The organism is Priestia sp. P1_B12_1, assembly GCF_056406695.1.
Genome location: NZ_JBFTZR010000006.1, coordinates 55,301 through 109,891, shown reverse-complemented (window position 1 = coordinate 109,891; position 54,591 = coordinate 55,301). Strand labels below are relative to the sequence as shown.

Here is a 54,591-nt window from a genome sequence, read left to right as displayed (position 1 = left end):
CGGTTAGCGGATTATCTCCTGTACACATGACTGTTTTAATGCCCATTTTACGAAGTTCCTCAAAGCGTTCTTTCATTCCTGGTTTTACCGTGTCTTTTAAATAAATCAAGCCGTAAATTTTATCATCAGCGGCGACGGCAAGCGGCGTGCCACCAGCTCCTGCAATTTCGTTTGCTTTTTGCTGCAAATCAGAGGGAACCATCCCGCCATTTGACTCTACCCATGCCGTGACGGCGTCCACTGCCCCTTTTCGTACAGATACATTCTGTAAGTCAATGCCGCTCATTCGCGTTTCAGCTTTGAATTCAACAAACGTCCCTTCGGTTTTTTTAAGATCTTCTACCCCCATGCGGTTTTGAATAAAATCAACAACTGAGCGTCCTTCTGGTGTTTCGTCATAAAGAGAAGAAACAAACGCCCATTTGTAAAGTTCACGTTCGTCTGTGCCTTCTACAGTCGTTAATTGATGAGCCATTCGGTTTCCAAACGTAATGGTGCCGGTTTTATCTAAAATGATTGTGTTAATGTCACCAGCTGCTTCTACTGCTTTTCCTGACATAGCGATCACGTTAAACTGCGTAACTCGGTCCATCCCAGCAATTCCAATGGCCGATAATAATCCTCCAATTGTCGTAGGAATGAGGCAAACGAGCAGTGAAATTAAAATAGCCGTGTCCAGTTGAAAATGTAAGTAGTTTGTAAATACAGGAAGCGTCACAACAACTAGTAAGAAAATAATCGTCAAACTTGTTAAAACCGTATTTAGCGCAATTTCATTTGGCGTTTTTTGACGCTCTGCTCCTTCAACAAGCGAAATCATTTTATCTAAAAATGATTCACCTTGCTCACACGTAATTTTAACTGTAATTTCATCGCTGACAACTCTTGTACCTCCAGTTACAGAGTTAAAGTCCCCGCCTGCTTCTTTCAAAACAGGTGCCGATTCACCGGTAATGGCCGATTCATCAACAGATGCCAGTCCTTTAATGATTTCTCCATCTCCAGGAATCATTTCGCCTTGTGAAACGACGACGATATCTCCTTTTTTTAGGTGCGATGCCGAAACTTGTATCATTTGCCCGTTTTGAAGTTTATTAGCTGTAATATCACCTTTCGATTGCTTTAATGAGTTTGCCTGTGCTTTTCCTCGACCTTCTGCTAATGCCTCTGCAAAATTAGCAAAAACAATTGTGAAAAATAACACGAGAGATACGGCAATATTAAAGCCTGCGCTTACTGTACTTTCTCCGAAAAGATCTGGAACAACAGCTAAAAAAAGCGTAATAACAAACCCGATTTCTACTACGAACATGATAGGGTTTTTTATCATCGTTCTTGGACTTAGCTTGATAAAAGCCTGCTTTACTGATTGAATAAAAATCGATGAAGTTTGTTTATCTACAGCACCTTGAATGTGACTGTTACGATCCAATTCAAGATTATTCGTAAAATTCCGTTTATTCATTATAATCCTCCGCTTTCTTGATTACAGTGTCAAATACTCAGCAACCGGCCCAAGTACAAGCACTGGGAAAAACGTAAGTGCCCCTACAATAACGGTAGTTCCAATTAAAATGCCGCTAAATAAAGACGTATCCGTTTTAAATGTCCCAGGTGTTTCAGGAACAAGCTGCTTAGATGCTAGTGAGCTCGATACCGCCAGCATCGTAATTAGTCCGAAGTAGCGTCCAATATACATAACAATTCCCGTAGAAATGTTCCAAAACGGAGTTGCGTCACCGAGTCCTTCAAAACCAGAGCCATTGTTTGCTGCTGATGATGTAAATTCATACAGTGCCTGGCTTAACCCGTGAAAGCCTGGGTTTGATATACCTTCTATTCCTAAATGAGTAGTTAGCGCTACGGCTGTTCCTCCTAAAATTAGCAGCGGCTGCAGAATAAGCGTCACGGCGATGAGCTTCATTTCTTTTCCTTCAATTTTTTTACCTACGTATTCTGGTGTTCTTCCAACCATTAAACCTGATAAAAATACGGCGATGATGACGTACATCATGACATTCATAAATCCTGCTCCGACACCGCCAAATACGGTATTTAACATCATATTTCCAAGCGTTAACAACCCGGTAAGAGGTGTAAGGGTATCGTGCATGGTGTTGACCGCACCTGTTTCACTTGCTGTCGTCACGATGGCGTAAAGCGTCGACATACCGACACCAAAACGAACTTCTTTGCCTTCCATATAACCGCTCGCTTCATTTAGATGAAAAGCATCAAGTCTTGGATTGCCGCCCCACTCTGTTACAAACGCTGTGCTTAAAATAACGATAAACAGCATACTCATCGCTACAAACAAGATGCGGCCTTGCTTACGCTGTCCGATCATTTTTCCGTACGTAAAAGGAAGTGCTGTTGGCAATAAAAGCATAAGGACAATTTGTAATACATTGCTCAACGCGTTAGGATTTTCAAATGGATGGGCTGAATTAACACCAAAAAATCCCCCTCCGTTGTTGCCTAGCTCTTTAATTGAAAGAAAAGAAGCAACTGGTCCCCTTGCTATTTGCTGTGTTGCCCCTTCTAATGTATGGGCAGTCACCGTTCCGCTTAACGTTTGAGGGACACCTGAAATCATAAATAAAATGCCGGTTATAAAAGCGATAGGAAGTAAAACACGCGTAATTGATTTCACAAAATCAACAAAAAAGTTTCCTATTTCCTTCCCTGCCAACCCGCGAATAAACGCGATTGCTACTGCAAGTGCCGTTGCTGGTGCAGCAAACATCATAAATACAACGGCTGCCATCTGCGAGAAATAGGACAAACCTGATTCACCGCTGTAATGCTGCAAGTTCGTATTTGTCATAAAACTAATGGCCGTGTTAAAAGCAAGGGCCGGATCCATTCCTTTGATGTGGCTTGGGTTAAGCGGCAGTACTCCTTGAAACCGGAAGATAAGATACACCACAAAAATCATAAACGTATTCGCTAAAACGAGAGCAATTGCATATTGCTTCCACGTCTGATTATGCCCTTTAATTCCTGCCGCTTTAAACATCACCGATTCTATCTTTCCTACCAAGCTAGTGTTTTTATCGTTTGAAAACACATTCGCTATATAAATACCTACGGGCTTTGCAATAAGCGCTACAAAAACAAGCAGCAGCGCAACTGATAGTAGAAAAATCCCCACGTTTAATTCCTCCGCTTATTAAAATTGTTCTGGATTTAACAGTACATATACTAAATAAATTAAAACGAGAACTGAAATACCTAGCAAAATGAACGACACGTTCACTTCTCCTCTCTTTCGTCTACTACACGAGACGACCAGCAAATAATTCCGTACATAGCAGCTGTTAATATGACAAGCGTTCCCAGCATGATTATATCCAAGTTGCTCCCTCCTAACTGTTTCTTACCACCAATGATTAAGCGTAGTGACTGTTACCGTGCGTAAAGCATCACGCCCAAGTGAGCTAGCAGCGAAAGGTTATCTTTGATTATTCCTAACGTATTGTTGATCTCGTTTTAAAAGCCCTACTATATCCTCTTTACGGTGCAGACATAAGCTGCTCTCCTATTTTTCCATAAAAAAACCGCAGAAGAGAGTCCTCTTCCGCGGTTTAATGCACGACAAATAAGCCGTGATCGACACGAATTTTTTCACTCCCAAAACGCTTACGGAGTTAGCTGTCGGATTCGGGTTATGGAAGTAACCCTACTCAGTTAAGAGATTCACCCCTAGTACATACGTACAAAATATTGGGTCCCCCGCTCATAATTGATTAAGCGTATATTTGTTATTTAATTTTTAGACTTAATTATGGTTTTTACTGCTGCGTTTAATACTTTGATTAGCTAACATAGACAAATAGCGGTTTGCTAGATCAAAAGATTGCTGATCACATATTGCACGATATTCAATCATTTGAATCATTTGCTTAGATAAATGCATGTTAACGCTCCTTTCGCCTATATTTTGAAAGGAACGCGCTATCCGCTTTTATAGAAAACGGCCACGATTACACCATCCTCTCTCTTAACGCTTACGAAGTTAGCTGACGGGTTCGGGTCAAGAAAGTAACCCTACTCAATTATGAGATTCACCCCTAGTAATTGGGTCCTCCGCTCTTTCCCTCTCTTTCAGGAAAGACTCAGCGTTTCACTGTGGAACGTTTCATGAGAGTAATCTTACTCCTGTTAAAATTTACTGTCAACAACATTTTTTGAAATTTTAAAAGCTTTATTTTTTGCTGTTTATTCATTATTTTAAAATAATAAACCCAAAGAAAAAAAGCGTTCTTATCGAGGAGATAAGAACGCTTTTTTTAGCTCATTTTCTCAATTTCATTTACAAGAATTGAAATGGCATCCGTTTTTGTTGCTTCACGCATTGTACGCTTCATCGTACTTGCCTGCTGCTGAAGCTCATTTACTTCACGCAAAAACACTTCTTTTGTTAACTGTTCTTCTTCCACAACCATACAGTAGCCTTTTTTCTTAAAGGACTGTGCATTTAAAATTTGATCTCCTCGGCTTTGTGCTTTTGACAAAGGAATAATCATCATGGGTTTATGAAGGGCTAAAAACTCAAAGATAGCATTTGATCCGCCGCGTGTAATCACATAATCAGTCGCCGCTAGAACATCTGGAAGCTGTTCATTTACATATTCTAACTGACGGTAGCCCGACTCTTTTTCAAGGCTTGTATCAACATTGCCTTTTCCGCACAGGTGTACAATTTGAAATTTCTTTTGCAGTTCAGGCAAGGACTCTCGAACAATCTCATTGATGCGACGTGCTCCTAAACTTCCGCCCATAATGGTTAAAATTGGGCGCTTATCATAAAAGCGAAGCCAGCTTTCCCCGTTCGCTGCGCTTCCGCTAAATAATTCTTTTCGAATAGGTGAACCAACAACCTGCACTTTTTCTTTTGGAAAATAGTTTGCCGCTTCATCAAAAGAAGTGAAAATTTTAGTGGCAAATTTCTGCGCAATTTTATTTGCCAGTCCCGGTGTTAAATCACTTTCATGAATGAACACGGGAATGTTTAGCGATTTAGCAGCCATTACAACAGGGACTGTGACAAAACCGCCTTTTGAAAACACAAGAGAAGGCTTTAACTTTTTCAGCACGCGACGTGCATCGCCAACTCCTTTTGCTACCCGAAATACATCTTTTACATTTTCCATATCTACGTATCGACGCAGCTTCCCGCTTGAAATCGCATGATATGGAACGTTTAATTTTGTAATTAATTCTTTCTCAATACCATTGTGAGAACCGACATAATGGATATCCCATTTTTCACTGTCTAATTCTTTCATAATGGCAATGTTTGGTGTTACGTGTCCAGCTGTTCCGCCTCCGGTAAAAACGATAACTTGCTTACTCATTTTTTCTTCCTCTCTTTACTTCACTTAATGGATCTGTTTTGACATCAATTTTTATCTGATCTTTTTAGCATGCAATCTGACATGTAAAACGATGGTTTTATTATAGCATTTTTCTTTTTACATATGTATGATAAGGCGTATAAAAGCATGCTATACTTTTCATAGGGAGTGATGATAATGAACAAATCTGCACCTATAGTAAAAGGTGATACGGTGGATTCCGAAACGCGCTGCATGCACTACCGTACGGATAAAGATATTATTGCAATAAAATTTTATTGCTGTAATACATATTATCCATGCTATCAATGTCATAACGGACATGCTGATCATGATATTAAAAGGTGGCCAAAAGCTATGTTTAATGAAAAAGCTATTCTTTGCGGAGTATGTAAACATGAGCTATCCATTCATGAATATTTAACCTGTAACTCGACTTGCCCTCACTGTCGTTCTTCTTTTAATCCCGGATGCAGCCTGCATGGACACATTTATTTTGAACAAAAAAGCTGAACAAAACATTGTTCAGCTTTTAAAATAACTGCTCATCTATATTTATAATGGAAGGAAGCAGACCTGGGAACAATTCCTCAAGTTCTTCTAAACGCAAGGAATAATAGTGCTGCGTACCTTCTATACGTAGTTTGATAATTCCAGCTTCGCGAAGTACTTTAATATGATGTGATAGCGTTGATTTTGATACATTTAATTTTTGATAATACGAACAGGTCTGCTCCTTTCTTGTCGCTAAACACTGTACAATTCGCAGCCGGTTAGGATCACTCAACGCGTGTAAAATAGGCGTTAATTTAATTTCAGATTTCGGTGGTTGATAAGGTTTTCTCATGCTTAAAATATAACACAGCTTCTTTTGTGTATCAATGTTCGATAACTTTCGAACTAAATTCCTTGCACTGTTATTTAATCGGTGTTATAGTTTCATTGTTCGATGATATTCGAACTTATCTTCATTTTAATCATAAATTGAATGAAAGATTAAAAACAAAACAAATAATATAAAGCACCATCATTATTAAAGGAGGAATCACCCATGATTCATTTACAAGCTTCAATGAAAGTTAACCCAGCAAAAAGAGAAGAATTTTTAGAAAACGTACAAGAACTAATTAAGCATTCTTTACAAGAAGAAGGAAACAGCAACTATCAACTATTTGAAGATGCTTTTACACCTAACACATTTATGATGATTGAAGAGTGGAAAAGCGAAGAAGCAATTCAAGCACACAATAAATCAGCTCACTTCCAAAGTTTTGTAGCATTTGCTCAAACTGGCGTACTTGTAGCACCTTTAGATGTAAAAACATTACAAGGTTAATCATAACTTCTTTGAAAGGATGACGCATCATGAATGAAGCAATTCGTACAATTCAAGATCATCGTTCTATCCGTCAGTATACAGACGAAGCAGTAAGTGACGAGCATTTAGATACGATTATTCAATCTGCTCAGTCAGCCGCTTCTTCTATTAATGGACAGCAAGTGACTATTATTAGCGTCCAAGATAAAGAAAAGAAGAAAAAACTTTCAGAGCTTGCCGGCAACCAAGCGTGGATCGACCAAGCTCCTCTATTTTTAATCTTTTGTGCAGATTTTAATCGTGCTAAGATTGCAGCTGAACTTAACGATGCCCCTCTTGGCGTAACCGATGGACTTGAATCAATCTTAGTCGGAGCAACTGATGCTGGAATTTCTTTAGAAGCCGCAACAGTTGCAGCAGAATCACTCGGTTTAGGTACAGTCCCAATCGGAGGAATTCGCAGAAAGCCGCTAGAAGTCATTGAACTGCTCGATTTACCGGAATACGTATTCCCAGTAAGCGGTCTTGTGGTTGGACATTCGGCAGATCATTCTGCGAAAAAACCTCGATTGCCACAAGCTGCTGTGCACCATCGTGAAAGCTATAATCACGACTTAAAGCCCTTGATTCAAGACTATGATGCTGAAATGGCAGAGTATATGAAAAAGAGAACAAACGGTGCTGATGACCGCAACTGGTCACAAACTGTATCAGCTATTTATAAAACCATTTATTACCCAGAAGTTCGAGCTATGCTTGAAAAACAAGGATTTAAATTCGAATAACCAAAAGCTGCGATGAACATCGCAGCTTTTTTTATCTACTTTAACAGCATGCTGAATAGACTAAAAGTAATACTCAATAAATGAGGTGTTGATATGGAGTTTATTTTAATTTGTAATTTTCTTTTAAGCGCAACCGCAGCGTTTTTATTGGTGCCGGCTTTTACAAAAAAGCACACTCTTCACGTGACTTTACTTTCTCTCCTTTTCCTCCTTTCAATTATTCCGACTTTTCTTCTCGCTAATCCACATATCGGCGTTTTACCTTGGGCTATTCGAGACGCTCTTCTATTGTTCGCTGCTTTCCTTTTCTTTTGTTTAACCTTCACTTTAAACAAATGGAAAACGCTTTTGTTTTTTCTTCTATTTTTACTGTCGATTGCTCCTCTTTCTTACGTCGTATATGATGACTTCACGCATACGTATATAGATGCCAATATTGGGCTTGGCCTAGGCTTTTTACTGACATGGCTCTTAACAGCTCTGTACAATATTTTGGCTATTCTTCGATTTTTTCGTCAGAAATCTCAGTAAACACATCAAAAATTAACAAACAAACGAATAGTTGATTTTATTTAGTATACGCTAACAACTGCACAGTCCTTCTCTTTACATAAAGCTGTGTATACTAAAAAAGGAGTGATACTTGATGAAACGACTATTCGTAATAGCAGCAGTGATTGCCTTCTTGGCGCTTAGCCGCATGTTAGTATTTGCCGCTGAAACACCTCCTGCTGCAGATGAGCGAACAGCTCAAAATGCAGAAGTTCGCATCGTTCATGCTTCACCGGATGCTCCGGCTGTAGACATTTTTGTGGATGACAAAGCTTTAGTAGAAGGAGCAAAGTTTAAAGATGTCGCCAACTCTTTGCCTTTGGCAGCCGGTTCTCATAAAGTAGAAGTATACGAAGCAAAGACAAAAGGAACAAAAGATTCCATCATCGAAGCTACCCTTGTTGTAGACGGTGGAAAATCGTATACAGTGGCCGCTGTAAATAAAGCAGAAAACCTTGAACTGCAGGCTTTCACGAATAATAAGCAAGGAATGGATGGAAAAGCAAGCTTACGTGTTGCTCATTTATCTCCTGATGCTCCTGCGGTAAACGTAGGTCCTAAAGGTGCTGCTCCTTTATTTAAAGATCTGTCTTTTAAAAGCATTTCAGGTTATCAAGTAGTAAATCCGGGTTCGTATGATCTATCTGTTTCCACGGCAGATGGAAAAGAAATACTAAGTCTTCCTGGAACAAATCTTCAAAGTGGTAAAAACTATACGGTTCTCGCAGTAAATACTGCTGACAAGCTTGAGACCATTGTTTTACAAGATAATTAATTAAAAAAACGTCATTTCAATTGAAATGACGTTTTTTATAGACTGCGCTGAATGAATTCCTCTTTTTTGTACTCATAGGTAGAAATATCGTTCCACAGTCGTTTTGAAAGCTCGTATTTCATACCTTCATATTTTTTTCTAGCACGTTCGTTCGAGCGTAACTGCTCCCTGAAATTAATTCGTTCGTTCCAGTAAGGTGATTCACTGACCGTTACGTACACATGACTTCTTCTCGCATCATGTGGAATGAGCTTACGTGCATTTTTAGCTGTCATAATTGGAGGGTAGTGTGCAGCTGGAACGCCTTCTTTTAATAAGACAAACATCTCTTTTTCTGCTACATATACGTGAGATTTATTTTTTAATATAGCGCGCACTTCATTTATATCTTCTTCGCGTTTGACTCCGATTAAAATATCAACGATTGGTGAACCAGCCAATCCTGGAACGGACGTGCTTCCAATATGTTCGATGTCTACTGAAAAATCTCTTAGTGTATTAAGCAACGCTTCTTTTTCCATTTGATACAAAAGCGACCACTTTGTTTCATACTGAACAATCTTTCGCATATCAGTTTCCACCCTTTCACTTTTTTATACTGTACCATGTTTTAAAGTAAAAAGAAAGAATTTTCTAACTATTTACTTTTGGTTTGCGCTACGAGCTTTATACCCCTCCAGACAGGCTTTGTATTATTTTATATATTTTTGTTATTTTTATTCTAAATGTTTCATAATTGTGGATGTTTCCTCCTCCAAAAGATAGATACGCTTTTATTTTCTATCTCTCCTCTATCATATTCACACTCAGCTGTTTTATACTATTTTACGTTCTTACTAGTAGAAGACACATCCTCAAAATGTAGATGAACAAAGGATTAAAGGTCTTTAATATCGCTAAATTCCACCTTTAATATAATTATATTTTACATTAATGTAAAATTTTATCGGCAAAGATGGCAGATAGTTCAAATTCATTATACAATTGAATTTCGACATATAGTATGATGGATAATATCGGTATTATGAGATAATAGTAGATTTAACTCAAAATTTTGGACTATTTGCCGATATATGATTTGTATACCAATAACCTTATGTTGAAATTTGTAATTTGCAAGGAGGAAAAAATGAATAAAAAACATGTCATGTACACAGCCGTTTCTTCTGTTCTTTTAAGCTCTTCATTGCTTTTGAATTCAATTGATGCAGATGCAGCTGAATCGGCTAAAGTAACTGCTACATCGTTAAATGTACGTGCAACGCCTAGTACAAGCGGTGCTATCGTTGGAAAAATAACGAAGGGAAACACCGTTGATATAGTAGATGAAAGCAAAGGATGGGCTAAAATTACCTATAACGGTAAAGAAGCTTGGATTTCATCTCAATACATAAATAAAACGCAAACAAACAGTACGTCTACCGCAAATTCGACATCGAAGTCAGCGGTCGTTAATGCGAGCTCATTAAACGTTCGCTCTTCTGCAAGCACAAGCGCGTCCATCGTGACGAACTTACCGCGCAATTCGAAAGTAACCGTGTTAAAAGAAAGCGGGTCTTGGTCCCAGATTAAAACGGCAAGCGGTCAAACGGGCTGGGTAGCAAGTCAGTACCTACAAGCAGGCTCTGGCTCCTCTGCGCCAGCTAAGGATTCTGGCTCTACAACATCGAAGTCAGCGGTCGTTAACGCTAGCTCATTAAACGTTCGCTCTTCTGCAAGCACAAGTGCGTCCATCGTAACGAACTTATCCCGTAATGCAAAAGTAACGGTGGTAAAAGTAAGCGGATCGTGGTCGCAAATTAAAACGGCAAGTGGTCAAACGGGCTGGGTGGCGAGTCAGTACCTACAAGCAGGCTCCGGTTCTTCTACGCCGACTAATGACTCTGGTTCTACGTCAACCAAGCCAGCGGTCGTTAACGCCAGTTCATTAAACGTTCGTTCTTCTGCAAGCACAAGTGCGTCCATCGTGACGAACTTACCGCGCAATGCAAAAGTAACCGTGTTAAAAGAAAGCGGATCCTGGTCCCAGATTAAAACAGCAAGCGGCAAAACAGGCTGGGTGGCAAGTCAATACTTACAAACAGGTTCTGGACAGTCTTCACAAACAGCCCAGTCGATTCAAATTACAAAAGCTTCAAATTTACGCACTCAGCCGAGCTTAAATGCGGGAATCATTCGCGTAGCAAAAGCAGGTGAAAGATTCAAAAAAGTAAACGAAACGAATGACTGGGTGCAAATTCAGTACTCTGCCAGTCAAACAGCATGGGTATCAAAAGGGTTAACAGCTGCGGCCGATTCTACAACTTCAGCTAGTTTGCCTTCCTCATCTGCTGCTTTAAAAGATAAAATTATTGTAGTAGACGCTGGGCACGGCGGATATGATCCTGGCACTTCAGGCAAGTCATCGATTGAGAAAAATTTAGCGTTAACAACAGCAAAACTTGTGGCAAGCCGCTTAGCTAATGCTGGAGCAAATGTATTTATGACGCGTTCAAACGATACTTTTATTTCACTAAGCGGACGAGTGAACGTTAGTGAAGCAAAGCATGCAGATGCATTTATCAGCATTCACTATAACGCGTCTACTACATCGTCTGCAAACGGCATCGCATCATTTTATTACAGTGAATCTAAAGATAAAGAATTAGCAAAATACATTCAAGAAAGCATGGCTGAAAACGCGCCTTCTATGAAGGATATGGGGGTTCGTTTTGGAGATTATTATGTTACTCGAGAAAACAACCAGCGGGCTGTACTTCTTGAATTAGGCTTTTTATCAAATGCTCACGATGAGCAAATTGTTTCTTCTAACGCGTATCAGCAGCAAATATCTACAGGTATTTACCAAGGAATTGCTCGATATTTTGCAGCTAATAAATAATAAAAGCCCTCATTATGAGGGCTTTTATACTACCAGCTTGCTTTTTTAACACCTGGAATTTGTCCTTTGTAGGCTAATTCCCTAAACGCGATGCGTGACATTTCAAATTTTCTAAGGTAGCCTCTCGGACGACCGGTAACGCGGCAGCGATTATTTAAGCGCGTTGGCGAAGAATCTCTAGGCAATTTTTTTAACGCTTCGTAATCTCCTTTTTCCTTCAGCTCTTGGCGCAATTGCGCATACTTCGCTACCATTTCTTGACGCTTTTGTTCTTTTACAACTTTTGATTTTTTAGCCAAACTCTTTGTCATCCTTTCGTTTTATTACTTTTTTATTTGAAATACGTAATCATTACGATTTAATTATTTTGAGCAAGTTACTCTTTTAATTTAATCATATTCTCTTCATTCTTTCAACTTGTTTGCTTCCACGCTTACATGTAGCCTAACTATAGGCTGCTGCATAAACATAAATAAAATTGTATGTCAAATGTAATTAATTCCTGCATCTCCTATATCATACAAAGAGCCCTACATATTCCATATTGTAGGAGGATTTGTATTTACAGATAATATTTCAATAATATTACAGTTCATTTACATATTAATAACTTCGACAAATTTAGCGGTTATCTAGTATATAATCATCTTAGAAATTCCAAAAATAATATTTTGCGTACTCAATAAAATATAAAAGTAAAGGTGATTAAAAAATGAAATCGACTGGTATTGTAAGAAAAGTAGATGATTTAGGTCGTATCGTAATTCCTAAAGAGTTAAGACGTGTTCTTGAAATAGATGTAAAAGATCCTGTTGAAATTTTTGTCGAAACAGATCGAATTATTTTAAAGAAATATGAGCCGAACGGTGCTTGTGCGATTACTGGCGAAGTATCTTCTGACAACGTAACAATTGCAGATGGCAAATTAACTTTAAGCCGCGAAGGTATGGAGTTATTGCTTGAAGAGTTAAAACAACGTAATTTCTAATATTAAGAAAAGCAGCTGCTCATATGCAGCTGTTTTTCTTATTGATAAAGTTTTTTCTTCGCTTTCTGATTTTCAAATGCTATACTCAGAAGCGAATACATAATAAAGGAGCCTTTCATCATGACAGTTGAACAAATGACTCATCACTTTTTAGCACATCGAAACGTAACTAATGAATTAATCAACAAAATTGAAGCAGGTCACTACGAATACAAGCCTGCCCCGACATCTATGTCCGCTTTTGACTTATCTACGCATATTTTAACATCCTTTTATGCATTTGCATCAGTGGTAAAATCCGGTGATTTATCTCCACTTGGTCAAAAAGCTGATTTCAGTAATAAATCATTATCGGACCTTGCAGCTGAATATACGAAAAAAACAGTAGACGTATTACGCTCACTTAGCGAAGATGATTTAAACAAGACCATTGACGCAACTGCAGCGTTTGGAAGAAAACTTCCTGGAAGACAACTTTTACAAATGGCCATTGACCATGAAATTCATCATAAAGGAAATTTATACGTCTACGTACGTGAGATGGGTCATACAGATCTTCCTCTATTTGTTCAGTTCGGTTAATGGTTATAAAATAGTTCATGCTTATCAGCGCCCAAACTAGAAGTTTGGTGCGCTTTTTCTTTGGAGTTTTCGGCATAATAAGTAAGATATATGGTATAATTCTATCAATAACTTCATATCTACTATTCAAAGCTTGTTTCTTCTTATAAAACGATAGTCATCATCTTTTACAAAGGAGGAATCACTTCATGAGTCAAACTGTTAATCAACAAAAAATTGCTCAAGTGTATCATCTTCCGTTTGTTTCTTCATTTGGAGGAAGTGCTATGAACCTTCTTTCTCCTCAAGCTGGCGAACATATTTTAGATATTGGCTGTGGCACTGGCGAATTTATTTCGCAGCTCAATAAGCTTCATGTCCGTGCAACAGGCATCGATTGCTCTGAAAATATGATTGAACAAGCTCGTCATCAGTATCCAACTCTATCCTTTGAACAGTTAAATGCCCTTAACCTTCCTTATTACGAACAATTTGACGCAGTTTTTTCCAATGCAACTTTACACGACATCCGTCCTCCTCACCTTGTCATTAAAAACATTTACAATGCTTTAAAACCAAACGGCCGATTTGTAGCAGAATTTTGGGGAAAAGGAAACATGGACGAAATTTTCACAGAAATCATTCGTCAATTTAAAACGTTTGATATCCCTTATAACGATGTAGATTTCCCATGGTACTTTCCTTCTGTAGCTGAATATTCTTCTCTTTTGGAATCACAGAATTTTCAAGTCACCACGGCTATTCACTACAGCCGCCCCTTCTTGTTAAAAGGGGAAAACGGCTTGCGTAATTGGTTAGAAACAAATGCAGCCCCTCTTTTTGCTCACGTGACGACAGAAACTAAAAATGTCCTCATTACGCGCTTAGAAAATCGAATGCAAGACAAATTATTTCAAAACGGATCTTGGCTGGCAGAAGCTAAACATATACGTGTACATGCTGTAAAACGAGATTAAAAAATGGACGTGATTCTATTCACGTCCATTTTCGTTAAAGTGCAGCCAATATCCTTTTCCTCGAATCACTTCGATTTCTAAATATGTTCCTATTTTTTTGCGAACCCGGTAAATCAGCGCATTCAGCTCTTCTGCTGCTACTAGAATTTCTCCATTTGACTCTACTCGTTCAGGCCAAACGCTTTTTTTTAATGCTTCTTTTGAAACAAATTGATTGTTGTATTCTAGAAGATAAGCTAAGCACGCGTATTCTTTATCTGACAGAATATACGTTTCCTCTTTTACTTTTACTTTCTGCAAAATTGGATCTAATGTGTAAAATGGCTTATTTATTTGTTTTAGCAAAGGTCCTAAATCGAGGGTTGCATCCATATCATCATTTCTAAATACTAAAGCTGCCTCTTCATTTGCTAAGGTAATGACATCCTGCTCTTTCAATAAACGAGGGGTTCCAGGCTGTAACTCTTCTCCATTTACTTTTGTCCCGTGTTTACTAAACAAGTCTGTAATGAAAAAAGCATTGCTTTCGTACGTTACTTCAAAATGCTTGCGTGAAATGTAAGCACTTTGAAAGGCCAGATAAGGCTCCCATTCTTCACTGCTTCGTCCGATAATACAGGATTTATCTTTTGGAATAGGCACGGAAGCTCCTTCATAAAAAGGAGCACCGTTCTGAATAATCAACATACCGTTCATTGTTTGCTCACACTCTTTTTTAAAATTTTCTGACTCTTATCATGTAATTATAACACTCACATTTATTGAGATTTCTTCCAACTTTGGATAACATCATAGTATAGTCAGTTATATGATAAAGGTTGTTGCCATGTAAGTAAACCTTTAGAGCAGTCCTTTTCTAACTGAAAAAATACGTATTCTTTGCACTGCTGTAACGGGGATACAATTTTTTGTAAAATAATTTGATTTTTAGTAACTTTGACATATGTTCTCTCTTTTTAAAGCGGAGTAAAATAGGAAAATACGTGAAATATTTACATAATGGAGGAAGACCAATGGGACGTTTGCCAAAAGATAGAGAAATTCAAGCGATTAAACGACGCGTTGCACTGGTATTGTTAATTATTGGATCATTTATTTTAACAGGTGCTAGCTTTAGCATTTATTGGTTTATGATGTTAAAAATATAAGATTTTTTTATAAAATAAAGAAAAAAGACATGGTTTTGTTTCCATGTCTTTTTTAGGTTTATTCTTTCTCAGACACTCCCGCAGATTGAAACGTGGCCATATTGGCAATCATCAGTGAAGCCGAGTGCAGCAGCGGAAATGTAACAGCAGCTCCACTTCCCTCACCTAACCGAAGATTGAGGTTGAGGAGCGGTTTCTTGCCAAGAAGCTTCATTGCACACGCATGGCCTTGTTCAACAGATTCGTGACTAGCAAACATATAGTCTCTTGCTTGTGTATTGATTTCTGTCGCTAGAAGGGCTGCAACTGTACAAATAAAACCATCTACTAAAATAGGAATACGGTGAGCAGCTGCCGCCAGCATAGCGCCTGTCATCCCGGCAATTTCAAGACCCCCTATTTTACTGATAATATCAATCGGATCCTGAGGGTTGATGTGCCTGTTTTGCAGCGCTTCTTCAATCACGTTCACTTTGTGGCGCAGTTGTTCATCAGAAATCCCTGTGCCCATTCCTGCAAGCTTAGAGACTTTTTCTCCTGTCAATACAGCTAAAATAGCCGTGCTTGACGTAGTATTTCCGATGCCCATTTCTCCTACAATCAAACATTTGATTCCTTGGGCAATAAGCTCTTCAGCTTCTTCATATCCGACTTGAACAGCCAGTTCTGCCTCACTGCGCGTCATCGCGTCTTCTTTATAAAAACTTGCTGTGCCCAGCTTCACTTTGCGTTGTACAAGGTCCTTATGGGAAAGGTCAGAAGCAATGCCGATGTCAATCAGTTTGAACTGGGCATCTATTTGCTGACTAAACACGTTAATAGCTGCTCCTCCCTGTAAAAAATTCAGCGCCATTTGTGCCGTTACGTCTTGTAGATAAGCTGAAACTCCTTCTTTTACAATTCCATGATCACCTGCAAAAACGAGGACTCCTGGCGGCGTGACCGTCGGAAAAACTTCCCCGGTCATGGCCGCTAATTCCACTGCTATTTCTTCGAGTCTGCCAAGGCTTCCTATCGGTTTGGTTAATGTATCAATATAGCGTGCCGCTTTTTCGCCAGCGCTTGTTTGAAGCGCTGGAATATATACGTTTATCATATGTACAGCTCCTTTATTTCAGCAAATGTCTACCGTTTAATTTAACAGGATTTTGTTTATTCTGGCTAGTCTTTTTTAAAGTAGATAATTGGATAGAGTTCCCAAGACTTAGTTATACTAGTAAGAGTTGCGTATAGGCAGTATTTTGAAAGGAAAGATTTTATGACAACGAAACAGCACAAAAAGGAAAAGGCAGGTCGGCTCATTTATCGCTACATTATGATGTTAATTGGGGCTTCCTTGGCTGCCGTTTCTATCGAATTATTTCTAGTCCCAAATTCCGTAATTGATGGCGGTATTATCGGTATTTCTCTAATTTTAGTGTACTTAACGAAATTGCCGTTCAGTCTTCTTATCATCATCTTTAATCTCCCTTTTTTATATAGTGGATACAAACAAATTGGTCGTAACTTTTGCTTTTCATCTATGTTTGCAGTCGTTGCTTTATCCATTGTAGAATCTCAATTGCACCATGTTCCAGCCGTAACATCTGAACCGCTTCTTGCTACTGTATTTGGCGGGCTGCTGTTGGGAGCAGGTGTAGGAACGGTCATTCGTCACGGCGGAGCATTAGACGGAACTGAGATTTTAGGTATTTTATTAACAAAAAAAATCCCGTTTTCTGTGGGCGAATTTGTGATGTTTTTAAATATCTTCATTTTTGCTTGGGCAGGGTTTGTGCTAGGTTGGGAACAGGCCATGTACTCAATTCTTACGTACTATATTGCTTCTAAAACAATCGATGCGATTATTCAAGGGCTTGATGAAACAAAAGCAGCTTTTATAGTTTCAAATCACTATGAAGAGCTATCAGACGCTATTACGCATCGTTTAGGCCGCGGCGTGACGAAACTGTATGGTAAAGGCGGATTTGAAGGTACAGAAAAAGAAGTCATATACGTAGTGGTGACGCGTTTAGAAATTACCAAGCTTAAAACCATTATTTCCGAAATAGATCCACATGCCTTTACAACCATTATGGATACCCAAGAAGCGCATGGCGGCAAATTCAAATCAGCCATCCACTAACTATACATAAGCGTGGATTTCTCTGAGCATGCTAATAGCTGACTACCCGTAAAGGAGCTCACCACAATGAAAGAACAAATGTCCAACTTATTTCACCAATTAAAACAGTCGGTTTCTGATGTATCTGATAAGTTATATGACAAAGTACATACGCTGCAATCATCACCAGGAGTGAGTGTGTTTGAACTGTACGAATGGATTAAAGAAAACCCCAGCACACGTGTACAAAAGCAAACGCTGCTCGGGATTTCGTACTCTTTCTATACACTCCACATAGACGGCGTTTTTTTCTATATGGAAACGAAATATGATTATTTACTTTACATGACTATTTATAGTCCAACACGTCATTATTTCACTTATCATTCTTACAGAGATTCTTTATCAACCGTGACTCCCTTGGCGTTTCCTATTACTAAATAATAAAAAGCTCCTCAATCGAGGAGCTTTCTTTATATGATTATCTTCCTTTTCGGACTTTAAAGATAAACAGCGCAAGTAAAAAACCGCTCGTCGCAGTTACTATTTTCCACGCGTTTAAGATTGGATTTTTTTTCAAGGTCCTGCTCCTTCCTTGCGGCTATACTAAAAATAGGATGGCCGCCTTTCAAACAGCTAGTCCAACTTCCCCCTACTATTGATACAATCATCTAACATATAGCCCACCGACATTTTCATCAATTTCACTTTTCATACTATAACATATTTTTGCCATTTAGTAGAAGTCTTAAAAGTAAAAGCTGCACTTCTCTTAAAAAAAAAGGTATTGAACCCCTGCATTTTCTTTACCGTTCATTTTTTGATAAAGGTTTTGAGCCACTTTATTTTCACTGCTGCACTCAGCGGTCATCCCTGCAAACTCATACTTTTGAGAATAGGCCAGGCAGATCTTAAACAAACGTTCACCAATTTTATTTCCTCTGTTTAAAGGAGATACGTACAAGTCTTTTAAGATGGCTGTTTCTTTAAAATAATTGGTGCTCCACGATACGTACACCGTCGCAAAACCTACTAGTTTCCCTTCCAATTCAGCAACAAACTGGATACCATAGGAAGGATTATTCAATAAGCGCTTAATATGTAAAGTTAAAGCTTTCCGGGAAGGGGCAGGCTGCTCACAGAATTTTACTATATATTCTTGCATTAACGTAGCCAGTCGCTCTCGATCAGTTTCAACCGCCTGTCGAATGACAACCATTTAATCACTCCTTTTAGCTGAACGCTCTTAACATAATTCGATAGCCATACTTTATTTCCTTTCGTTTTCGTGAAAAGCTCCCTACTTTTACACAAGGGGTATTTAAGGCAAACAACCTTATACGGCTTATGGTTGAGGAGAGAAAATACGATGTTTTAAAAAAGGTTGCAAATAGCAACCTTTTTTAGTTAGCAAGCGCATAATTTCGTAAGAATAAACCTACACAGCCGCTGATTACAATCAGTCCTCCTGCTGTTAGAAACGCCGCCGTTACATTTAGCGAAGCAATAGCTCCAAGCAGCAGCACCGAAAGCCCAAACGTCACATATGAAACGCTAAGCGTAGCGGAAAGTACCTTAGAAAGCTTTTCTAAAGGAACGGCCGTTTGTGTAAGCGTGTAAGAACACGTAGCGCTTATTTGAAGGGCAATGCCAATAGCAAAACTAAGTAAAAGTGAAAGAAAAGGAGCAGGCATCACTCCGAACAATAATGTAAAGAAACCTGATAAAAGACTGCCTAGTGTTACGATATGATAAAGACTTTTCTCTTGTTCAACTGAAATCTTCAACAAAACGAAACCTCCAAGAACCGTTCCAACAAAAAAACTGCTGTTGATATATCCCCACCAAGCTTCATTTTTATTTAATATCTCTTTCACAAACACGTAGACAATTGCTGATGCCCAAACGCCGGCAGCCATTCCTTCTAAAACCTCCATGACTAATAAAACCCGCAGGCGCGGATAATGCCAAATTAGCTTCCATCCCTCTTTTAACCCTTGTTTTTGCTTCGTCTTAGAAGAATGAGCGTTAATACGAATAGCCTGCATAAATACGATTGACAAACTGAATAACGAAAATGACAGCCATAAAAGGCCAGTAGCATCCCAGCTAATGATCAGAAAGCTTCCAAGCGGATAGGCTGCAATTTGAATCGTTTGATTGGTGACATTAAACATACTGTTCCATTTCAACAGCTTCTCTTTATCTACTAAATGAGGAAGCATAGAGCTTTGAACCGGAGCTGCCCACCCATCGAAAAAAGCGATAAGCGACACGCAGCACAGCATGCTGATAAGCGACATATTCCACAGGAAAAACATAGACAAAACACTGGTTTTTAACAGCTGAGACACAACAAGAATACGCTTAGCCCTGTAGCGATCTATAAGAAAAGGCACAGTAAAACTGCTCAAAAACTTAGCAGTCGTAATGGTAAATGGAATGCATGAAAGCAGCACAGGAGAACTATTTTGAGCATAAAGAATGCTGATTAACGCAACAATATATAATACATCTGCTAAATTGGCTTGACTTTGACCAAACCATAAAAAAAGTACGGAACGATTTTTCACGACAATCCCTCTTTCTTTTTAGTATGACTGAAAAGAAAGAGAATCCTACACGTAATCAACCCCTTTTATATAGCGGCTTGCTTTTACCGACTTATTACAATCGTATGCTTTTTACAAAACACAATTTATATATATATTTAAAAATACAAACAGTTAAACAGTATCGTAAAAAATCAAGAAATTGTCGTGAAAACGAAGTTAGATTAACTATAGAATATCAGAGTTATAGAATCAATACTTTTTACATAATTTTCTTTTTTCTTCTTTACTTCTAAATAACCTAAGCTTGCCATATACATAGATGGACGAGTACTCCTATTAAAATTTAACGTATAGGGTGAGGAATATTTTTTCGAGAGTGGTTTCGATTTGCTGTGGAAGCTTATTAATTGGACTAGGGCTAAACGGATTTATTGCTCCGTATCACTTACTAGACGGTGGACTTATAGGATTTGGGCTTATCGTATATTATGTGTTTGGAACTCCTATCGGACTGTCCATTTTCTTTTTGAACGTACCTGTCTATTTATATGCTTTTTTTCGTCATCGTCAAAACTTTTTTTATGGAAGTATAGGTTTATTTGTTTCTTTTTTTATGACAGAATGGCTCTCTATTCTCGAAGGTACGCTGGAGCTTCCTTTGCTCTTTAGCTCATTGCTTGGAGGCGCACTCGTAGGAATGGGAATAGGGCTGATGCTTCGCTACGGCATCAGTTCGGATGGGCTTGATTTAATTGCCATTATTGTATCGAAAAAATGGAAAATCAATATAGGAATAACCATTTTTATCTTAGACAGTACGATTATGATAGTGGGCTTACATATTATCGGATTTACTGCTTTTTGCTACTCCATGCTTGTTATTACGATGAGCAGCATAATGATTATGCTCTTTACTTCTCCGCGATGGCTGTCTTCATAAAAAAAACGCTGGAACTTCCAGCGTTTTTTTATCTATTTCCGACTATCATATTGATGTGATTGTGGAGAACCGTAATCGTTGAAGGTGTCGTCGTTTCTTTTTCTCCATCACAATCTACCGTTTTTTCAGGAGTAGTTTCAATATGAACTTCTTTTGCACGAAAATGCATAAGGTTGCTTTCAGGGTTAAGCTGTTCCTCATCAGGGCTTGTTTGTAACCATGCCATAACCGGCTCGATTCCCATTTCTTTAATAACGAATACATCTAATAATCCGTCTTGAAATGAGCTGTTTCCTAGCATAGCGCGAGTTCCTCCTAAAAAAGGACCGTTTCCAATTAACACCATAACAGCTTCTCCTTCATAGGAAGCTTTTTCGCTCGTCATTTTTAATTGAAAAGGCTCTGCTTGATTTAAAGTTCTGCCTACGCTCATGTAGTAAGAGAGCTTACCAAATTTCTCTTTATTTTCTTCCAAAATATTTTCAGATACATCAGCTACGAGGCCGATTCCCCAAAAGTTTAAAAAATAATCTTCGCCATGTTTTCCAACATCCACTGCCTCGGTCTGCTTTTCTATAATTTGCTCCACCGCTTTTAAAGGATTTTGATTCATTCCAATTGCACGCGAAAAGTCGTTGCACGTTCCACCAGGTAAAATAGCAAATACAGGACGTTGCTGCAGCGGAGCAAGAGCATTAATGAGTTCATAAATTGTCCCGTCTCCTCCTGCTCCAATAATGACATCCGCTTTGCCTTCCAATTTTCTTACCAGATCGGCACCATCTCCAGGTTGCTCTGTTTTATATAAAGTAACCGTCTCAAATGCAGTGTTTAACCGATCACATATAAAGTCAATTTCATTTACTAATTTTTTGTTTCCTGCGTTTGGATTCAAAATCACTGCTGCCTTCATCTTTCTCTCTCCTCTATTCATATCTTCCGTTTCACTTTTTTTCCCTTTATTTTTAAAAAACAAACCTTTTCAAATATGAACGTTTTATGAAACCATTCCAATAGTACTTTTTTTACTTTCAAAACCTGCTATAATAATTTTCGGACTTGTATTAACAAAAGATGGTTATTGAGAGGAGCTTTCTATACGTGTCAATAAAATGCATGACGCAGCTATTTGCAAGTTGTTTTGTTTTTTTACTTTCCTCAGTCGCTACTTGGTATAACGGCTCTTCGATGCTTGAAGGACCTTTATCAGCTAGTTTGACCGGAGGGCTAACAAAGTCCTCGGCGGTTCATCACTATTCTCACATCGATTATTTGTTATATACAATTAAATTCCACCCTCAGTTTCCAATTATGATGATGGTGAGCGGAATTTATTTGATTGTATTACTATCTATTATTGGCTTCAAAAAGCGGTATGGATTGATTAGCTCCTGCTGTTTATGTATCACAGCTCTCTTATGCTACAGCAGCTATAAACTTTCACATACCCCTACCGAAGGTGAGCACGCCATGATTACCTCTAGCTTAGCTGCAGCAAGTTTATGCTTAGCAGTCGGATTATTCTATTTATTAAAGCGATTTTATTCTCAAAAAGAATATATTTAACCATATGAAAAAAACGTCGGATCTACCGACGTTTTTTATGTGAAAGCGAGTTTATTTATTGATTTTGTTCAACTGGCGTATAACCTATATACGCAGACTGAGGTCGGTAGATACGATTATTTTCTGACTGTTCTACGACATGAGCTGTCCAGCCAACTACACGGCTTGCTGTGAAGGTTGGGGTGAATAGTTCAGACGGAAGCTCAACCGCTTTCATAACCGCTGCAGCGAAATATTCTACATTGGTATAAATGCCTCGACCCGGCTTGTATTCATTGAGTAATTCAATGGTTTTATCTTCAATTTTAACAATTAAATCAAATAGCCCGTTGTCTCCTGAGATTTGTTTCGATACTTCTTTTAATGCTTCTGCTCTTGGGTCATGTGTACGATAAACGCGATGACCAAATCCCATGATTTTCTCTTTATTATCTAATTTTTTACGAACCCAAGGCTCAATATTCTCTTCACTTCCAATTTCATCAAACATGGTAATAACGCCAGAAGGAGCTCCTCCGTGAAGCGGACCTTTCATCGCGCCAATTGCTCCGCAAATAGCTGAAACCATGTCAGATTCGGTAGATGAAATAACGCGTGATGAGAAGGTTGAGGCGTTCATCCCATGCTCAATTGTCAAAACAAAATAGGCGTTCAGTGCAGTAACCAAACTTTGATCTGGAATTTCTCCGTTAATCATATATAAATAGTTTGCTACATGATCCAAATGCTCGTTAGGTTCTACTACTTCTAAATCATTCATTTTACGATACCAATAGGCAATAATGGTAGGTGTTACCGCTGTAATCGCAAGCGCCTGCTCTTTTGTCGGAGGCCAGCTGTATGAAGGGTCTCCTAATGCTGAGATACATGTGCGAAGCGCGCTCATCACTTCTGTATCTTTTGGCAAACAGTCCATTAACGCAACAATATTAGCTGGAAGCGTACGATGAGTCACCATTTTTTGTTTGAATGCTTTTAACTCATCATGATTTGGCAGCGTGCCGTTCCAAATTAAATAAGAAACTTCTTCAAAAGAATAATTGATCGCCAAATCTTTTGCCCAATATCCGCGATAAATCAGCTGACCTTTCTCTCCATCAACGTGCCCTACTTTTGTTTCAGCTGCAACGATTCCTTCTAGTCCTTTAACGTATGTCATCTCAACCACTCCCCCAATTATTTTTAACAAACCGGCCCTTTTTTCTATGTACGGCTCGTTTGTAGAATGAATAGACTCACCTTAGTGGTTCACTATACCATTTTATTCCTCTTTCTTAATTGTCAGAACAGTATACAAAATGAACATTTCAACACGTGTTATTTCTGCGCTCGCGGCTTTGTTTTACAGGAGAAAAAAATATTTTTCTAGGATTTTCTTCGAGGGTGCTTTTTTGTTAACGCTTACAAATATGTGGGTTTCTAACGTATTTAGAGGAATTTGATGTACTATTTTTAGATGAATCTCTATTCACTTCCTTATGTAAGAGTTTACATTTATTTGAATCATAAGTAAAATAGATAAATAGAATAAATAGTATGAAAACTAAGAATACTAGTGAGGAGAATTTATGGATATTCGAGAACTGCAACATTTCATGGAAGTAGTTAATCAAAAAAGTTTCACGAAAGCAGCAGCTGCAATTCATTTGTCTCAGCCAGCATTAAGTAAAATTGTAAAAAAACTAGAGGAAGAACTCGGCGTAGATCTTTTTGATCGCTCTACTCGAAAGCTGACGTTAACCGATGCAGGACAGATTGTGTATGGGCAAAGCCAAAAGCTGGTATCCACTCTTCACGAGCTGCATGCTCTGTTAGATGATTTACGAAATCTTCCTACAGGAGATATTAAAGTAGGAATTCCTCCTTTAGTAGGAACTGTTGTTTTCCCGATGATTGCAAAAAACTTTACATCAAAACATCCTCAGGTAAAATTAGAGCTTGTGGAGCTTGGCGCAAAGCGAATTGTCGAACTTGTAGAAAACGAACAAGTAGACCTTGGCATTATCGTGCTGCCTATTCAAAATCCTCTTTTTCACGTCTATCCGTTTATTGAAGAAGAGTTTAATTTATACATTCATCATGAGCATCCGCTGGCATCTAAATCAATCGTTGCTTTGAGCGAGCTTAGAGAAGAGCCGTTTGTCCTGTTCAGCAAAGATTTTTCTCTTCATGATCGCATTATTCATGAGTGCATTCAAGCGGGTTTTCATCCAAAAATAGCGTACGAAAGTTCGCAATGGGATTTGATTATTGAACTAGTCGCTTCTGAATTAGGTATTGCAATTTTACCAAAGTCCGTGTTTCCAAAGATCAATAACCCTTTTATTAAAAGTATTCCAATTGCCGCACCTACCCCAATGTGGGAGCTCGGCATCATTTTGAAAAAAGATCGCTATATGTCATATGCTACACGGGAACTTTTATCCTTCCTAGTAGACCAAGATATCATTTTGCCGTCTCATACGATGTCAGCAAACTCTTAACAAAAAAGCCTCTTCTTTCATTAGGAAGAGGCTTTTAGTCATCTTTTATATCTTTCTTCAATCTTTTTTGTCTTGCGATCAACTAAAAACAAGTCAGCAAATGGCGACTTGTTTTACAGCTGCTTTTTGAATAGCACACCTTTTTTAAAATGTACTCCCAAAGCTTCACGATTGGCCATAAACACTCCTATTAAAATAAGAAGGCCTCCGCCAATAATAGAAGGCGTGATAGCTTCATTTAAGACTACATAGCCGATTAACACTGCGATTAAAGGAGATACATACAACCAAGTAGATGGAAAAACCGGATTTGTTTGGGCGATTAGCCAATAATATAAGCCGTGTCCAGCAATTGAACCAACAAAAATTAAATATACAATAGACCATACTGCGTTCCAAGGCATAATAGTTGAAACATGGATCTGCTCTGTACACAAAGATAGCACCAGTAGAAATATTCCCCCGTAAAACATTTGAATACCGTTAATTAAAAACGACACAGGACTTCAACGTCTTAACGCCATTCTTTCAGCTGAAATATAAAAAGATTCTTTAATAGATGTTTAATTATAAGAAGAGAAGTGTATACAAAAAGAGGAGAAGAATAACTTTCTTCTCCTCCACTCTTTTAACTCACATTTTTATTCACAGCAATAATTTCACTCAGGTTATTCATATAAATAATTTGCTCACCAAACGTTCTATTTTTCAGAGCAGCCGTATGGTGCGGCTTCATGCCAATAATATAGCATGTGATACCCATGAGATAGAAGGACTGCATAAAGCCTGCAAAAGCTTGAATTCCTTCGGTCGTTAATATATCTAGTCCCCCAAAGTCAAATAGAAGCGTGGTGTAATTTCCTTCATGCGCAAAGTTTTGCAAAATGGACGTATTTTCAGCTACAAGATCTGTATCTAAGTCTCCAAAAAGAGGTATAAGTCCTACTTTAGAGGATAACTTAATAAAAGAAGCGGACAACTGCTTAATTTTTTGTAATGATTTTTCAAGACGTTCTTTTTGTTCAAGCAGTTCAAAATCTGTATCTGCTAATCGTTTCCGATGGTCTTGAACAAGATTCGTTAGCTCTTGTATACGTTCATCTTGGCGAATACAAACTAAATGACCTATATCACTATCCCATTGAATTAAGCATTCAAACAGTGAATAAGGCGAATCATTGGTTTGCATCACAAGCTCTACTTTCTGAATAGCCTGGCCTCGGCTTTGGACAAGCGTTTGCTCATCATGGGGTTCGTCTACAGACAATTCTCGAGAATCTTTTTGGCGCAAGCTTAAAAACTTTCTCGCCTTTTCTTGACTAAATACGTCTACAAGATCTAAAAAATTAGCTGAAGGCTTAAATAAATGACCTGATTGTTGCGACCATTCCAAAATATTAAATTCAGTATCCACTAAAAAGTAAGGAATTGGAACATATTCAAGCATCGACATTAACTTCCACTCCTTTGTGATAACTGATTAACCAGTTATTTAGTTGGTGAAGATCCGGAATTAGGCGTGTATGCTCAGAACAGTAAGAACGGAAATCAATTTGAGAAACTAAGCGCCCTCCTACCATTACTGTTGGTCTTGGTTCTAATTTGTCCAAAGTTTTGGTGTATTCAGCAAGCCTCTCAATATGATAAGGGATGCTGACGGATAATCCTACCATGTGAGGCTTCCATTCTATAGCCATTTTCTCAGCGTATTCCAGAGGAAGATTGGCCCCTAAAAAGCGAGTATTCCAACCGTGTTCCTCAAACAATAACGCCACCATCTTTAAACCAATGAAGTGCTGTTCTTGTTCCAAGCATAGAAGCAGTGCCCTTGGAGCGGTGTCTGAAGCGTGTCCCTGAATTTTTTTATAAAAGCGATAGCGAGTTAGCACATAATCACATGTCGTAGTTGCAACATGCTCATCAGCTACAGAAATGATATTTTCTTCCCACATATCTCCAGTTACTCGCATTGCGGTTGTAATTAAATTTTCATAAATATCTAGGCTGTTCTTTCCCTGTTGGATTTCTTCTAGCACAACTTCCCAGGCGCTGTCTTGATCACCAGCTAATAAATAGCCTACAAATTTTTGTACTTGAGATTTCATTGTTTCACCTCAGTAAACGTAAAGCTTTTAAGAAACTTGAATAAAAGCTTCTCGTCTCTCTTTTTCAAGATCGCCTAAAATGTATACCACTCTTAGACTAACACATGTTGCCAATAGCAACAACATAAAAATAGAATAATAACTTTTCATTCTACTACACTGAATGAAATATGACTAGTATTTCTCTAAATATTCTCCTTTTCCTTTTATTTATGAAAAACACCTCGGCATCTTGTACCGAAGTGTTTTTCAAGTTGTTATCATTTCGTCGGCTAAGAGAATGTAAGTGCGTCTCTTTCTCTTTTATGCATCTTTCCTTTTTTCCACTTTTAATAGACTTTTAAACATATGTATTTATGATTCTTCTGCTCCAATCATAATACTGATAAGATAGAGCGCTGTCATAACTGAGCCGATTGTATTGCATATCAAATGAATATATTGGCTGGTCGCCATAAACAAGTATAAGCTTAGCGACAGCAGCACTGTTCCGAATAAAAAAGACCATTTAAATAATGACAGTGGCCGCTTGAACTTTATACGCAAACAAAAAATGAGAATAAAGCCTGCTAGCGCCATCACAAAGAAACTAACATTAAATAAATTGATGGTTATCACATTTGTTCACACTCCCTTTGCCCCTGAAACTATTATAACATATTTTTCCTTATCTTCATTCTTTCTCTAGGAACAAACGCGTCGAAAATTGTTTTTTTGACATGTTTATGTCACAATATTTTTATAAAAATTCCAAGGAATGAGGGAATGCATTGACTACACCTGAAGCTCAAGATTCAAAATGGTCCATTTTAAATAAAGCCCTTCATAGTTCACAATCTGGTATTATCGTGACGGATCCTTCTTTACCTGATAATCCAATTATTTACCTCAACCAAGGGTTTTCCCTTATGACCGGCTATAAGGAAGAAGAAGTATTAGGGGAAAATTGCCGTTTTCTACAAGGCCCTCTTACAAATCCGCACCACGTTGATGAAATTCGCAGCGCTATCAGCCGCAATCAGTCAGTCTCTGTTACACTTGTTAATTATCGAAAAGACGGCTCTTTCTTTCATAATCAGCTAACAATTGACCCGACATATATAGAAGAAGAAGATAAATACTACTTTATTGGTGTTCAAAAAGACGTAACGATAGAAATTACAGCCCAGGAACATCTTCAGCAAGCTTTGGAAGAAGTTGAAAGGCTATCCACCCCTATCGTGCCAATAGAGGAAGGAATCTCTGTTCTTCCATTAATCGGAACGTTAAACGAACGTCGTATAGAAATGCTATTTAATAGCTTCACCTCGCGTAACACAAGCAGCAAAGATCGTTATTTAATCCTAGACGTCTCGGGGTTAGCGCAATTTAATGATTCATTCGGCCGTGATATTCTTAATATTTACAATTGGCTGAAGCTAATGGGAACTCAGCTCGTTTTAACAGGAATTTCCCCTAACATGGCCATACATATGAGCACTATAGAAGATGATATGTCCTTTATTTTAGTCTACCAAAGCATTAAAGACGCCTTACGGAAGCTAAAGCTATAAGCACAAGAAGTGGTTCTTTATGAAAAATAGGTAAAATGCATGAATATGGTAGTTAAAAAATGTTTATTTTTTAATAAATTGGGTTTGAGAGTATACAGTTAGGGAAAACAAGGCGTATAGGAAAATAAATGCGCTTCATAATGGATTTATTTATAAGCATCCTCACTCTAGATCAGGGGATGCTTTTATGCCTTTATTTATAAATCAATTAGACTATACATATATAAGGAGAGTCTTCATGCATAAAAATCAGGACTTATATCATTTTTTTAAAGAACATTCTCTTCAATTAACCGAAGACTGGTACAATCAGCTCGACGATGAAAACGAGTTCTCCGTGTATTCGAGTAAAAATCCAGTAATTGTGAAAGAACTGAAGCAGCAAAATCAAGATTATTTTCAGCATTTATTTGACGTATTTATAAAAGATGAGGAATACTTTTTTTCCGATTTCCAGCAGTGGTCGGTCGAACTTGCACGTGACCCAAAGCATTTAAGTACGCCTCTTCACTTTGTTATTCGAGAATATTTTAATTCACAAAAAATTGTTGTTAATTACTTAAAGAAGTTTATCTCTTTGCATTCAGAAGAGGTAAGCGTGGATAAGATATTTATGTGGTATGACATTATTGTTAAAGCGTTTGATCTATCTATTTATATCTTTATTCAAGAATATCATAAAAATACGCAAGAACAGCTGAACGCTCAGAAAGAGTTAATTAATGAATTAAGTTCTCCTGTGATCATGCTTCAAAACAAAGTTGCCCTTCTGCCTCTTGTGGGAGATATTGGAACGGTTAAAAGTCAGTTTATTTTAGAAAACACGCTTCAGCAATGCTCGGAAAAAGACGTTGAACATTTATGTATTGACCTGCTCGGTGTAGCTACGATTGATACGATGATGGCACAAGAGATTTTTAATTTGGTAAAAGCTCTCCGTTTAATTGGTGTGCAAACCATTTTATCTGGAATTCGACCGGAAATTTCTCAAACTGCCATTCGTTTAGGACTTTCATTTGAACATGTTAAAACTACTTCTTCTCTTGCACAAGCTCTTAATTCTATTGGTTAAGCATATGGCTCTCTATTACAGCATAGAGAGCCATATCTATGGTGTTTCAAATTTTACTGGGGTATAGTAGACACGCCCGATTAACTTTTTCCCGTTGTTATCTTTCCAGTCTGCTACGAGTATATACCGATCACTGTCACTGTGAGAGGCAGAATCTACTGTAATAGCAGATGTTTTTTTTATGTCCTTTTTTTCTACGATGTTTTCATAAATAGACTGATTACGAATTTGTTTGTAATAAAGGGCATTAGGTTCTTTACCATCTATTTTAATGGACACTTGCCCACCTTGAGAGACGGGAATACTATCTTTCATAACAATTTGTCTAAAATTTTTTCGTTCGCCAAAATCAGCTTCACATTCGGTCCAGCAGAAGAATAAAGGCTTGATGATGGCTTCTTTGCCTTCCGCTATTATTTTTATAGCGGGTGGATAAGAATCTTCAAGCGTTTCAGCTGTAGGAACCTGACATGCCGCTAATAAAAACAAACTAAATAGGATAATCACCACTTTCTTCATACTATGTCCTCCCTTTTTTGTAAACGTGGTGCACGTAAGTGAGTGGGTGCATAGTATACTCTTTCGCCTGCAACCAAAAGATTCCTTTTATAATCAACAAAAAAACAGCTGCCTATTTGTTTAGACAGCTGTTTTGTTCTATTTACTTAGCATGCTGATTTCTTTTTTCATATCTTTTTCTACATATTCCATTAAATCAGATACGTAGGTTTGAAGCGGTTTTGTTGCGTTTTTGTGATCATTCATCGTTAATTCATAGATGCTATCGATATTATCAATCATCAGTTCCATATCATCGATGACGCCCGTATGCTTATACATCGTTTTCATCGTAGGGTCAAGGGAAGCTAATTCATTATATTCATAGTTTATAGTATTTGAAATATCATCGAGTTCATTGATAAATTGCTTTTTGGTTTTTTTTTCGGCCATCAGCTGATTATACTCTTTAAAAGCAGTTTGAAGGTTTTTCTGAGAGGCAGTCAATACTTTCAGCTGTTCTCGTCCTAAATAATAATCATAAATACTAGTAACAGTAAAATATCCCCCAAATGTGAGCGCGATTCCGACAACCAAACCTATCCAAAACGTGCTCGTTTTAAAAAAATGTTTCATAATGACTCCTTTTATCTGTGTTCTATGTACAACACTAGCTCATGCTGCTGCTTTTTCCTAGGATACACCAAAAACGAAGTGGAAGCTACACTTTTTTAAAAATTTGTCGAAATTTGTCTCTTTTCTCACAAACCTCAGCACATTATGTTCCATCTCTATTTCTCCATCTGTATACATCAAATTCGTTAACCGCTGTAAAACCAATTTTTTCATAGGCTGGCTTTCCTGCACTTGTCGCATGCAAAATACACGTATCCGCCTGTTTTTTTGCTTCAGTAAGAACTTCCTTCAAATATGCGGTGGCCAGGCCTTTTCTCCTCATATGTCTAGCTGTAGTGATGCAATACAAACCCGCTGTACCGTCATAAAAAAAGAGAGACCCGGCTACAGCTGGCTGGTTGTGATAAAGGCCCAGATATAACTGATATTGGTCACCGTGCTGCATAAGCTCCCTAAACCTTTCAAGAAAGTCAGCTTGATATTCTTTTGGTTTTTGATAGCCGTCTATGTATACCGTTATCCATTCTTTCAGTTCAGCTTCTGTGCGCACTCGCTTACATTGAAACCCTTCTACTCCTGTATGTATGTATTCTTTTTCTTGAATGTGCTGAATCATTCCGATCCATTTTTCAGAAGGAACAAATCCGTTTTTATGGAGAACTGGCCCAAGGTTATCATATGAAGATGGACCAACAATCCATAGAGGTTCCTCCCCTTGCCGAGGGCATATTCCCAACGCAGGCTCAATATGGCGGGTTCCTGCATATATGCCTCGATTGTAAGGAGATGCAGAAATCCATTTAATTTCTGATGTATCCACCTTCACAGATTTCTTCGTATGCTGAAAATACATCCAATGCTGAATCAAGTGCTGTTCTACTACCTCGCTTTGATTTTTCATTTTCACTTCATGTCTCCTTTCTTTTCTAAACTATGTTCCGTTTTCTATTATATACTAGTTAGTCTATTTTCTATGACTCTATCGCAGTTCTTAAATCCTTTTACAAGTTTTTTTTATTTTTTTTGCTATTCTATGAATAGTTTTCTTTTAAGTGGGGTATTAACCTATATAAGCAATACATCATTAAAAAGGAGGATGATATTTATGTCATTTTTATGGGCACTTATTGTAGGTGGTATTATTGGGTGGCTTGCCGGATTAATTACGGGAAGAGACGTTCCGGGAGGTATTATTGGTAACATTATTGCCGGTTTTATCGGTTCTTGGTTAGGTTCAGCTATCTTTGGAAGCTTCGGACCAGTTGTAGGTGGATTTGCTATTATTCCTGCTATTATCGGATCAATCATCTTAGTGTTAATCGTAAGTTTCATTATGAGAAAAATGCGTGGCAGTCATAAACATGCCTAATAAATTATTATATTAGAAAAAGAACCTCTGTTGAAAAAGAGGTTCTTTTTTATATGAAAAATTCTTAAAATTTACTATTTTTAATTTCATAATATTGAAAAATAAACCTATTAATGTTAATTTAACCATAATCATTATAGAAAAAAGAGGAATTAACATGCTGCTTTCAACCCACTCAAAAGACAAATCCATGTACCAAATACTAATAGAAGAAATCGAACAGACACGAACGTTAATGATTCAAACGGCTGTCCGTGAAGGAATGACAAGTCCTAACACACTTCAAGTTAGTCAATCATTAGATGCTTTATTGAATAAGCTTCAAATTTTCTTTTACCAATAAAAGCCCATGATATGGTTACATACTCATGGGCTTTTGTGTTGTATTAGTCCGCTTGATTAACGTATTCCACTGCTTGGTGAAGGCTACTGAAAGTCGTAATGTCAGCCAAATCTAACCCTAAGTTCACCATCGTCTGAGCAATTTCAGCACGAATCCCGCTTAAAACCACTTGAATTCCTAATAATCTTAAAGCACCGATTACTTTAAAAATTTGGTCCGCTACCATCGTATCAATAATTGGAACCGCGTATAAATCAATAATTAACCAATTTAGCTTGTAGTCGCTGCCGTGTTGAAGCGCATTTTCCATTAGAATTTGAGCACGGTTTGTATCTAAATCGCCAACAAGAGGAATCACACCAATTTCTTTCGTAATGCGTACCACAGGAATTGAAAGTTCATCAATTGCATAGCGAGCCGATTGGATTTTGTTTGCAAAGTCGGTCATATATGATTTACTAACCCAGTGTACGGCCTTATCTACTACTACGTTGAAACGAGAAATAACTTGATAGAAGGCATCAAACGTAAACGTTTCGGCTTTTGCCTCTTCTTTAATAATTTCCCCGATAAGATTTCGGCAATAGCTGATTTCTTCTAATGCTACATCCAAAGGAAGCTGAAGGACAACGAGTAAATTGGCTACTTCTCTTCCCCACTCCTCAAGCACTTCAAAGTTTTTTGTATCATTTGTTGAGACAGAATCAGCATATATTTGAATTAAATGAACGCGCCACGGTTCTAACTGTTGTTGAATATTTTTTTCTTCATATTGTTTTTGTTTCGAGAACTCTTCTTTTTTTTCTAGAATTAAATTCGTAATGTGTTTAAGCTTTTTATCTAATAATAATGACTCCATATTGTTCTCCCGTTAAGAATTTGTTTATTTAAAATGATATCACAAATACCGTTAAAAAAAGTAAAACTAGGGGAAAAAGCTTTAAAAAGTGAACCGGATGTCCCTTTTTACGAATAGAATGAGCTAAATTGAATTTAAACCGTACATAAGCTGAACTTCTCTCCTTCGTTTTATCGTTACTTTCACAGTGAATTCTCATACATAACTCTTCAATTTAATGTTGGGCTATCTTAGCATATATGATAAATAAATGAAAAAATGTAAAAGGGTTTGCAGCAAGCATGTCGCATGACAGGGTGTGTTTTAGGAAAGAATGAAAAGGAATTCCCTATAAAAAGGAGGTTAGGTATATGTCATTTATTTGGACGCTTATTGTTGGAGGACTTATCGGCTGGCTTGCTGGTGTGTTAACGGGACGAGATGTTCCAGGTGGAATTATCGGAAACATCATCGCTGGGTTCATTGGAGCATGGTTAGGCTCTCTAATTTTTGGAGATTTCGGTCCAGAGATCGGCGGATTCGCAATTGTCCCTGCTATTATTGGTGCTGTTATTTTAGTCTTAATTGTGAGTTTTGTTTTACGCAAAATGCGCGGAAATAACAATCATCGACATGCCTGAATAAAAAAGAGAAATCAGCGTTTTGATTTCTCTTTTTTCCTTACTTCTTGTAGTAAAATATTTTAACAATGGACCTACCTGTAAGTGTAATTCTTTGTTGCTACATTTAAAAATTGCTGCTTGTCACCTCTCACATTTAATACTTCTATACCCTCATATCAAGCGCGTTAGTAATGAGCAGCTTTGGACCTTCGAGATCATCAAGCATATCGGTGAAGATAGCTTCAATATGAACAAGTGCAGTTTTAGCTTTCATTGGACATTGTTGTATAGCTGCTTTCTATTTCGGTTCTACTAATTCAATAAATGATCTTGCTTGTTTGCCCTTTAACTGTGCGTAGTGTGTATCTGTAGCTAATTCAACGGTTTCGTTTTCTAAGTTGACCCACATCCGATAAGATTGTACCTTTATATCCTTTTTTGTTTCCACCGGTTCAAAGTGGAGAATGTAGTTAGGTTTTCGAATCATTTCAGCTTTTTCTTCTCTCCATGGTACATCTTTTAACCACTGCTCCACTTTCTGCACTTGATTTTGGTCTTTCATTTTAACCGCATGGCCATATTGATTATCGGCTATGTATTTTTCGATTACGAGCTTTTGTTCAACAGTGCCGCTTGAAGCACTGCTTTGCTGACATCCTGTTACCACCCAACAAATAGCAATGAGAACAACTAATCCAGACCATACTTTTTTCATTTACATCTACCTTTCTTTGTGTAATTGAAATGAGATGTTCTTGTTGAATGATGCTACCAGCTGCTCGTTTTTAAATCTCTTTTTGCATTCTCCTTTCTTCATCTAAATCCCTGCTTCATTTCCTCAAAAAAACTGAATCCCCGAAAGGATCCAGTTTTTCGTTACGATTCGACATCTTCTATGACATGAACAGCGCGAATAGAGGCGTTTATTTTTGTATGTTGAATGCGCTCAGTCATTCAGCAAATGTCTTTATAAAAAAACGGCTTCCTTATGGAAGCCGTTCTTTTTACTGACGATCAAACAATGAACTTCCTGCAATACCAGGATTTGTCATTTCGAATGGATTTAAAATGAGATCTAATTCCTCTTCTGTTAACACATCGTATTGAAGGCAAAGCTCACGAATTGGTTTTCCTGTTAAAATCGCTTCACGTGCAATACGCGATACGACTTCATAGCCTAAGTGAGGGTTAACAGCTGTAATAATTCCTACACTTTTTTCTACATATTCTTTCATGCGCGTTTCGTTTGCTTCAATTCCTGCTAAACAGTGGTCTGTAAAGCTTCTGAAACCGTTATTCATAATGCTGATTGATTGAAGCAAGTTAAATACAAGCACAGGTTCCATGACGTTAAGCTCCATCTGACCTGCTTCTGAAGCAAGAGAGATCGTTTGGTCATTTCCCATTACTTGAAACGCAATTTGATTGATTAATTCAGCCATAACCGGGTTTACTTTTCCTGGCATGATTGAAGAACCAGGCTGACGAGCAGGAAGGCTGATTTCTCCTAGACCTGCACGAGGTCCAGATGCCATTAAACGCAGGTCATTTGCGATTTTAGACATATTCGTCATACAGATTTTAAGCGCTGCAGATACTTCTGTATAAGCATCTGTATTTTGAGTAGCGTCCACTAAATGCTCTGCATGCACAAGAGGCAGACCGCTGATATCGGCTAAGTGCTTGACTACATTTTCAATATAGCGAGGATCTGCGTTTAAGCCTGTTCCAACAGCTGTCGCTCCCATATTTACTTCATGCAAATGGTCACGCGTTGCGCTGATACGCTTAATGTCGCGCGCCAACACGCGGCTGTATGCTTCAAACTCTTGACCAAGACGAACGGGTACAGCGTCTTGAAGGTGCGTACGGCCCATTTTAATTACATGATCAAATTCTTGTGCTTTTCGTTTAAACACATCGTGCATATCATTCATTGTAACAAGAAGTTTATTTAATAAGTTCAGCGTTGAAATATGAATAGCCGTTGGAAATACATCATTTGTTGACTGAGACATATTCACATGGCTGTTCGGACTTAATTTACCGTATTGGCCTTTATTGTCTCCCATAATTTCAAGGGCACGGTTTGCAATAACTTCATTAGCATTCATATTCATTGACGTTCCTGCTCCACCTTGGATAGGGTCCACAATAAAGTATTCATGCCACTGACCTGCTAAGATTTCATCAGCTGCTTGCACAATCGCATTTCCAATACCCTCATACAAGCGCTTTGTATCCATATTTGCAAGCGCTGCCGCTTTTTTTACAATAGCAAGCGCTTTAATCATTTCTTCATGTACTTTATAACCCGTAATCGGGAAATTTTCTACGGCACGTGCGGTTTGTACACCGTAGTATACGTCTGCTGGGATTTGTTTTTCTCCTAGAAAATCAGCTTCTGTACGATATCCTGCTGTTTCTTGTTTCATAGCTGTACCTGCTTTCTTTTTTAATTAATATCTTCTGCAATCGACGTTTCCATCATCTTTTTAACTTGGTGAGGGTCTTTGGTTTGTCCGAGCACCCACATTAATTTGGGAACAATGGCTTCTGTGTTCATGTTTTTTGAGCGAACGACGCTATCATGATTAATCATTCGGCCTACTTCATAAATGCCCATGTCTTCTCCTTCTTCAAGACATTGAGTCGTAATGACAACGGATACACCGTGGTGTGTTAACTCAACAAGCTTGGCTAAAATGTTGCGAACTTGAAATGGAATACCTCCACTTCCATAGCTTTCAACAACAACGCCTTGATATACATCCTTTAATCCATCGAAAAATTCGGGTTTAATGCCGGGAAACAGTTTAACAACCGCTACATCCGTACAAAGAGATGTATTAACCGTCAGCTCTTCTTTACTAGAGCGAACGGGTTTTGTATATTCCACCGCATTATCATGGATAGACGCCACGTATGGATAATTAATGCTTTCAAATGCATCATAGCTTTTTGTACGAAGCTTGATTGCTCTTGTGCCTTGAATCACACGACCGTCAAAGACTACATAGACTCCGCCTGTTTCTTCACAAGCAAAGCGAATCGCATCTGCAATATTGCGCTTCGCGTCCGTTTTACTAAATGAAATAGGAATTTGAGATCCTGTAATCGCAATTGGTTTTTTAGAATGCTGAAGCATGTAAGAAAGAGCTGCCGATGTGTAGGCCATTGTATCAGTTCCATGGGTGATAACAAAACCATCGTATTCATTATAATGCTCTTCAATCGCTTTTGCCATCTCTATCCAACATTCTGGCTGCATATTTGTACTATCAAGATTCATAAGAGATTTGCTGTCAATTTGACAGTGTTCATTTAAATCAGGTATGTAGCTTAGTAATTGATCTGGCTCCATTCCAGGAACAAGTCCATTTTCACCTTCAAGTGAAGCGACCGTTCCACCAGTTGATAACAATAATAGTTTTTTCAAAACCGACATCCCCTTTGCTTAATTTTTGTAAAAAAACCTGACAATCTATCAAATAAATTATATTCATTTCGCGTACTTCACCTGTAATTATAGTAACCAAAAATCAATAAATCAAGAGAAAAATTATTCGTTTCGCGTACACTTTTTTCTGCAGCAATGATATAATGAATAAAAATGTAAATTAGCTCACGGTTTGATTACAAAGATCTGCGCGCGAGCTGAATGCCTCGGTTTTTTTACATACTATACCTACAAAGGAGCGTCATGAATGTTAAGCAGATTAGCTCAACTCAGGAAAGAAAAAAAATGGTCTCTTCAATATACAGCTGACCAGCTTGAAATTGCTAAAAGCACTTACGCAGGATACGAATCTGGCTATCGTCGTCCTTCTCTTGAAGCACTCGTTACAATCGCAGAACTATTTGATACATCAACAGACTACTTGCTAGGTAAGGAAAAGGAACCTCACTCTCTTTCAGATGCATCCATCGAATTAACATCGCCTCAACCTCATACGATTACAGTCGACGGTGCGGAACTATCTCAAGAAGAAATTCAGCAGCTGACGGCTTTTATTCGTGCTAAAAGACAAATTGAAAAAGAAACTGCACCTTCTTCAATTTAAAGAAGATTAGAAGCAGGGTGCTTCTAATCTTCTAGCTGCATTTCTAAATACCCTACTACTTCTTTTGTTATTTCCTCTTCTGTTTCTTCCAGCAGCTCGCCGGTTATCTTGCTGCCTGGGAGCTTCCTCGAAGAACGGATGCCCCAAAACGTGCGTACACAGTGCCAGATAGGAATAAAAAGACCGTCTAAAAACTCACCTTTTTCCAAAATACCCACTTGAATGGTGGCGTGGTAACCAGGCTGAAAAGGATTTTCCCCTTCACGGATCACTTCTACAGAAAGCTCCATCCCCTTTTTTTCAAAAGCTTCTTTATATTGTGCATATATTGATTTGAGAAGTTCTTGCATAGATCTTTCAACCGTATGTATATGTTGTTCTAACTGCGGCGTAAATTGTTTTGCGGTGTATTCCATCTATCTCCCTCTTCTTTCGGTTCCCTACCCCTTATTTTAGCGACTTTCATTTTATTGTATCATAAGAAAAGCGTTCGTCTGTGTAGAAGAAAACCCCGCTTTTTTGTAGAAAAGCGGGGTTTATACATACCTTTACTAGCAATACCTTACATTGCTTTATCTTGTTTAGAAGATGATTTTAATTTTTTATTTTTAGTTGGATCTGGCTCATTCGAAGACATGATAATGTTTCCTTCGCCGTTGCACACTTTGCACTTTATAAATCCAAATTTCTTACCGGCTCCTTGGCATTGTGGACAAACATATCGAATTGGCATAAACTGTACCTTCCTTCTTTCTAATTTATACCTGCGCATTGAAAGCGCCTATGGCTAGTTTATAGTTTTATTATAAGTTGTACAATCCACCCTATCAAGACGTGCCAAATTGCACATCTTTAATGGCAAGAAATTCTTCCTTTCTAAAATTCACCTGAAAAATGAGTCGATAGACAGGAGAATTTCTTTTCTTGTCAAAAGGCAATACGTCAGAGGAAGTTTCTTATTGGATATAATTAGCGGATGTTTGCGCTAAAAATTTTGCGCATTTTCGCGAAGCTATAGGTTAAACAACCGTTTTATCTCGAATTTCTTTTGAAATGGTTACGTCTTTCCAAAGCTGTTCGTATTTATAACCCGTTAAACTTTCACAAACCGCTTTCGCTTCAGGAGTAACGTCTTTCGCTCGGCCTCCCTTTTTTCTTCTTTGAATTTCAGTTAATAAGATTTTGTGATTTTCGGGACTTATTTTAAACCATGTGGTTGCGATAATTCCAGCGAGAATCAAAATAGCAGGTACAATCATGAACAGCTTTTGCAAGCCCGCTAGCGTAGACGCTGACTGCTCGGCGTTTGGTACATAGCCAATATTTTTTAAGGCAACACCAACAAGAAAAATCGCAAGCGCCTGAGAAGATTTTCGAATAAACGACATCAGCCCTGCATACACGCCTTCTCTTCTTTTTGTCGTAATCATTTCATCTACATCTGATACGAACGGCAGTACATTCCATGGAATCATAATCGCTCCTGAATGACCGCTTCCTAAGAAAAATGCTGCTAGATAAATAAGAACTAAAGAGCTATCTGTTGTTAGGAAACTGAATAAAATAATGCCCGTTCCCCATATGATCATGCTGAAGTTATAGGTTAATTTATTTCCTAACTTAATGGCTATGTACGTAACAAGAGGAATAAATAGCACCTGTGTAATTTGGACAAAGCTTAGGGTGTCTGCATAAATAGCTTCGCGCAGCATGTAATAGGCAATAAAATAAAAGAAAAGAGCATTAAATACATCCATTGCAATGTAAGATGCTAAGTACATGGCAAGATACACGTTAAACGACTTGTTTTTAAATGCACTTCCAAAACTGATAAAAAGCTGCTTAAATTCTAACCAAAATCCGTTTTGCTTTTTTCGTTTCACTACTTCTCCGCTATCCCATGTTCCTTTATAGACAAAAATCCATGGAAGAGCAAAAAGAAGACCAAAGATAATGCCCATGATTAAATACCCTTGTCCACCTGGAAACGCATCAATGATTCGTTTTGGGAAGAAAGCGCCTAAAAATGAAGCGCCTTGTGAAAAGACCATGCGTATTCCCGTCATTTTCGAACGAATGCTATAATCTGTTGTCATCTCTGCTGCTAGCGTATTGTAAGGAACCATGACCATACCAAACGCCGTGTTAAATAAAAGATAGGCTAAGATAAAATAGGTGTATTTGAACATATGCGAGCCTTCAATAGGAATCCACAGCATACTGAACGTGATGGCAACTGGAATGATTCCAAAAAGAAAAAAGACTCTTCTTCGTCCTTTTTTCGTCTGAAGATGATCAGATATGTACCCAATGGCTGGATCTAACAAAGCATCCCACACTTTTCCAAGAGCTACAATCGTTCCTGCTTCTACAGGAGAAAGCCCGACTACATCCGTTAAAAAAACCATAAATAATGTGCCGATGATAAAAAAGGATCCTCCGCCAAACAAATCCCCAAATCCATACGCTACCATATTACTAAAGCGCACTTGTTTTGTTTTCCCTTGCATATGCAGCCCTCCCCCTGAGTAAATAGACTAGCTTCTTTTGTTATTCACTTTTTTCTATTTTACTAAACTACCCCTTGAAAAATAAGGAATATGTCACCTTTTCTACTCAAAAGAATAAGATACTTCTTGGTCATATAATATAGAAAGATGACTGGGTAAACCGTTCTTCTTTATCCTCTATTATAAGTTGACTTTTCTTGCACAGCTGTTATAATTCAACCCATCGCTTGTTATTCGACTATAAAATGCAAACTTGAACATTTGACATCTGAGCTGTTACGAATAAAATAATAAGTATGAAACCTATTGATATCTTTAAAGCATTATCTAATGAAACTCGATTAAATATATTGGAGTGGTTAAAAGAACCTGAAAAGCATTTTAAAGACAAACAAGCACATTTGCCTAAGGAGGTCAGCAGCAGAGGCGGTGTTTGCGTGGGAGATATTCAGGAAAAAGCTCAGCTGTCTCAATCCACAGTGTCCAGTTATCTTTCCATGATGCAAAAAGCAGGTTTGTTAGAGTCAATTCGGCACGGTCAATGGACATACTATCGCCGAAATGAAGAAACGCTTCAAGAGCTTTCTTCATTCTTACGAAAAAAACTTTAACGAGTTTTTTTCACTTATTATATCTATTTTTCTAGATATACAAATATAAAGAAATATTGGAGTGATAAATGTGAAGTTGTTGGTTTATTTGGTTGCGGTTCTAGGCGGCGCTGCTTTAAGTATGGAAGGCGCTATTGCCGGAGAACTTGGAAAAACAGTGGGGAAACTTGAAAGCAGTTATTATATTTTTATCATGGGAACGCTCATTTTAGGTCTGACCACTTTATTTGCTGGAAAAGGAGATTTACCTTACGTCTTAAAAGCACCTAAGTGGAATTTAACCGGCGGTTTATTAGGTACGGTTTATTTAACAATTCTAGTGATTAGTATCCCCTTTATCGGAATTGGCGTTTCAATGGTTGCTGTTATTGTGGGCCAAATGATTACAAGCATGATCATTGAGCATTTTGGTTGGCTTGGCAGCAGCAAAATTAAAATTAACAAAGAACGCGTAATGGCTATTGTATGTATGGGAATTGCGCTTGTACTTATTTTCTAGGAGGATTTTACGATGAGTTTATTGATGGTGATACTTACCTTAATAGGAGGATTAACGCTAAGCGCTCAGTCTTCTATTAACGGCACACTAAGTAAAAAAACAGGTACGTTTGAAACAGCTTTTTTAACTTTTGCGACAGGTGCCATGATTTTAACAATTGTCGTTGTATTCTTTGGTCAAGGAAACATTCTCTCGGTTTTCGATGTCCCTAAATGGCAGCTTACCTGCGCTTTATTCGGAGCATCTTATTTATTTCTAACGGTTTTAGCTGTACCTAAAATTGGTGTAACAGCAGCTAATATCTCAACTGTTATCGGTCAGTTATTTGCAAGTATGATTATCGACCATTTCGGCTGGTTTGGAAGCAAGGAAGTACCCTTTGATCTATCCCGCTGGATTGGTGTAGCATTTATGTTATTAGCTCTTTATTTTATTTTCAAAGGCAATAAGAAAACAGCAGCATAAAATGTTCATGAAAATAGCCAAGTATCCCTATGTAAAGGCGCACTTGGCTATTTTTGTACGTAAACCGCATTTGAATTTTCAATCAATTATTTAGAACATATTTTATTTAAACTAAATTGATTTTAAATAAGGTAAATTCCACAAAAAAATTGTGCATACCTTCCTGCCTTTGTTCAAAAGATAAAGAGGCAGATCTAGAAAATCGGCTACATAAACGAACAGGTAAGGTGGGTTTTTTCGTGGGAAAATTTTTATTTTTAGCAGCATTTGTCTTTTTTTGTTTTACGCTTTCCATTTCCGCAGAAGAAAATATACCAGAAGAAAATATAGAATCACACGTAAGTCAGCCTGTAGTAAAAGATTTTATTTATCAATCTCTTGAACCTTGGGTACATCAAGATATTACTTCTCATTATGAGAAGGTTTACGCTAAACAGCATAAAAAAGTAAAAGTTCGCCCGATTAAAAAAGATGATATCGGGATACAAATGGGTGAAATACAGCCCGGTAAAGGCGGTAAGTTCACTCATATTGTGCGGGTAAAAATCTTAAACTTAAAAGTAAAGCCTGAAGGAGAAGATGAATTTTTTGCAACGGATACGCTTATTTATAAAGTGAATATTAACGAACTTTCTGCTGAAAATGATGTAGAAAACGTTGTAAAACTGCTTGAGTATAAACATCAAGAAAGATAAAGGTCCAACTCTCCCCCCTTTTGAAGGTATGTATTCCTCTATTCAAAAGGGGCTTTATTATGAAGCGCGTTTTTCTTCACATTTTTAGGGAATACAACTACCACTTATCCCCTATTTTTTTCATATTGCTAGTGCATAAGGTATGAACTTAATAACTTTTTGTCGGTTTTTATCTATTTCTGTAGGGTTTCCTGTAGGATGAAAAAGAAAGTAAAGCGCTTTAATTACCGTGACAGAAAGGTTGAGGATAGCTGTCCTGCATAACTGGAAATCAATAGGTATTAAGAACTGCATGTAACGACAAAAGTTGACAACCAAAGATTTCAGAATAATAATAATAAAGCAACAATGTTTAAATGAAAGACTTATTTTACATGAAAGGTGTTAGTCAGATGAACAATTTACATCGAAGAATGGGAACATTCGCGTTAACCATGACGGGACTTGGATCAATTATTGGGTCCGGCTGGTTATTCGGAGCTTGGCGAGCAGCTCAAATTGCAGGGCCGGCTGCTATTTTATCATGGGTCATTGGAATGGTCGTTATTTTATTTATTGCACTTTCTTACAGTGAATTAGGATCCATGTTTCCCGAAGCCGGCGGGATGGTCAAGTATACGCAGTACTCACACGGTTCGTTTATTGGTTTTATCGCTGCTTGGGCAAACTGGATTGCGATTGTATCCGTTATTCCAGTGGAAGCAGTAGCTTCTGTACAGTATATGAGTTCGTGGCCTTGGAAGTGGGCACAGTGGACAAGCCACCTCGTAGAAAAAGGAACGTTAACTGGCGAAGGATTAGCTATCGCTACTGTGCTATTGATTATTTACTTTTTACTGAATTATTGGACAGTTGGACTATTTTCTAAGGCCAACTCGTTAATCACTATTTTTAAAATTGTTATACCGGGACTTACAATTGGAGCACTTTTATTTGTAGGCTTTCACGGTGAGAACTTCACTTCTGGAAGCAGCATCGCACCAAACGGCTGGGCTAGTGTGCTAACAGCTGTTGCTACGTCTGGAATTGTATTCGCTTTTAACGGCTTTCAAAGCCCCATTAATATGGCTGGAGAAGCAAAGAATCCTGGAAGAGCTATTCCGATTGCGGTTGTAGGCTCAATTTTAGTGGCTACAGTCATTTATTTGCTTCTTCAAATTGCTTTTATCGGTGCGGTAAATCCTTCTGATATTGCGCAGGGATGGAGTCATTTAAATTTCAACTCTCCATTTGCAGATTTAGCCATTGCGCTTAACATCAACTGGCTTGTCATTGTTCTGTATGCAGATGCGTTTGTTTCACCATCTGGAACGGGTATTACGTATACAGCTACTACTGCTCGAATGATTTATGGTATGGAACAAAATAAATATTTGCCAAGTGTTCTAGGACGCCTTCATCCCATTTATGGTGTTCCGCGTCAAGCCATGTTTTTTAACTTAGCTGTTTCTCTTATCTTTTTGTTTTTATTTCGGGGCTGGGGCGTGCTTGCTGAAATTATTTCAGTCGCTACGCTTATTTCTTACATTACAGGTCCTGTTACGGTTATGACGCTAAGACGAACTGGAAGCGATTTATATCGTCCCCTTCGTTTAAAAGGCTTAAGCATTATTGCGCCGCTCGGCTTTATTTTTGCTTCATTAACGCTATATTGGGCGCGCTGGCCGCTAACTGGACAAGTTTTGTTTATTATTTTAATCGGCCTGCCTATTTATTTTTATTATCAAGCAAAGGCTAAATGGAAGGGATTCCGCCAGAACTTCAAAGGCGGCGTGTGGATGGTTGTATACTTACTTTGTATGATGACTATTTCATGGCTTGGAAGCGAAAAGTTTGGGGGCCTTAATGTCATTAAATATGGATGGGATATGGGAATTATTGTTATTGTTTCTCTTCTCTTCTACACATGGGCTTTAAAAAGCGGCTTCAAAACAGAGTATTTAGAGAATGGAAGAAAAGTAAATGACGGCTTAAAAGCAGCAACGACTGAAACAGCCGCTTCCAAAGAGTCATAACAAAAGCACCTTGCTCATGCAAGGTGCTTTTTAGTGAGCAGTTCTAACTTTTTTCAGCACGTCTTCGATCGTAATTTGATCTAAATGCCTGATTACGCTTTGCTCACTCTCTGTAAAAATGTCGTCCATCACTGTTTGAATGTTTGATTTGACAATACAGTCAGCGTCAGGGTCGCCGCTGCACCAGTGAGGCTTCAGCGTTCCTGTCGATATAACCCGGTAAATCAACCCAAGACTTATTTCAGCAGGGCTGCAGCCTAAAGTATAACCGCCGCCTAGCCCTTCTTTTGTCCGAACCAAGTTGTTTTTTCTGAGTGTACTCATTATTTTCCGAACCCGTGCAGGATTGGTACAGATGTTATAAGCAATCGATTCACTGCTTGCTCGGTGATCTGGTAAATTTGCTAGGAACACTAAGCTGTGCACGGCAATGGTAAATTCACTGTTCATCTTCCATAAACCACCTTTTTTCTTTCTCTACTGTAACGTTAAGTGACACAGTTCGAAAAGTCAAGAGAGCAAGGAGGGAAAGAAGAACTGTAGCTTTATTTATTCACGGTCTTCTTTTTCTATACTTTCTACTTCATTAGCTGAGTTGATTTCAAGGTATACCGTCTTTTCTTTTAAACTGCCCTTTTCTTCTTTTTCAAAGTCTGTGCTTTTTTGATACGTTTTTTTGCCGTTTGGAACTTTTACCGTTATATGTTTGTTACTTTCTTCTATAAAAACACCTACAATTTTACGCTCGTCTCCATCTTGTTCATAAACGCCATTTTTATCTGCTTTTGCTTTTGGAGTTAATTCAATACTAGTTGCTTCTTGTTTAGCTGCGTCAATTTCAGCTTCTACTTCTTTATTAATCATATCTTTTAGCTGTGAGCCTTCCACTTCCATCCCAGAGCTTTTTGGCACTTTAACGAGTTGATCATCGATATTTAGCGTCATTTCTTTTTCAGCATCTTTTTTTAACGTACCAATCAAGTCAAAATCTTCATCTTTCCCTTTTTTAATGTCTGGGTCGCTTGAATACTGCTGTAGCTTTGTCAATTCTTGACGGTCTTCAATTGGTTTTTCCTCTGCTTTATGATTATCAGATTTTGTTTTGTTAGCTGGTTCACCTGAACAAGCTGCCGCACTTCCAATCATACACATAGCGGTTAAGAACATGATTCCTTTTGTTAGCTGTTTTTGCATATGTATTCTCCTTTTTCTTTTTTATTTCCACCTTTATACATATGTAAAACAAAAAAGTGAGACATAGCTACATACAGAAAACCTACGCTAACCCTACCAATAAAAAAATCCGAACGAGTTGAATTCTCTATCAAGAATCAAACCCGTTTGGATTTTCTTTTAACTAAAACACTTTTGTACTAGCCTCTTTTTTAAAGCTGCTGTTGCTTCAGTATATGATTTGCTTCTTCTAAGTAAGCCACATACGCCTGTACTTGTTTATCACCATAATTATCTAGTTCAAACAGCGCTTCTTGTATAAAATTAAAATTATCAATAATATGCTGGGTTTTCATGCCTCGGCTTGTGAGTAAATTGTTTAACCATAAGGCATAGTCGGTAAAAATTTGCAGGTTGTCTAACTTATATGTTGTCTCAAGATACTTCATATGGTAGTGATTATCTTCATGACATCTTTCTTTGCCGCGCTCTCCGAATTTTTCGAGCAAAGAAGGTTCTAACTCGTAGATTTTCTCCGTTACTCTTTCGACGATCTTATTAACGGGAAGTGAACTCATCGTGCCACCACTTTGTACTGAGAAACTTTTGGGATGACGGCTGCCAGTTCTTGATCAGGGTACTTTTTCTCTAAATCATGAATACGCTTGAAATCTTCGCTTCGTACCCAGCTTAAATAATTCTCTTTCGTATCAAATGTAAGCTGAACGGTGAGCTCCCCTGCTCGCTTATCGTTTTGAAGAAGTAGAAAGTCTACAAATCCTGGAGCCTCGTCGACTGATTTTGAACGATTTTTATAGATTCCAATCACTTCTTCAGCTTTTTCATCCGGTACATTAAATGTTGAAAATACGGTGTACATCTTTGTTCCTCCCTTTATGATACAAAACCTGGGTTCTTTTCTCTTTATTGTACATCATATGGGAGATGAAATGGTGTTACGTTTAGATTTCACTGGAGTTACAGCAGGTCTTTAACATAAAAAGCCCTTTGAAACAGCATTTCAAAGGGCTTTTTTATCCGTTATTAGTTTTCGATTTTTGTTAATTGTTCTGTATGTGTTTTTACACGTGCCGGATCAATTGTAATGCGGGCAACGCCTGAATCCATTGCCGCTTTTGCTACAGATTCTGCTACAGCTGGCGCTACGCGAGGATCAAATGGTCCAGGGATAACGTAATCTGCGTTTAGCTCTTCTTCTGTAATAAGAGCTGCAATTGCTTCAACAGCAGCTTTTTTCATTTCTTCGTTGATATGAGTAGCGCGAACGTCTAACGCACCGCGGAAAATTCCAGGGAATGCAAGAACGTTATTTACTTGGTTAGGGAAGTCTGAACGACCTGTTCCAATAACAGCCGCTCCCGCTTCTTTTGCAGCGTCCGGCTTGATTTCTGGATTAGGATTTGCCATCGCAAAGATAATTGCATCTTCATTCATTGATTTAACCATCTCTTGAGATAATGCATCTGCTGCAGATACGCCGATAAATACATCTGCGCCTTTAATTACATCGCTTAGCGTACCGCTTTCTTTGTTTACATTTGTATAAGAAGCCACTTCCGCTTTTACTTTGTTCATACCTTGAGAGCGTCCTTCATAAATAGCGCCTCTTGTGTCACACATAATCATGTCACGTACGCCGTAAGAATAAAGAAGTTTTGTAATGGCAATGCCGGCAGCTCCTGCTCCATTTAAAACGATTTTTAAGTCTTCCATTGATTTGTTTACAATTTTTAATGCATTTACAAGTCCTGCTACCGTTACGATTGCTGTACCATGCTGATCATCATGGAACACAGGAATATCTACTTCTTTTTTCAAGCGCTCTTCAATTTCAAAGCACTGTGGAGCTGCGATATCTTCTAAGTTAATGCCTCCGAATGTGTGAGCCATTAATTTCACAGTTTCAACAATTTTATCTGTATCTGTTGTATCAAGTGCAATTGGGAATGCGTCTACGCCTGCAAAGCTTTTAAATAAAATTGCTTTTCCTTCCATAACAGGAAGTGAAGCTGCAGGTCCGATGTTTCCAAGGCCAAGAACAGCCGTACCATTTGTCACAACGCCGACCATGTTTCCTTTCATTGTGTAATCATACACCGTTTCTGGATGTTCATGAATTTCTTTACAAGGTTCTGCTACTCCTGGAGAGTAAGCTAAGCTTAAATCTTGAGCGTTTTGAACTTCAACTTTTGATTTAACTTCTAACTTACCTTGTTTTTCTTGATGCATATGTAGTGCTTGATCACGTAGTGACATAATTGTATTCTCTCCTTTTTTTCTATACATTTAAATTTTTTAATGAATTTATTTAACACTTGCTTTTTATCTCCATAATTGTAAGACAACCTGACCGAATAAATTCACTGCCAAGTGCCATTATGAAACAAGGAATATAAAAAGTAAACTATCTTGCTTAAACCACTTATGCGCTTTGTTAATATAAAGTCTGGACGCGGCGGCGACTCATGTTTGTCTCACTTTAAGTTGTCTGATATACAGACAACTTAGAAAGCATACAACCGCTCACTATAGCGCTTTCAAATGTATTTCAGCAAAATCGACGGCTTTAGGCATTGAAAAGAAGTATGCACATGCTGAACCGATTTTTTCAGCTTTTATTCCTTTTGCTTCAATAAACGCTTCACCTATCTTTTCAAACAGCTCTTCTCGAAACTCTAATTCTTTATACGTCTTCCATACTCGCTTTCCTGCATCCATAACTGGAGATCCTTTTTGAATCACGTTTCGATATGGAATACGATATTCTGCTAGATGAAAAGAAGTATTGTTCCCAAACCCGACACCTAATAATAAAACAAAGGCATGTTTTTTGTAAAGCCTTTCAAGAGGAGAATTTTCGCCTAAACTGAATTCAAGGGAATGATCTTTTAAGATATCTTCGCTGTCCTTCCCCCAAGCGGCGAATGAATACATTGGATGGCTGCTTCTTCTTACGCCAGGGTATGTTCGAAAAGTTTCCACGATTTGTCCCATACCGCTTGTTGGTGTATAAACTGGATCATATGCGGGCATCGTTTCCCGAATAGTTTCCCACCACTCTTTTGGCACAGCCGGATTGCCCCATTCTGATGGATCCGAAAGATCGACCGACTGTGACGGCATCACGATCGTTCCTTCCTCTGTCACTGTCTCCATTAATGCTTGAACAACGGCTACTGAACCTCCGTTTACCCACCCTAATGAAGATAGCGAAGAATGAACCATGATAGTCATCCCTTTTGTTATGCCTAATCTGCGTAAATCTTCTTTTAATGTATCTTTCGTTCTAGGATGATCTGTTGCTTGGACAATGTGCTTCATCGTAAGCTCCTTACTTATGGTGCTGCTAGAATTTGTTGCTGAACTCTAGCAATATATGTAAAACTTATGTTTCCATAATAGTAAGAATAACATCAATTGTCAAATTATTTAAAGTAATAGAAAAACTTAGTTTTATTCATATCAGTTATCATACAACTGACTTGTTGGTAAAGTTTATTTCCTTCAACTATCTTACTATAATAACCGCTACTGAAGCTTTTCAATAAATTAAAAAGAAGAATATTCCTATAAATAAAAGAAATACTAATAAAGCTATACATATTTACCTATCACTATTTTCAGGAGGAATGTGTACAATGAGCACATCAAAACTTCCGCCGCTCACGTCCTCGGAGCTTGCTAACTTATGGATGACTTATCAGGAAAAAACGATGATTTTGAGGTTTTTAGAATATTGTCTTGAAGGTAAAGAAGATCATAAAGAGCTTTTTGAGCTGTATTATAGCGACTCATTAAATATTACGGAGCGAATCAAAGAAATTTTAGAGCACGAAGGTGCAGTTATTCCTTTAGGCTTTACTAAACATGATGTAAATCTAGGAGTGCCGAAACTGTTCGACCCTATGTTTGAAGTCATGTACGTACGCTTAATGGCTCAAATTGAGACTGGACTGTTCGCTTTGCATTCAACGATGTCCTACCGGGAAGATATCAGAAGTTTTTTCGTAAACGCAACAGCAGAAGCGCAGCAAATATACAATCAGTCTACTCAGATATTATTAGAAACCGGCGTCATTGCAAAGCCTCCTTACGTTTCAATGCCAAAAGAAGTTCGGTTTGTCCACGAGCAAAATTATATCGGAGGATTAAGCTGGCTTAGTGAAAAAAGATCACTTAATACAATTGAAGTGTCTCTTATCCAACATGCGGTTGATACAAATCTTGTAGGAATGCAGCTGATGATTGGCTTTGCTCAGGCAGCTAGCAACAAAGAGGCACAGCAGCATTTTGTCAACGGAATGAAGCTTTCAAAAAAAATTGAAACAGAACTAGGAGATATTTTACGTCATAGCTATATAGAGCCTCCTGCTACGCATGCAGGAAAAGCGACAAGCTCAACGATCTCCCCTTTTTCAGATAAATTAATGATGTATAACACGAGTCTTCTGAGCACCTTCGGTCTAGGAAGCAATGCTTTAGGAGGCGCTTTTAGTTTACGAAGTGATTTGCCACTAAAGATGCTGCAGCTGGCTAAAGATATTTATTTCTTTGCGAAAGAAGGCGGTAAAGTCATGATTCAAAACGGATGGCTTGAAGAGCCTCCTCAAATTGAAGATCGCAATCAGTTAACTAAAAAATAGGTTCTTTCCTACAGGAAAGCTAGCTGCTCTACGTGCAGCTAGCTCTATTTGTTTTTTTAGTATACTGTTTTTAGTGCTAGTACGTAACAACTGTTTGTGTTATTTAGAAGTTGTTCCTGCCTTTTTCTTAGTCGTTTAGCTCATATTTCTACTTAATTTATAACAGAAAAATAAAATAAAAGGTATTTTCTCTGAGCTGACGAAATTTTTCTATATAAATTTTTATATAAAATAGAAAGGAGAAAAGTATGTTTCCTATTCTTCGTACACCTCGCACTACACTGCGTGAAATAACAGAAGTCGATGCAGATACTATTTTTGACTGCTTCTCTCAGAAAGAAGTTATTAGATATTACGGGCAAGAAAAATTCACAACTATTCAAGAAGCTCTCGTTCTAATCGATATTTTTGCTGAAAATTACAGAAATCAAAAAGGCATGCGCTGGGGAATTGAACGGCTCGATACGAAGGAATTAATCGGGACAGTTGGATTTAATCAGTGGAACCAAAAGCATAAGCGTGCGGAAATTGGCTATGAGCTACACCCTCAGCACTGGGGTCATGGCTATGCTTCAGAAGCTGCTTCGGCTGTTATGGCGTATGGGTTTGATACCCTTCAGCTAGTGCGGATTGGAGCTGTTGTGTTTCTTGAAAACAAAGCATCACAGCATGTGCTTGAAAAGCTTGGGTTTCAAAAAGAAGGAGTGTTAAAAAACTATATGTATCAAAACGGAAAAACTCACGATACGTTTGTTTATAGTTCACTGCCTACTACATAATAAAAAAGGATTCTTTTCTTAAAAAGAATCCTTTTTCGTTTTATTTAAATGCCGCATACCCATCATCAGCCATGATGACGCTGCCGTTTACAGCTCCCGCTTCTTCTAAGGAAAGCAAATGAACCATATTTGCAATTTGTTGTGGTGCAGTGAGCTCTCTGCTCATCGTTTTCGCTTTCATTCCTTCAATCATACCGTTATCTTTATAGCCTTGAATAATGGGCGTATCAACAAATCCTGGTGCAATGGCGACGACGCGAATACCATATTTAGCTAAATCTAGCGCAGCTGATTTTGTCATCATCACAACAGCTCCTTTTGTTGCGTGATAAGCATACGTTCCGGGTGAGGCTAAAAAGCTAAAAATAGATGCCGTATTGATAATGACGCCTTTAATACCTAACTCTCTCATTTTCCTGCCCGCTGCCATAATCCCATATGTAACGCCGTGCTGATTCACATTAATAATACGGTGATATTCTTCTAAGTCTTGATCTAAAATAGATGTAGGGCGTCCAATACCTGCATTGTTAAACATAACATCAATTCGCCCGAAGCGGTTCACAGTTTCCTCAATCAGTGCTTCCACTTCTTCAAACTTTGTGACGTCCGTTTGCACAAATAAAGCGCTCCCTCCAGCTTCTTCAATTTTTTGAAGAGTCTCTTTTCCTTTCTCTTCATCATAATCAGCAATGACCACCGCGTCTCCTTTTTGCGCAAACTTTAAGGCAGTTTCTTTGCCAATTCCGCTTGCTCCCCCTGTAATAACCGCTACTCGTTTTTGCTGCATGTTTCTCCCTCCTTGGAAAAAATTAGTCCCTTTTATATTATAGCATTCTTTTTTTCTACTAACCTTTTCTATTAAGCGCTTTATTGTTAGAAAAACAGTTAATTTAGGCGTAGTTGAATGCCTTTTTTAATAAAAATCAGCGCGTGTACAAGCAGTCTGTCATTTTTTGCATTTACTATAGTGTAAGGAGGTGATGGCTATGCATGAACACACAGGTAATGTATCTATTCCCCGTCCTCCGGATGTGGTGACAATTCTTTGGGAGCGAAACCCTTTGGATAGACAAGCTCCTCGTACTGTCGTAGAAGCAACAGTAATCGGCAGCGCAAATCCTTGCGGACGCTTGTTAGCTCAAGGTCAGCGCTACCGCACTGCAGCTCATTGTTTACTTGACAACGGCTTTGAACAAATTACTGCTGAAAGATTAGGCGTATTTGGAGTAGCTGTATTTGTTAGAGAATATTAAAATAGAAAAAGGGACTTTTCTGTAAGTTAGAAAAGTCCCTTTATACATATTACGCGTGGAAATTCGTGCCGTCTGTTACAGCTTCAATTACTCCAGCGCGGATGACAAAGTCACCAAAGTGCTCGCCTTCTTCTCTCTCTTTTGCATAGCGAGGAAGTAAGACGCGCAGCTCATTTAAAATTTCTTCTTCACTGATATTTTCACGGTACATTTTACTTAAGCGGCTGCCGTCAAATGCTGCTCCAAGATACATGTTGTATTTGCCCGGTGCTTTACCGATAAAAGCAATTTCACCTAAAGCAGGCCGTGCACAGCCGTTAGGACAGCCCGTCATACGAATCGTGATTTCTTTATCGCGAAGACCATTTTCATCTACAATTGCTTCAATTTTCTCAAGAAGAACTGGGAGATAACGCTCAGCTTCTGCCATCGCAAGCCCGCAAGTTGGAAGCGATACGCAAGCTAATGAGCTGCGGCGAAGAGCCGAATAATGCTTGCCGTCAGTTAATCCGTATTGTTCGATAAGATCACTAATTTGTTTTTTCTTTTCAGTTGATACGTTCGCGATAATTAAGTTTTGATTGGCCGTTAAACGAAAATCACCGCTATGAACTTTTGCAATTTCACGAAGACCCGTCATAAGCTTATAGTCTTCAAAGTCAGCAATACGTCCACCTTGAACAAAAAGAGTAAAGTGCCATTTTCCTTTTACACCTTTTTCCCAGCCGTAGCGGTCGCCGTTATGATCAAAGTGATAAGATTTTGCTTCGTCTAAGCTCCAGCCCAGACGATTTTCAAGCTCTTCTTTTACCGTTTCTAATCCCAGACGATCAACCGTGTATTTAAAACGCGCGTTTTTACGTACAGAGCGGTTTCCATAATCACGTTGAATCGTAATGATTTTTTCAGCTACTTCTAGAATTTGATCAGGTCGACAGAACCCAATCACTTTTGCAAGCTGAGGGTAAGTTGCTTTATCTCCGTGCGTCATACCCATACCGCCGCCGATTGCTACGTTAAACCCAACAAGTTTCTCGTCTTCTAAAATAGCAATAAAGCCAAGGTCTTGTGAATACACGTCAATATCATTAGACGGTGGAACAGCTACGCCAATTTTGAACTTTCTTGGCAAATAGAGCGGACCATACATTGGTTCCACTTCTTCTTCCACTTCCGGTGTGCTGATCACTTTCTCTTCATCTAGCCAAAGTTCGTGGTACGCTCTTGTACGAGGTAATAAGTAATCACTTAATTTTTTTGACCATTCAAATACTTCAGCGTGCACTTCTGACTGATAGGGATTCGGATTGCACATTACGTTACGGTTTACATCTCCGCAAGCTGCAATTGTGTCTAATAAAGAAGCATGAATTTCTTGAATCGTTTTCTTCATGTTCCACTTTAAAATTCCGTGCATTTGGAATGCCTGACGAGTCGTCAGCTTTAACGTTCCATTTCCGTATTTTTGTGCTAAATCATCCATCACTAGCCACTGTTCTGGTGTTGAAACACCGCCTGGCGTACGGACGCGCAGCATGAATTGGTAAGCTGGCTCTAGCTTTTGTTTTTGGCGTTCGTTACGAAGATCTCGGTCATCTTGCAAGTAGCTTCCGTGGAACTTCATCAAACGATTATCGTCTTCAGAAATACCTGAGCTGATGCGGTCTAGCATTGTTTCTCCTAATGTACCGCGCAAATAATTACTTTCATCTTTTATGCGCTCAACGTCACTTGGAGGACCTTCGGGCGCTTTTAAAATTTTGTTTACCATGTTGAAAATCTCCTTTCAATCCTCAGTATACATCACGCTGATAACGTTTTTGTTTCTTC

General features: G+C 38.2%; 65 protein-coding genes, 1 pseudogene and 2 riboswitches (2 of these 68 only partly in view). Of the genes and pseudogenes, 29 read left to right on the top strand and 37 right to left on the bottom strand.

What is annotated here, in order from left to right; genetic code table 11:
- The 5 genes from kdpB to AC1D0Y_RS19695 all read right to left on the bottom strand — a co-directional run.
- Positions 1-1,465 carry the 5' portion of a potassium-transporting ATPase subunit KdpB gene (gene kdpB, locus AC1D0Y_RS19715; RefSeq protein WP_098334405.1) on the bottom strand. It extends 611 nt beyond the left edge of the window, so the window shows 1,465 of its 2,076 coding nt (coding positions 1-1,465); its start codon is at positions 1,463-1,465; its stop codon lies off the left edge, out of view.
- A gap of 21 nt (positions 1,466-1,486) precedes the next feature.
- A complete protein-coding gene (gene kdpA / locus AC1D0Y_RS19710) occupies positions 1,487-3,148 on the bottom strand; it encodes a potassium-transporting ATPase subunit KdpA (protein ID WP_176526453.1) in 1,662 nt (553 codons plus the stop codon).
- A 24-nt stretch (positions 3,149-3,172) separates the two neighbouring features.
- Entirely contained in the window at positions 3,173-3,253 is an 81-nt protein-coding gene (gene kdpF, locus AC1D0Y_RS19705) for a K(+)-transporting ATPase subunit F (protein ID WP_063611563.1), read from the bottom strand.
- Between the two features lie 370 nt (positions 3,254-3,623).
- A riboswitch (cyclic di-AMP (ydaO/yuaA leader) is annotated at positions 3,624-3,766 on the bottom strand.
- A gap of 15 nt (positions 3,767-3,781) precedes the next feature.
- Positions 3,782-3,919 carry a hypothetical protein gene (locus AC1D0Y_RS19700; protein WP_155920457.1) on the bottom strand — a complete coding sequence of 46 codons (138 nt, stop codon included), beginning with the start codon at positions 3,917-3,919 and terminating at the stop codon, positions 3,782-3,784.
- Between the two features lie 72 nt (positions 3,920-3,991).
- Positions 3,992-4,134, bottom strand: a riboswitch (cyclic di-AMP (ydaO/yuaA leader).
- Between the two features lie 158 nt (positions 4,135-4,292).
- Positions 4,293-5,360 carry an undecaprenyldiphospho-muramoylpentapeptide beta-N-acetylglucosaminyltransferase gene (locus AC1D0Y_RS19695; protein ID WP_013057726.1) on the bottom strand — a complete coding sequence of 356 codons (1,068 nt, stop codon included), beginning with the start codon at positions 5,358-5,360 and terminating at the stop codon, positions 4,293-4,295.
- 177 nt (positions 5,361-5,537) lie between these two features.
- Here AC1D0Y_RS19695 and AC1D0Y_RS19690 point away from each other — a divergent pair, with 177 nt between their 5' ends.
- Positions 5,538-5,873, top strand: a complete 336-nt coding sequence (locus tag AC1D0Y_RS19690; protein WP_028409166.1) for a CHY zinc finger protein — start codon at positions 5,538-5,540, stop codon at positions 5,871-5,873.
- A 19-nt stretch (positions 5,874-5,892) separates the two neighbouring features.
- Here AC1D0Y_RS19690 and AC1D0Y_RS19685 read toward each other — a convergent pair whose 3' ends face one another.
- A complete protein-coding gene (locus tag AC1D0Y_RS19685) occupies positions 5,893-6,207 on the bottom strand; it encodes an ArsR/SmtB family transcription factor (protein WP_013083811.1) in 315 nt (104 codons plus the stop codon).
- 204 nt (positions 6,208-6,411) lie between these two features.
- Between AC1D0Y_RS19685 and AC1D0Y_RS19680 the strand changes: the two genes are divergently transcribed.
- The 4 genes from AC1D0Y_RS19680 (at position 6,412) to AC1D0Y_RS19665 (ending at position 8,790) form a co-directional block, all read left to right on the top strand.
- Positions 6,412-6,696 (top strand): putative quinol monooxygenase, encoded by a 285-nt coding sequence (locus tag AC1D0Y_RS19680; RefSeq protein ID WP_013057729.1) that lies wholly within the window; start codon positions 6,412-6,414, stop codon positions 6,694-6,696.
- A 29-nt stretch (positions 6,697-6,725) separates the two neighbouring features.
- Complete coding sequence (nfsA, locus tag AC1D0Y_RS19675; RefSeq protein WP_028409167.1) at positions 6,726-7,463, top strand: oxygen-insensitive NADPH nitroreductase; 738 nt, start codon at positions 6,726-6,728, stop codon at positions 7,461-7,463.
- A gap of 93 nt (positions 7,464-7,556) precedes the next feature.
- A complete protein-coding gene (locus tag AC1D0Y_RS19670) occupies positions 7,557-7,994 on the top strand; it encodes a hypothetical protein (protein WP_028409168.1) in 438 nt (145 codons plus the stop codon).
- 115 nt (positions 7,995-8,109) lie between these two features.
- Positions 8,110-8,790: a DUF4397 domain-containing protein gene (locus AC1D0Y_RS19665; RefSeq protein ID WP_028409169.1), complete on the top strand. Its 681-nt coding sequence runs from the start codon at positions 8,110-8,112 to the stop codon at positions 8,788-8,790.
- Between the two features lie 35 nt (positions 8,791-8,825).
- On the opposite strand, the gene AC1D0Y_RS19660 is transcribed toward AC1D0Y_RS19665, so the two are convergent.
- Positions 8,826-9,359 (bottom strand): GrpB family protein, encoded by a 534-nt coding sequence (locus tag AC1D0Y_RS19660; RefSeq protein WP_028409170.1) that lies wholly within the window; start codon positions 9,357-9,359, stop codon positions 8,826-8,828.
- 560 nt (positions 9,360-9,919) lie between these two features.
- Between AC1D0Y_RS19660 and AC1D0Y_RS19655 the strand changes: the two genes are divergently transcribed.
- Entirely contained in the window at positions 9,920-11,671 is a 1,752-nt protein-coding gene (locus AC1D0Y_RS19655; RefSeq protein WP_028409171.1) for an N-acetylmuramoyl-L-alanine amidase family protein, read from the top strand.
- A gap of 29 nt (positions 11,672-11,700) precedes the next feature.
- Here the strand turns inward: AC1D0Y_RS19655 and rpsN are convergent, their stop codons facing one another.
- Positions 11,701-11,970, bottom strand: coding sequence for a 30S ribosomal protein S14 (rpsN, locus tag AC1D0Y_RS19650; protein WP_013083817.1), 270 nt, complete (start codon positions 11,968-11,970; stop codon positions 11,701-11,703).
- 413 nt (positions 11,971-12,383) lie between these two features.
- Between rpsN and AC1D0Y_RS19645 the strand changes: the two genes are divergently transcribed.
- The 3 genes from AC1D0Y_RS19645 to AC1D0Y_RS19635 all read left to right on the top strand — a co-directional run bounded on the left by AC1D0Y_RS19645 (position 12,384) and on the right by AC1D0Y_RS19635 (position 14,197).
- Positions 12,384-12,659 carry an AbrB/MazE/SpoVT family DNA-binding domain-containing protein gene (locus AC1D0Y_RS19645; protein WP_013057736.1) on the top strand — a complete coding sequence of 92 codons (276 nt, stop codon included), beginning with the start codon at positions 12,384-12,386 and terminating at the stop codon, positions 12,657-12,659.
- Between the two features lie 120 nt (positions 12,660-12,779).
- Positions 12,780-13,241 (top strand): DinB family protein, encoded by a 462-nt coding sequence (locus AC1D0Y_RS19640; protein ID WP_028409172.1) that lies wholly within the window; start codon positions 12,780-12,782, stop codon positions 13,239-13,241.
- A gap of 188 nt (positions 13,242-13,429) precedes the next feature.
- Entirely contained in the window at positions 13,430-14,197 is a 768-nt protein-coding gene (locus AC1D0Y_RS19635) for a class I SAM-dependent methyltransferase (RefSeq protein ID WP_013057738.1), read from the top strand.
- Positions 14,198-14,212: 15 nt separating this feature from the next.
- Here the strand turns inward: AC1D0Y_RS19635 and AC1D0Y_RS19630 are convergent, their stop codons facing one another.
- Positions 14,213-14,893 carry an FHA domain-containing protein gene (locus AC1D0Y_RS19630; protein WP_028409173.1) on the bottom strand — a complete coding sequence of 227 codons (681 nt, stop codon included), beginning with the start codon at positions 14,891-14,893 and terminating at the stop codon, positions 14,213-14,215.
- Between the two features lie 317 nt (positions 14,894-15,210).
- On the opposite strand from AC1D0Y_RS19630, the gene AC1D0Y_RS19625 reads away from it, so the two are divergent.
- The gene (locus AC1D0Y_RS19625; protein ID WP_013057740.1) at positions 15,211-15,345 is read left to right on the top strand and encodes a hypothetical protein; all 135 of its coding nucleotides are present in this window, start codon (positions 15,211-15,213) and stop codon (positions 15,343-15,345) included.
- Between the two features lie 58 nt (positions 15,346-15,403).
- Here the strand turns inward: AC1D0Y_RS19625 and cobT are convergent, their stop codons facing one another.
- Entirely contained in the window at positions 15,404-16,441 is a 1,038-nt protein-coding gene (cobT, locus tag AC1D0Y_RS19620; protein ID WP_477707860.1) for a nicotinate-nucleotide--dimethylbenzimidazole phosphoribosyltransferase, read from the bottom strand.
- 162 nt (positions 16,442-16,603) lie between these two features.
- On the opposite strand from cobT, the gene AC1D0Y_RS19615 reads away from it, so the two are divergent.
- Complete coding sequence (locus tag AC1D0Y_RS19615) at positions 16,604-17,470, top strand: YitT family protein (RefSeq protein WP_013057742.1); 867 nt, start codon at positions 16,604-16,606, stop codon at positions 17,468-17,470.
- 66 nt (positions 17,471-17,536) lie between these two features.
- The gene (locus AC1D0Y_RS19610; RefSeq protein WP_028409175.1) at positions 17,537-17,893 is read left to right on the top strand and encodes a hypothetical protein; all 357 of its coding nucleotides are present in this window, start codon (positions 17,537-17,539) and stop codon (positions 17,891-17,893) included.
- 328 nt (positions 17,894-18,221) lie between these two features.
- On the opposite strand, the gene AC1D0Y_RS19605 is transcribed toward AC1D0Y_RS19610, so the two are convergent.
- Positions 18,222-18,668, bottom strand: coding sequence for a GNAT family N-acetyltransferase (locus tag AC1D0Y_RS19605; RefSeq protein WP_028409176.1), 447 nt, complete (start codon positions 18,666-18,668; stop codon positions 18,222-18,224).
- Between the two features lie 184 nt (positions 18,669-18,852).
- Positions 18,853-20,022 carry an MFS transporter gene (locus AC1D0Y_RS19600; RefSeq protein WP_477707859.1) on the bottom strand — a complete coding sequence of 390 codons (1,170 nt, stop codon included), beginning with the start codon at positions 20,020-20,022 and terminating at the stop codon, positions 18,853-18,855.
- A 358-nt stretch (positions 20,023-20,380) separates the two neighbouring features.
- On the opposite strand from AC1D0Y_RS19600, the gene AC1D0Y_RS19595 reads away from it, so the two are divergent.
- Positions 20,381-20,944 carry a YitT family protein gene (locus AC1D0Y_RS19595; RefSeq protein ID WP_016764744.1) on the top strand — a complete coding sequence of 188 codons (564 nt, stop codon included), beginning with the start codon at positions 20,381-20,383 and terminating at the stop codon, positions 20,942-20,944.
- A 28-nt stretch (positions 20,945-20,972) separates the two neighbouring features.
- On the opposite strand, the gene AC1D0Y_RS19590 is transcribed toward AC1D0Y_RS19595, so the two are convergent.
- Positions 20,973-21,857, bottom strand: coding sequence for a diacylglycerol/lipid kinase family protein (locus tag AC1D0Y_RS19590; protein ID WP_025751162.1), 885 nt, complete (start codon positions 21,855-21,857; stop codon positions 20,973-20,975).
- Positions 21,858-22,045: 188 nt separating this feature from the next.
- Between AC1D0Y_RS19590 and AC1D0Y_RS19585 the strand changes: the two genes are divergently transcribed.
- Positions 22,046-22,510 (top strand): DUF4306 domain-containing protein, encoded by a 465-nt coding sequence (locus tag AC1D0Y_RS19585; protein WP_223260182.1) that lies wholly within the window; start codon positions 22,046-22,048, stop codon positions 22,508-22,510.
- Between the two features lie 55 nt (positions 22,511-22,565).
- Here the strand turns inward: AC1D0Y_RS19585 and AC1D0Y_RS19580 are convergent, their stop codons facing one another.
- The gene (locus AC1D0Y_RS19580; RefSeq protein ID WP_016764746.1) at positions 22,566-23,669 is read right to left on the bottom strand and encodes a citrate synthase/methylcitrate synthase; all 1,104 of its coding nucleotides are present in this window, start codon (positions 23,667-23,669) and stop codon (positions 22,566-22,568) included.
- Positions 23,670-24,078: 409 nt separating this feature from the next.
- On the opposite strand from AC1D0Y_RS19580, the gene AC1D0Y_RS19575 reads away from it, so the two are divergent.
- Positions 24,079-24,993 carry a LysR family transcriptional regulator gene (locus tag AC1D0Y_RS19575; protein ID WP_028409179.1) on the top strand — a complete coding sequence of 305 codons (915 nt, stop codon included), beginning with the start codon at positions 24,079-24,081 and terminating at the stop codon, positions 24,991-24,993.
- 113 nt (positions 24,994-25,106) lie between these two features.
- Here AC1D0Y_RS19575 and AC1D0Y_RS19570 read toward each other — a convergent pair.
- The 4 genes and pseudogenes from AC1D0Y_RS19570 to AC1D0Y_RS19555 form a co-directional block, all read right to left on the bottom strand.
- A pseudogene (locus AC1D0Y_RS19570) lies at positions 25,107-25,487 on the bottom strand (EamA family transporter); the annotation flags it as partial.
- 134 nt (positions 25,488-25,621) lie between these two features.
- Positions 25,622-26,446, bottom strand: a complete 825-nt coding sequence (locus tag AC1D0Y_RS19565) for an STAS domain-containing protein (protein WP_028409180.1) — start codon at positions 26,444-26,446, stop codon at positions 25,622-25,624.
- Positions 26,433-27,098 carry a cobalamin B12-binding domain-containing protein gene (locus AC1D0Y_RS19560; protein WP_028409181.1) on the bottom strand — a complete coding sequence of 222 codons (666 nt, stop codon included), beginning with the start codon at positions 27,096-27,098 and terminating at the stop codon, positions 26,433-26,435. The genes AC1D0Y_RS19565 and AC1D0Y_RS19560 overlap by 14 nt, the downstream gene beginning before the upstream one ends.
- A 354-nt stretch (positions 27,099-27,452) precedes the next feature.
- Positions 27,453-27,716, bottom strand: coding sequence for a hypothetical protein (locus AC1D0Y_RS19555; protein ID WP_081085271.1), 264 nt, complete (start codon positions 27,714-27,716; stop codon positions 27,453-27,455).
- A 152-nt stretch (positions 27,717-27,868) separates the two neighbouring features.
- On the opposite strand from AC1D0Y_RS19555, the gene ytvA reads away from it, so the two are divergent.
- Together ytvA and AC1D0Y_RS19545 are read left to right on the top strand one after the other, a co-directional pair.
- Positions 27,869-28,651 (top strand): YtvA family blue-light photoreceptor, encoded by a 783-nt coding sequence (gene ytvA, locus AC1D0Y_RS19550; RefSeq protein WP_028409182.1) that lies wholly within the window; start codon positions 27,869-27,871, stop codon positions 28,649-28,651.
- 238 nt (positions 28,652-28,889) lie between these two features.
- Positions 28,890-29,723, top strand: coding sequence for an STAS domain-containing protein (locus tag AC1D0Y_RS19545; protein ID WP_028409183.1), 834 nt, complete (start codon positions 28,890-28,892; stop codon positions 29,721-29,723).
- Between the two features lie 36 nt (positions 29,724-29,759).
- Here AC1D0Y_RS19545 and AC1D0Y_RS19540 read toward each other — a convergent pair whose 3' ends face one another.
- The 3 genes from AC1D0Y_RS19540 to AC1D0Y_RS19530 form a co-directional block, all read right to left on the bottom strand.
- Positions 29,760-30,242, bottom strand: coding sequence for a membrane lipoprotein lipid attachment site-containing protein (locus AC1D0Y_RS19540; protein ID WP_028409184.1), 483 nt, complete (start codon positions 30,240-30,242; stop codon positions 29,760-29,762).
- A gap of 138 nt (positions 30,243-30,380) precedes the next feature.
- Positions 30,381-30,857, bottom strand: coding sequence for a hypothetical protein (locus tag AC1D0Y_RS19535; protein ID WP_098332023.1), 477 nt, complete (start codon positions 30,855-30,857; stop codon positions 30,381-30,383).
- A 142-nt stretch (positions 30,858-30,999) separates the two neighbouring features.
- On the bottom strand, positions 31,000-31,758 hold the full coding sequence (locus AC1D0Y_RS19530; protein ID WP_231504538.1) for a GNAT family N-acetyltransferase: 759 nt from the start codon (positions 31,756-31,758) through the stop codon (positions 31,000-31,002).
- 204 nt (positions 31,759-31,962) lie between these two features.
- On the opposite strand from AC1D0Y_RS19530, the gene AC1D0Y_RS19525 reads away from it, so the two are divergent.
- Positions 31,963-32,226 carry a GlsB/YeaQ/YmgE family stress response membrane protein gene (locus AC1D0Y_RS19525; RefSeq protein ID WP_013083841.1) on the top strand — a complete coding sequence of 88 codons (264 nt, stop codon included), beginning with the start codon at positions 31,963-31,965 and terminating at the stop codon, positions 32,224-32,226.
- 157 nt (positions 32,227-32,383) lie between these two features.
- Complete coding sequence (locus tag AC1D0Y_RS19520) at positions 32,384-32,569, top strand: aspartyl-phosphate phosphatase Spo0E family protein (protein ID WP_013057763.1); 186 nt, start codon at positions 32,384-32,386, stop codon at positions 32,567-32,569.
- 43 nt (positions 32,570-32,612) lie between these two features.
- Here AC1D0Y_RS19520 and AC1D0Y_RS19515 read toward each other — a convergent pair whose 3' ends face one another.
- A complete protein-coding gene (locus AC1D0Y_RS19515) occupies positions 32,613-33,428 on the bottom strand; it encodes an STAS domain-containing protein (RefSeq protein ID WP_477707858.1) in 816 nt (271 codons plus the stop codon).
- Positions 33,429-33,778: 350 nt separating this feature from the next.
- On the opposite strand from AC1D0Y_RS19515, the gene AC1D0Y_RS19510 reads away from it, so the two are divergent.
- Positions 33,779-34,048: a GlsB/YeaQ/YmgE family stress response membrane protein gene (locus AC1D0Y_RS19510; RefSeq protein ID WP_013083843.1), complete on the top strand. Its 270-nt coding sequence runs from the start codon at positions 33,779-33,781 to the stop codon at positions 34,046-34,048.
- A gap of 280 nt (positions 34,049-34,328) precedes the next feature.
- Here AC1D0Y_RS19510 and AC1D0Y_RS19505 read toward each other — a convergent pair whose 3' ends face one another.
- The 3 genes from AC1D0Y_RS19505 to AC1D0Y_RS19495 form a co-directional block, all read right to left on the bottom strand.
- Positions 34,329-34,745 carry a YhfM domain-containing protein gene (locus tag AC1D0Y_RS19505; RefSeq protein WP_477707857.1) on the bottom strand — a complete coding sequence of 139 codons (417 nt, stop codon included), beginning with the start codon at positions 34,743-34,745 and terminating at the stop codon, positions 34,329-34,331.
- Positions 34,746-35,034: 289 nt separating this feature from the next.
- A complete protein-coding gene (gene aspA, locus AC1D0Y_RS19500; protein WP_477707856.1) occupies positions 35,035-36,465 on the bottom strand; it encodes an aspartate ammonia-lyase in 1,431 nt (476 codons plus the stop codon).
- 20 nt (positions 36,466-36,485) lie between these two features.
- On the bottom strand, positions 36,486-37,469 hold the full coding sequence (locus AC1D0Y_RS19495; protein ID WP_025751148.1) for an asparaginase: 984 nt from the start codon (positions 37,467-37,469) through the stop codon (positions 36,486-36,488).
- Between the two features lie 268 nt (positions 37,470-37,737).
- Here AC1D0Y_RS19495 and AC1D0Y_RS19490 point away from each other — a divergent pair, with 268 nt between their 5' ends.
- Positions 37,738-38,094 carry a helix-turn-helix domain-containing protein gene (locus tag AC1D0Y_RS19490; protein WP_028409189.1) on the top strand — a complete coding sequence of 119 codons (357 nt, stop codon included), beginning with the start codon at positions 37,738-37,740 and terminating at the stop codon, positions 38,092-38,094.
- A gap of 23 nt (positions 38,095-38,117) precedes the next feature.
- Here AC1D0Y_RS19490 and AC1D0Y_RS19485 read toward each other — a convergent pair whose 3' ends face one another.
- The 3 genes from AC1D0Y_RS19485 to AC1D0Y_RS19475 form a co-directional block, all read right to left on the bottom strand.
- Positions 38,118-38,510 carry a hypothetical protein gene (locus AC1D0Y_RS19485; protein WP_253351423.1) on the bottom strand — a complete coding sequence of 131 codons (393 nt, stop codon included), beginning with the start codon at positions 38,508-38,510 and terminating at the stop codon, positions 38,118-38,120.
- Positions 38,511-38,656: 146 nt separating this feature from the next.
- Complete coding sequence (locus AC1D0Y_RS19480; RefSeq protein WP_013057775.1) at positions 38,657-38,827, bottom strand: hypothetical protein; 171 nt, start codon at positions 38,825-38,827, stop codon at positions 38,657-38,659.
- A gap of 286 nt (positions 38,828-39,113) precedes the next feature.
- Complete coding sequence (locus tag AC1D0Y_RS19475; protein ID WP_477707855.1) at positions 39,114-40,604, bottom strand: MFS transporter; 1,491 nt, start codon at positions 40,602-40,604, stop codon at positions 39,114-39,116.
- A 296-nt stretch (positions 40,605-40,900) separates the two neighbouring features.
- Between AC1D0Y_RS19475 and AC1D0Y_RS19470 the strand changes: the two genes are divergently transcribed.
- The 5 genes from AC1D0Y_RS19470 to AC1D0Y_RS19450 all read left to right on the top strand — a co-directional run bounded on the left by AC1D0Y_RS19470 (position 40,901) and on the right by AC1D0Y_RS19450 (position 44,889).
- On the top strand, positions 40,901-41,215 hold the full coding sequence (locus tag AC1D0Y_RS19470; RefSeq protein WP_013083854.1) for an ArsR/SmtB family transcription factor: 315 nt from the start codon (positions 40,901-40,903) through the stop codon (positions 41,213-41,215).
- 70 nt (positions 41,216-41,285) lie between these two features.
- Positions 41,286-41,714: a DMT family transporter gene (locus AC1D0Y_RS19465; protein ID WP_028409192.1), complete on the top strand. Its 429-nt coding sequence runs from the start codon at positions 41,286-41,288 to the stop codon at positions 41,712-41,714.
- Between the two features lie 12 nt (positions 41,715-41,726).
- Positions 41,727-42,179 carry a DMT family transporter gene (locus AC1D0Y_RS19460; protein ID WP_013057779.1) on the top strand — a complete coding sequence of 151 codons (453 nt, stop codon included), beginning with the start codon at positions 41,727-41,729 and terminating at the stop codon, positions 42,177-42,179.
- A 239-nt stretch (positions 42,180-42,418) separates the two neighbouring features.
- Positions 42,419-42,874 (top strand): hypothetical protein, encoded by a 456-nt coding sequence (locus tag AC1D0Y_RS19455; protein ID WP_098248108.1) that lies wholly within the window; start codon positions 42,419-42,421, stop codon positions 42,872-42,874.
- A 392-nt stretch (positions 42,875-43,266) separates the two neighbouring features.
- On the top strand, positions 43,267-44,889 hold the full coding sequence (locus AC1D0Y_RS19450) for an APC family permease (protein ID WP_477707854.1): 1,623 nt from the start codon (positions 43,267-43,269) through the stop codon (positions 44,887-44,889).
- Between the two features lie 30 nt (positions 44,890-44,919).
- Here the strand turns inward: AC1D0Y_RS19450 and AC1D0Y_RS19445 are convergent, their stop codons facing one another.
- The 6 genes from AC1D0Y_RS19445 to AC1D0Y_RS19420 all read right to left on the bottom strand — a co-directional run bounded on the left by AC1D0Y_RS19445 (position 44,920) and on the right by AC1D0Y_RS19420 (position 49,404).
- On the bottom strand, positions 44,920-45,339 hold the full coding sequence (locus AC1D0Y_RS19445) for an Rrf2 family transcriptional regulator (protein ID WP_013057782.1): 420 nt from the start codon (positions 45,337-45,339) through the stop codon (positions 44,920-44,922).
- Positions 45,340-45,438: 99 nt separating this feature from the next.
- The gene (locus AC1D0Y_RS19440) at positions 45,439-46,083 is read right to left on the bottom strand and encodes a hypothetical protein (RefSeq protein WP_477707853.1); all 645 of its coding nucleotides are present in this window, start codon (positions 46,081-46,083) and stop codon (positions 45,439-45,441) included.
- A 191-nt stretch (positions 46,084-46,274) separates the two neighbouring features.
- Positions 46,275-46,640 (bottom strand): hypothetical protein, encoded by a 366-nt coding sequence (locus AC1D0Y_RS19435; protein ID WP_028409196.1) that lies wholly within the window; start codon positions 46,638-46,640, stop codon positions 46,275-46,277.
- Positions 46,637-46,942, bottom strand: a complete 306-nt coding sequence (locus AC1D0Y_RS19430) for an antibiotic biosynthesis monooxygenase family protein (protein ID WP_013057785.1) — start codon at positions 46,940-46,942, stop codon at positions 46,637-46,639. Before AC1D0Y_RS19430 ends, AC1D0Y_RS19435 begins: the two co-directional genes overlap by 4 nt.
- Before the next feature lie 164 nt (positions 46,943-47,106).
- Positions 47,107-48,339 carry an NADP-dependent malic enzyme gene (gene ystJ, locus AC1D0Y_RS19425; RefSeq protein ID WP_060746334.1) on the bottom strand — a complete coding sequence of 411 codons (1,233 nt, stop codon included), beginning with the start codon at positions 48,337-48,339 and terminating at the stop codon, positions 47,107-47,109.
- Between the two features lie 270 nt (positions 48,340-48,609).
- Positions 48,610-49,404 carry an AAC(3) family N-acetyltransferase gene (locus AC1D0Y_RS19420; RefSeq protein ID WP_028409198.1) on the bottom strand — a complete coding sequence of 265 codons (795 nt, stop codon included), beginning with the start codon at positions 49,402-49,404 and terminating at the stop codon, positions 48,610-48,612.
- 317 nt (positions 49,405-49,721) lie between these two features.
- On the opposite strand from AC1D0Y_RS19420, the gene AC1D0Y_RS19415 reads away from it, so the two are divergent.
- Together AC1D0Y_RS19415 and AC1D0Y_RS19410 are read left to right on the top strand one after the other, a co-directional pair.
- Complete coding sequence (locus AC1D0Y_RS19415) at positions 49,722-50,726, top strand: DUF3231 family protein (RefSeq protein ID WP_060746335.1); 1,005 nt, start codon at positions 49,722-49,724, stop codon at positions 50,724-50,726.
- 248 nt (positions 50,727-50,974) lie between these two features.
- Complete coding sequence (locus AC1D0Y_RS19410; RefSeq protein WP_060746336.1) at positions 50,975-51,505, top strand: GNAT family N-acetyltransferase; 531 nt, start codon at positions 50,975-50,977, stop codon at positions 51,503-51,505.
- 40 nt (positions 51,506-51,545) lie between these two features.
- Here AC1D0Y_RS19410 and AC1D0Y_RS19405 read toward each other — a convergent pair whose 3' ends face one another.
- Positions 51,546-52,295 carry an SDR family NAD(P)-dependent oxidoreductase gene (locus AC1D0Y_RS19405; RefSeq protein WP_060746337.1) on the bottom strand — a complete coding sequence of 250 codons (750 nt, stop codon included), beginning with the start codon at positions 52,293-52,295 and terminating at the stop codon, positions 51,546-51,548.
- A 199-nt stretch (positions 52,296-52,494) separates the two neighbouring features.
- Between AC1D0Y_RS19405 and AC1D0Y_RS19400 the strand changes: the two genes are divergently transcribed.
- Positions 52,495-52,761 (top strand): hypothetical protein, encoded by a 267-nt coding sequence (locus tag AC1D0Y_RS19400; protein ID WP_034650713.1) that lies wholly within the window; start codon positions 52,495-52,497, stop codon positions 52,759-52,761.
- A gap of 49 nt (positions 52,762-52,810) precedes the next feature.
- Here AC1D0Y_RS19400 and cysI read toward each other — a convergent pair whose 3' ends face one another.
- Positions 52,811-54,532 carry an assimilatory sulfite reductase (NADPH) hemoprotein subunit gene (gene cysI / locus AC1D0Y_RS19395; protein ID WP_016764771.1) on the bottom strand — a complete coding sequence of 574 codons (1,722 nt, stop codon included), beginning with the start codon at positions 54,530-54,532 and terminating at the stop codon, positions 52,811-52,813.
- Positions 54,533-54,554: 22 nt separating this feature from the next.
- A protein-coding gene (locus AC1D0Y_RS19390) for an assimilatory sulfite reductase (NADPH) flavoprotein subunit (RefSeq protein WP_028409204.1) crosses the window boundary here: on the bottom strand, positions 54,555-54,591 show its final stretch. The gene runs 1,772 nt beyond the window's last position; the window shows 37 of its 1,809 coding nt (coding positions 1,773-1,809); its start codon lies off the right edge, out of view; it ends in the stop codon at positions 54,555-54,557.

What these genes read in the sequence shown, in the direction of transcription:
- AC1D0Y_RS19700 (WP_155920457.1), bottom strand. Translation starts at nt 3,919, where the DNA reads ATGCATTTATCTAAGCAAATGATTCAAATGATTGAATATCGTGCAATA.
- AC1D0Y_RS19695 (WP_013057726.1), bottom strand. Translation starts at nt 5,360, where the DNA reads ATGAGTAAGCAAGTTATCGTTTTTACCGGAGGCGGAACAGCTGGACAC.
- AC1D0Y_RS19690 (WP_028409166.1), top strand. Translation starts at nt 5,538, where the DNA reads ATGAACAAATCTGCACCTATAGTAAAAGGTGATACGGTGGATTCCGAA.
- AC1D0Y_RS19685 (WP_013083811.1), bottom strand. Translation starts at nt 6,207, where the DNA reads ATGAGAAAACCTTATCAACCACCGAAATCTGAAATTAAATTAACGCCT.
- AC1D0Y_RS19680 (WP_013057729.1), top strand. Translation starts at nt 6,412, where the DNA reads ATGATTCATTTACAAGCTTCAATGAAAGTTAACCCAGCAAAAAGAGAA.
- nfsA (WP_028409167.1), top strand. Translation starts at nt 6,726, where the DNA reads ATGAATGAAGCAATTCGTACAATTCAAGATCATCGTTCTATCCGTCAG.
- AC1D0Y_RS19670 (WP_028409168.1), top strand. Translation starts at nt 7,557, where the DNA reads ATGGAGTTTATTTTAATTTGTAATTTTCTTTTAAGCGCAACCGCAGCG.
- AC1D0Y_RS19665 (WP_028409169.1), top strand. Translation starts at nt 8,110, where the DNA reads ATGAAACGACTATTCGTAATAGCAGCAGTGATTGCCTTCTTGGCGCTT.
- AC1D0Y_RS19660 (WP_028409170.1), bottom strand. Translation starts at nt 9,359, where the DNA reads ATGCGAAAGATTGTTCAGTATGAAACAAAGTGGTCGCTTTTGTATCAA.
- AC1D0Y_RS19655 (WP_028409171.1), top strand. Translation starts at nt 9,920, where the DNA reads ATGAATAAAAAACATGTCATGTACACAGCCGTTTCTTCTGTTCTTTTA.
- AC1D0Y_RS19645 (WP_013057736.1), top strand. Translation starts at nt 12,384, where the DNA reads ATGAAATCGACTGGTATTGTAAGAAAAGTAGATGATTTAGGTCGTATC.
- AC1D0Y_RS19640 (WP_028409172.1), top strand. Translation starts at nt 12,780, where the DNA reads ATGACAGTTGAACAAATGACTCATCACTTTTTAGCACATCGAAACGTA.
- AC1D0Y_RS19635 (WP_013057738.1), top strand. Translation starts at nt 13,430, where the DNA reads ATGAGTCAAACTGTTAATCAACAAAAAATTGCTCAAGTGTATCATCTT.
- AC1D0Y_RS19630 (WP_028409173.1), bottom strand. Translation starts at nt 14,893, where the DNA reads ATGAACGGTATGTTGATTATTCAGAACGGTGCTCCTTTTTATGAAGGA.
- AC1D0Y_RS19625 (WP_013057740.1), top strand. Translation starts at nt 15,211, where the DNA reads ATGGGACGTTTGCCAAAAGATAGAGAAATTCAAGCGATTAAACGACGC.
- cobT (WP_477707860.1), bottom strand. Translation starts at nt 16,441, where the DNA reads ATGATAAACGTATATATTCCAGCGCTTCAAACAAGCGCTGGCGAAAAA.
- AC1D0Y_RS19615 (WP_013057742.1), top strand. Translation starts at nt 16,604, where the DNA reads ATGACAACGAAACAGCACAAAAAGGAAAAGGCAGGTCGGCTCATTTAT.
- AC1D0Y_RS19610 (WP_028409175.1), top strand. Translation starts at nt 17,537, where the DNA reads ATGAAAGAACAAATGTCCAACTTATTTCACCAATTAAAACAGTCGGTT.
- AC1D0Y_RS19605 (WP_028409176.1), bottom strand. Translation starts at nt 18,668, where the DNA reads ATGGTTGTCATTCGACAGGCGGTTGAAACTGATCGAGAGCGACTGGCT.
- AC1D0Y_RS19590 (WP_025751162.1), bottom strand. Translation starts at nt 21,857, where the DNA reads ATGAAGGCAGCAGTGATTTTGAATCCAAACGCAGGAAACAAAAAATTA.
- AC1D0Y_RS19580 (WP_016764746.1), bottom strand. Translation starts at nt 23,669, where the DNA reads ATGACATACGTTAAAGGACTAGAAGGAATCGTTGCAGCTGAAACAAAA.
- AC1D0Y_RS19575 (WP_028409179.1), top strand. Translation starts at nt 24,079, where the DNA reads ATGGATATTCGAGAACTGCAACATTTCATGGAAGTAGTTAATCAAAAA.
- AC1D0Y_RS19565 (WP_028409180.1), bottom strand. Translation starts at nt 26,446, where the DNA reads ATGTCGATGCTTGAATATGTTCCAATTCCTTACTTTTTAGTGGATACT.
- AC1D0Y_RS19560 (WP_028409181.1), bottom strand. Translation starts at nt 27,098, where the DNA reads ATGAAATCTCAAGTACAAAAATTTGTAGGCTATTTATTAGCTGGTGAT.
- AC1D0Y_RS19545 (WP_028409183.1), top strand. Translation starts at nt 28,890, where the DNA reads ATGCATAAAAATCAGGACTTATATCATTTTTTTAAAGAACATTCTCTT.
- AC1D0Y_RS19540 (WP_028409184.1), bottom strand. Translation starts at nt 30,242, where the DNA reads ATGAAGAAAGTGGTGATTATCCTATTTAGTTTGTTTTTATTAGCGGCA.
- AC1D0Y_RS19535 (WP_098332023.1), bottom strand. Translation starts at nt 30,857, where the DNA reads ATGAAACATTTTTTTAAAACGAGCACGTTTTGGATAGGTTTGGTTGTC.
- AC1D0Y_RS19530 (WP_231504538.1), bottom strand. Translation starts at nt 31,758, where the DNA reads ATGAAAAATCAAAGCGAGGTAGTAGAACAGCACTTGATTCAGCATTGG.
- AC1D0Y_RS19525 (WP_013083841.1), top strand. Translation starts at nt 31,963, where the DNA reads ATGTCATTTTTATGGGCACTTATTGTAGGTGGTATTATTGGGTGGCTT.
- AC1D0Y_RS19520 (WP_013057763.1), top strand. Translation starts at nt 32,384, where the DNA reads ATGCTGCTTTCAACCCACTCAAAAGACAAATCCATGTACCAAATACTA.
- AC1D0Y_RS19515 (WP_477707858.1), bottom strand. Translation starts at nt 33,428, where the DNA reads ATGGAGTCATTATTATTAGATAAAAAGCTTAAACACATTACGAATTTA.
- AC1D0Y_RS19510 (WP_013083843.1), top strand. Translation starts at nt 33,779, where the DNA reads ATGTCATTTATTTGGACGCTTATTGTTGGAGGACTTATCGGCTGGCTT.
- AC1D0Y_RS19505 (WP_477707857.1), bottom strand. Translation starts at nt 34,745, where the DNA reads ATGAAAAAAGTATGGTCTGGATTAGTTGTTCTCATTGCTATTTGTTGG.
- aspA (WP_477707856.1), bottom strand. Translation starts at nt 36,465, where the DNA reads ATGAAACAAGAAACAGCAGGATATCGTACAGAAGCTGATTTTCTAGGA.
- AC1D0Y_RS19490 (WP_028409189.1), top strand. Translation starts at nt 37,738, where the DNA reads ATGTTAAGCAGATTAGCTCAACTCAGGAAAGAAAAAAAATGGTCTCTT.
- AC1D0Y_RS19485 (WP_253351423.1), bottom strand. Translation starts at nt 38,510, where the DNA reads ATGGAATACACCGCAAAACAATTTACGCCGCAGTTAGAACAACATATA.
- AC1D0Y_RS19480 (WP_013057775.1), bottom strand. Translation starts at nt 38,827, where the DNA reads ATGCCAATTCGATATGTTTGTCCACAATGCCAAGGAGCCGGTAAGAAA.
- AC1D0Y_RS19475 (WP_477707855.1), bottom strand. Translation starts at nt 40,604, where the DNA reads ATGCAAGGGAAAACAAAACAAGTGCGCTTTAGTAATATGGTAGCGTAT.
- AC1D0Y_RS19470 (WP_013083854.1), top strand. Translation starts at nt 40,901, where the DNA reads ATGAAACCTATTGATATCTTTAAAGCATTATCTAATGAAACTCGATTA.
- AC1D0Y_RS19460 (WP_013057779.1), top strand. Translation starts at nt 41,727, where the DNA reads ATGAGTTTATTGATGGTGATACTTACCTTAATAGGAGGATTAACGCTA.
- AC1D0Y_RS19450 (WP_477707854.1), top strand. Translation starts at nt 43,267, where the DNA reads ATGAACAATTTACATCGAAGAATGGGAACATTCGCGTTAACCATGACG.
- AC1D0Y_RS19445 (WP_013057782.1), bottom strand. Translation starts at nt 45,339, where the DNA reads ATGAACAGTGAATTTACCATTGCCGTGCACAGCTTAGTGTTCCTAGCA.
- AC1D0Y_RS19440 (WP_477707853.1), bottom strand. Translation starts at nt 46,083, where the DNA reads ATGCAAAAACAGCTAACAAAAGGAATCATGTTCTTAACCGCTATGTGT.
- AC1D0Y_RS19435 (WP_028409196.1), bottom strand. Translation starts at nt 46,640, where the DNA reads ATGAGTTCACTTCCCGTTAATAAGATCGTCGAAAGAGTAACGGAGAAA.
- AC1D0Y_RS19430 (WP_013057785.1), bottom strand. Translation starts at nt 46,942, where the DNA reads ATGTACACCGTATTTTCAACATTTAATGTACCGGATGAAAAAGCTGAA.
- ystJ (WP_060746334.1), bottom strand. Translation starts at nt 48,339, where the DNA reads ATGTCACTACGTGATCAAGCACTACATATGCATCAAGAAAAACAAGGT.
- AC1D0Y_RS19420 (WP_028409198.1), bottom strand. Translation starts at nt 49,404, where the DNA reads ATGAAGCACATTGTCCAAGCAACAGATCATCCTAGAACGAAAGATACA.
- AC1D0Y_RS19415 (WP_060746335.1), top strand. Translation starts at nt 49,722, where the DNA reads ATGAGCACATCAAAACTTCCGCCGCTCACGTCCTCGGAGCTTGCTAAC.
- AC1D0Y_RS19410 (WP_060746336.1), top strand. Translation starts at nt 50,975, where the DNA reads ATGTTTCCTATTCTTCGTACACCTCGCACTACACTGCGTGAAATAACA.
- AC1D0Y_RS19405 (WP_060746337.1), bottom strand. Translation starts at nt 52,295, where the DNA reads ATGCAGCAAAAACGAGTAGCGGTTATTACAGGGGGAGCAAGCGGAATT.
- AC1D0Y_RS19400 (WP_034650713.1), top strand. Translation starts at nt 52,495, where the DNA reads ATGCATGAACACACAGGTAATGTATCTATTCCCCGTCCTCCGGATGTG.
- cysI (WP_016764771.1), bottom strand. Translation starts at nt 54,532, where the DNA reads ATGGTAAACAAAATTTTAAAAGCGCCCGAAGGTCCTCCAAGTGACGTT.